35 protein-coding genes and 1 pseudogene are annotated in these 43,847 nt (G+C 46.0%); 7 read left to right on the top strand and 29 right to left on the bottom strand.

Features of this window, described 5'->3' with window-relative positions:
- Nucleotides 1–73 precede the first annotated feature (73 nt).
- From fis to AB4167_RS06015, 9 genes are all read right to left on the bottom strand, one after another.
- The gene (fis, locus tag AB4167_RS06055) at nt 74–370 is read right to left on the bottom strand and encodes a DNA-binding transcriptional regulator Fis (RefSeq protein ID WP_004729744.1); all 297 of its coding nucleotides are present in this window, start codon (nt 368–370) and stop codon (nt 74–76) included.
- A gap of 23 nt (nt 371–393) precedes the next feature.
- Nucleotides 394–1,362, bottom strand: coding sequence for a tRNA dihydrouridine synthase DusB (gene dusB / locus AB4167_RS06050; RefSeq protein WP_032546269.1), 969 nt, complete (start codon nt 1,360–1,362; stop codon nt 394–396).
- Between the two features lie 140 nt (nt 1,363–1,502).
- Entirely contained in the window at nt 1,503–2,390 is an 888-nt protein-coding gene (gene prmA, locus AB4167_RS06045; protein WP_017055901.1) for a 50S ribosomal protein L11 methyltransferase, read from the bottom strand.
- A gap of 170 nt (nt 2,391–2,560) precedes the next feature.
- Nucleotides 2,561–3,904 (bottom strand): acetyl-CoA carboxylase biotin carboxylase subunit, encoded by a 1,344-nt coding sequence (gene accC, locus AB4167_RS06040; protein ID WP_017062706.1) that lies wholly within the window; start codon nt 3,902–3,904, stop codon nt 2,561–2,563.
- A gap of 15 nt (nt 3,905–3,919) precedes the next feature.
- Nucleotides 3,920–4,372, bottom strand: coding sequence for an acetyl-CoA carboxylase biotin carboxyl carrier protein (accB, locus tag AB4167_RS06035; RefSeq protein WP_017062707.1), 453 nt, complete (start codon nt 4,370–4,372; stop codon nt 3,920–3,922).
- A 74-nt stretch (nt 4,373–4,446) separates the two neighbouring features.
- Nucleotides 4,447–4,896: a type II 3-dehydroquinate dehydratase gene (gene aroQ, locus AB4167_RS06030; protein WP_010435475.1), complete on the bottom strand. Its 450-nt coding sequence runs from the start codon at nt 4,894–4,896 to the stop codon at nt 4,447–4,449.
- Between the two features lie 323 nt (nt 4,897–5,219).
- Nucleotides 5,220–7,169 (bottom strand): acetate--CoA ligase, encoded by a 1,950-nt coding sequence (gene acs / locus AB4167_RS06025; RefSeq protein WP_009844693.1) that lies wholly within the window; start codon nt 7,167–7,169, stop codon nt 5,220–5,222.
- 218 nt (nt 7,170–7,387) lie between these two features.
- Nucleotides 7,388–8,020, bottom strand: a complete 633-nt coding sequence (locus AB4167_RS06020) for a 3'-5' exonuclease (RefSeq protein ID WP_102320310.1) — start codon at nt 8,018–8,020, stop codon at nt 7,388–7,390.
- An 11-nt stretch (nt 8,021–8,031) separates the two neighbouring features.
- Nucleotides 8,032–9,864 carry a DUF294 nucleotidyltransferase-like domain-containing protein gene (locus tag AB4167_RS06015; protein WP_136977504.1) on the bottom strand — a complete coding sequence of 611 codons (1,833 nt, stop codon included), beginning with the start codon at nt 9,862–9,864 and terminating at the stop codon, nt 8,032–8,034.
- Nucleotides 9,865–10,096: 232 nt separating this feature from the next.
- On the opposite strand from AB4167_RS06015, the gene AB4167_RS06010 reads away from it, so the two are divergent.
- Both AB4167_RS06010 and AB4167_RS06005 read left to right on the top strand, forming a co-directional pair.
- Nucleotides 10,097–11,293: a 3-phenylpropionate MFS transporter gene (locus AB4167_RS06010; protein ID WP_136977500.1), complete on the top strand. Its 1,197-nt coding sequence runs from the start codon at nt 10,097–10,099 to the stop codon at nt 11,291–11,293.
- A gap of 118 nt (nt 11,294–11,411) precedes the next feature.
- A complete protein-coding gene (locus AB4167_RS06005) occupies nt 11,412–14,843 on the top strand; it encodes a PAS domain-containing hybrid sensor histidine kinase/response regulator (RefSeq protein ID WP_136977499.1) in 3,432 nt (1,143 codons plus the stop codon).
- Nucleotides 14,844–14,960: 117 nt separating this feature from the next.
- On the opposite strand, the gene AB4167_RS06000 is transcribed toward AB4167_RS06005, so the two are convergent.
- From AB4167_RS06000 to AB4167_RS05985, 4 genes are all read right to left on the bottom strand, one after another.
- Nucleotides 14,961–16,346 carry a lyase family protein gene (locus tag AB4167_RS06000; RefSeq protein WP_136977498.1) on the bottom strand — a complete coding sequence of 462 codons (1,386 nt, stop codon included), beginning with the start codon at nt 16,344–16,346 and terminating at the stop codon, nt 14,961–14,963.
- A gap of 12 nt (nt 16,347–16,358) precedes the next feature.
- Nucleotides 16,359–16,745, bottom strand: a complete 387-nt coding sequence (locus tag AB4167_RS05995; protein ID WP_136977497.1) for a hypothetical protein — start codon at nt 16,743–16,745, stop codon at nt 16,359–16,361.
- 200 nt (nt 16,746–16,945) lie between these two features.
- Nucleotides 16,946–18,649 carry a sodium:solute symporter family protein gene (locus AB4167_RS05990; protein ID WP_017062715.1) on the bottom strand — a complete coding sequence of 568 codons (1,704 nt, stop codon included), beginning with the start codon at nt 18,647–18,649 and terminating at the stop codon, nt 16,946–16,948.
- Between the two features lie 10 nt (nt 18,650–18,659).
- Nucleotides 18,660–18,926: a DUF4212 domain-containing protein gene (locus AB4167_RS05985; protein WP_010435433.1), complete on the bottom strand. Its 267-nt coding sequence runs from the start codon at nt 18,924–18,926 to the stop codon at nt 18,660–18,662.
- 448 nt (nt 18,927–19,374) lie between these two features.
- Between AB4167_RS05985 and AB4167_RS05980 the strand changes: the two genes are divergently transcribed.
- Nucleotides 19,375–21,126, top strand: coding sequence for a potassium/proton antiporter (locus AB4167_RS05980; protein ID WP_136979831.1), 1,752 nt, complete (start codon nt 19,375–19,377; stop codon nt 21,124–21,126).
- On the opposite strand, the gene AB4167_RS05975 is transcribed toward AB4167_RS05980, so the two are convergent.
- The 11 genes from AB4167_RS05975 to aspA all read right to left on the bottom strand — a co-directional run bounded on the left by AB4167_RS05975 (nt 21,123) and on the right by aspA (nt 35,767).
- Nucleotides 21,123–21,752, bottom strand: coding sequence for a response regulator transcription factor (locus tag AB4167_RS05975; RefSeq protein WP_017062717.1), 630 nt, complete (start codon nt 21,750–21,752; stop codon nt 21,123–21,125). The genes AB4167_RS05980 and AB4167_RS05975 overlap by 4 nt on opposite strands.
- Before the next feature lie 212 nt (nt 21,753–21,964).
- Nucleotides 21,965–23,812, bottom strand: coding sequence for a protein-disulfide reductase DsbD (locus AB4167_RS05970; protein WP_372125073.1), 1,848 nt, complete (start codon nt 23,810–23,812; stop codon nt 21,965–21,967).
- Nucleotides 23,813–23,987: 175 nt separating this feature from the next.
- Nucleotides 23,988–24,476 (bottom strand): arginine repressor, encoded by a 489-nt coding sequence (locus AB4167_RS05965; RefSeq protein WP_017063664.1) that lies wholly within the window; start codon nt 24,474–24,476, stop codon nt 23,988–23,990.
- A 327-nt stretch (nt 24,477–24,803) separates the two neighbouring features.
- Nucleotides 24,804–25,268: an aspartate carbamoyltransferase regulatory subunit gene (gene pyrI / locus AB4167_RS05960; RefSeq protein WP_017062720.1), complete on the bottom strand. Its 465-nt coding sequence runs from the start codon at nt 25,266–25,268 to the stop codon at nt 24,804–24,806.
- A 15-nt stretch (nt 25,269–25,283) separates the two neighbouring features.
- Entirely contained in the window at nt 25,284–26,213 is a 930-nt protein-coding gene (gene pyrB, locus AB4167_RS05955; RefSeq protein WP_017062721.1) for an aspartate carbamoyltransferase, read from the bottom strand.
- A 489-nt stretch (nt 26,214–26,702) separates the two neighbouring features.
- A complete protein-coding gene (locus tag AB4167_RS05950; RefSeq protein WP_017062722.1) occupies nt 26,703–27,713 on the bottom strand; it encodes an ornithine carbamoyltransferase in 1,011 nt (336 codons plus the stop codon).
- Between the two features lie 141 nt (nt 27,714–27,854).
- Entirely contained in the window at nt 27,855–28,766 is a 912-nt protein-coding gene (gene arcC, locus AB4167_RS05945) for a carbamate kinase (protein WP_019821541.1), read from the bottom strand.
- Nucleotides 28,767–28,839: 73 nt separating this feature from the next.
- Nucleotides 28,840–30,063 (bottom strand): arginine deiminase, encoded by a 1,224-nt coding sequence (gene arcA / locus AB4167_RS05940; RefSeq protein ID WP_017062724.1) that lies wholly within the window; start codon nt 30,061–30,063, stop codon nt 28,840–28,842.
- A gap of 805 nt (nt 30,064–30,868) precedes the next feature.
- Complete coding sequence (locus tag AB4167_RS05935) at nt 30,869–32,317, bottom strand: YfcC family protein (RefSeq protein WP_372136286.1); 1,449 nt, start codon at nt 32,315–32,317, stop codon at nt 30,869–30,871.
- A gap of 510 nt (nt 32,318–32,827) precedes the next feature.
- Nucleotides 32,828–34,135, bottom strand: a complete 1,308-nt coding sequence (locus tag AB4167_RS05930; RefSeq protein ID WP_017061168.1) for an anaerobic C4-dicarboxylate transporter — start codon at nt 34,133–34,135, stop codon at nt 32,828–32,830.
- A gap of 180 nt (nt 34,136–34,315) precedes the next feature.
- Nucleotides 34,316–35,767: an aspartate ammonia-lyase gene (gene aspA, locus AB4167_RS05925; RefSeq protein ID WP_372136285.1), complete on the bottom strand. Its 1,452-nt coding sequence runs from the start codon at nt 35,765–35,767 to the stop codon at nt 34,316–34,318.
- Between the two features lie 284 nt (nt 35,768–36,051).
- Between aspA and AB4167_RS05920 the strand changes: the two genes are divergently transcribed.
- Nucleotides 36,052–36,576 (top strand): FxsA family protein, encoded by a 525-nt coding sequence (locus tag AB4167_RS05920; RefSeq protein ID WP_012604974.1) that lies wholly within the window; start codon nt 36,052–36,054, stop codon nt 36,574–36,576.
- A gap of 175 nt (nt 36,577–36,751) precedes the next feature.
- On the opposite strand, the gene trmL is transcribed toward AB4167_RS05920, so the two are convergent.
- From trmL to AB4167_RS05900, 4 genes are all read right to left on the bottom strand, one after another.
- Nucleotides 36,752–37,231 (bottom strand): tRNA (uridine(34)/cytosine(34)/5-carboxymethylaminomethyluridine(34)-2'-O)-methyltransferase TrmL, encoded by a 480-nt coding sequence (gene trmL, locus AB4167_RS05915; protein WP_009844716.1) that lies wholly within the window; start codon nt 37,229–37,231, stop codon nt 36,752–36,754.
- 83 nt (nt 37,232–37,314) lie between these two features.
- On the bottom strand, nt 37,315–37,932 hold the full coding sequence (locus AB4167_RS05910; protein ID WP_017061165.1) for a superoxide dismutase: 618 nt from the start codon (nt 37,930–37,932) through the stop codon (nt 37,315–37,317).
- Between the two features lie 76 nt (nt 37,933–38,008).
- Nucleotides 38,009–39,388, bottom strand: coding sequence for an envelope stress sensor histidine kinase CpxA (gene cpxA / locus AB4167_RS05905; protein ID WP_372136284.1), 1,380 nt, complete (start codon nt 39,386–39,388; stop codon nt 38,009–38,011).
- The gene (locus AB4167_RS05900) at nt 39,388–40,077 is read right to left on the bottom strand and encodes a response regulator (RefSeq protein WP_017061163.1); all 690 of its coding nucleotides are present in this window, start codon (nt 40,075–40,077) and stop codon (nt 39,388–39,390) included. The genes cpxA and AB4167_RS05900 overlap by 1 nt, the downstream gene beginning before the upstream one ends.
- Before the next feature lie 180 nt (nt 40,078–40,257).
- On the opposite strand from AB4167_RS05900, the gene AB4167_RS05895 reads away from it, so the two are divergent.
- The 3 genes from AB4167_RS05895 (at nt 40,258) to pfkA (ending at nt 43,120) form a co-directional block, all read left to right on the top strand.
- On the top strand, nt 40,258–40,767 hold the full coding sequence (locus tag AB4167_RS05895) for a CpxP family protein (protein ID WP_372136283.1): 510 nt from the start codon (nt 40,258–40,260) through the stop codon (nt 40,765–40,767).
- A gap of 164 nt (nt 40,768–40,931) precedes the next feature.
- Nucleotides 40,932–41,840 carry a CDF family cation-efflux transporter FieF gene (gene fieF / locus AB4167_RS05890; protein ID WP_136977490.1) on the top strand — a complete coding sequence of 303 codons (909 nt, stop codon included), beginning with the start codon at nt 40,932–40,934 and terminating at the stop codon, nt 41,838–41,840.
- 317 nt (nt 41,841–42,157) lie between these two features.
- Nucleotides 42,158–43,120 carry a 6-phosphofructokinase gene (gene pfkA / locus AB4167_RS05885; protein ID WP_017061160.1) on the top strand — a complete coding sequence of 321 codons (963 nt, stop codon included), beginning with the start codon at nt 42,158–42,160 and terminating at the stop codon, nt 43,118–43,120.
- A 370-nt stretch (nt 43,121–43,490) separates the two neighbouring features.
- Here pfkA and AB4167_RS05880 read toward each other — a convergent pair.
- Nucleotides 43,491–43,757 (bottom strand): annotated as a pseudogene (locus AB4167_RS05880) (endonuclease domain-containing protein); the annotation flags it as partial.
- Nucleotides 43,758–43,847 lie beyond the last annotated feature (90 nt).

Here is a 43,847-nt window from a genome sequence, read left to right as displayed (position 1 = left end):
CCGCGATGAACCAAAAAAAAGCCAAACTCAACAATGAGCTTGGCTTTCAATTCAATAAATTACGAAAGAACGATTAGTTCATGCCGTATTTTTTAAGTTTCTTGCGAAGAGTACCGCGGTTAATACCCATCATGGTTGCTGCGCGAGTTTGGTTACCGCGAGTGTACTGCATGATAGTGTCTAGTAGTGGCTGTTCAACTTCAGCTAATACTAATTCGTATAACTCGCTGACTTCTTGACCGTTTAATTGAGCAAGGTAATTTTTCAATGATGCTTTAACTGAGTCACGTAGTGGCTTCTGCGTGATTTGGTCTTGTGATGTAACTGTAGTTACTGTCAATGCTTCTGAAGTCAGATTTTGTTCGAACATATTCGGTCTAGCTCTTCTCGTAATTATGGTGCAACGTTATCAAAAAAACCTTCTAGCGCTTCAAGCTGCAGATCACCTGCTTCGAATGCGTTGAAGGTACGGCGAAACTCACTCGCTTGTTCATGTTCTTTTAGATACCAACCCACATGCTTACGAGCGATGCGAGGGCCTAAAAACTCTCCATAAAATTCATGTAGAGCGTGCACATGACCAAGCATGATGTCTTTCACTTCCGAAATCGGGAGTGGGTCCATCGTGGTGCCGTTTTCCAAATAGTGTAGGATTTCGTTAAAAATCCAAGGACGTCCTTGGGCAGGTCGACCTATCATTAAAGCATCAGCGCCGGTGTACTCCAGCACAAACTTCGCTTTTTCCGGACTATCGATATCACCGTTAGCGATAACCGGAATAGATACTGCTTGTTTCGCTGCTTTAATGTGTTTGTATTCTGCCTCACCTTTGTACATACAAGCGCGAGTTCTTCCATGGAGCGCAAGAGCTTGTATGCCGCAGTCTTCGGCTATTTTCGCGATTTGGACACAGTTTCTATTGTCTGTATCCCAGCCTGTGCGCGTTTTCAACGTTACTGGAACGTCGACAGCATTTACCACCGCTTTCAGAATGTCTTCAATGAGTTCTGGATGCTGCAGTAAGGCTGAGCCCGCAAGCTTCTTATTCACTTTTTTGGCTGGACAACCCATGTTGATATCGATGATTTGCGCACCGTTATCGACATTAAATTGAGCAGCCTCGGCCATAAGCTGTGGATCTGCACCAGCGATTTGTACTGAACGAATGCCCGATTCGCCTTCATGTACCATACGCTGCTGAGACTTTGACGTTTTCCAAACTTTCGGATTGGAGGACATCATTTCACTGACTGCCATCCCCGCACCGTAGCGAAGACACAACTCACGGAATGGTCTATCCGTTACGCCAGCCATAGGAGCGACGATTAGATTGTTCTTAAGTTGATAATTTCCGATTTTCAAAAATGTCATCACAGTTCTGTACCAGCAAGGGCGCGCATTTTACGCATTTTTTCGCTGCGTGAAAAGACTAATATTTGAGCATTTACAATTTGTTTTTGTAATTTGTTTAAATTTCAGTCAATTAGCGCCCAAAGTCTTGTCTAGCCTTGCTTGCGACCTGAGATTCGACACCATTCTTGTTGTTCGATGATCGGATCAATGTGAAGCTCATCACGATAATAAGTGGCAACATCTTCTGCTTGTGTATCTAAAACACCCGACATCGCAAGTACACCATTTGGCTTAACTAGGCCCTTGATGATGCCAGAAAGGTCGCGTAATGGACCCGCAAGAATGTTGGCAACAACAACGTCTGCTAGCAAACCTTCCGGTTGATCTTGTGGCAAGAACACCTCTAGTTGCTCAGCAACGCCATTGCGTTGTGCGTTGTCTTTTGATGCAAGCAGAGCTTGAGGATCAATGTCGATCCCGATAACTTTTGCTGCGCCTAGTTTGATCGCAGCGATCGCTAGGATGCCTGAGCCACAACCGAAGTCGATCACGGTTTTGCCTGCAAGGTCTAAGCCTTCAAGCCACTCAAGACACAATGCCGTTGTCGGGTGAGTACCTGTACCAAATGCAAGGCCAGGGTCTAGCATTACGTTAACAGCGTCAGGTTCAGGGATATCGCGCCAGCTAGGGCAGATCCATAAACGCTCACCAAACTTCATTGGGTGGAAGTTGTCCATCCATTCACGCTCCCAATCCTTGTCTTCAATTTGCTCTACTTTATGAGCAAAGTCTGCAGGGAACATGTTGCTTGCTTTAATCTGCGCTAGAACGACACCAGTATCAGTCTCAGCGTCGTAAAGCGCGAGAATGTCAGTATCACCCCAAAGGCGAGTTTCGCCTGGCAGAGGCTCAAATACAGGGGTATCTTGTGCATCCAGGAAAGTTACAGAAAGAGCACCAGTCTCTTCCATTAACATGTCGCCGATTTGTTCGGCATTTTCATTGGTAGCATTAAGCTTGATTTGAATCCAAGGCATGGCTGCATCTTCTATATGAGAAAAATTGGATGGCGAGTCTAGCAGAAAATATGAGCAAATTCACCAAAACCCCACGGAATATAATGGGGATTAAAGATTGATTTTTTCGGCGGTTCAAAAACAAAAATGCTCACCGAAGTGAGCATTTTGACTGTTCTTAAACGAACGGATTATGACAAACCAAGTTTCTTCTCAAGGTAGTGGATGTTTGCACCACCGTGTTGGAAGTTTTCGTCGTTCATAATAGACAGTTGAAGCTCAGTATTAACGTTAATACCTTCAACAATCATTTCACCCAATGCGTTCTTCATACGAGCGATAGCAACATCACGGTTCTCACCGTAAGTGATCAGCTTACCAATCATTGAATCGTAGTGTGGTGGCACTGTGTAACCCGTGTAGATGTGAGATTCCCAACGTACGCCCATGCCGCCTGGTGCGTGGAAACGTTCAATCTTACCTGGTGAAGGTAGGAAACGAACTGGATCTTCAGCATTGATACGACATTCGATTGAGTGGCCACGCAGCTTAATGTCATCCTGAGTGAATGATAGAGGCTGACCAGCTGCAATACGTAGCTGTTCTTTCACTAGGTCGATACCCGTTACCATTTCAGTAATCGTGTGTTCAACCTGGATACGAGTGTTCATTTCGATGAAGTAGAATTCACCGTTCTCGTATAGGAATTCAAATGTACCTGCACCGCGGTAACCGATCTCAATACATGCTCGAGTACAACGTTCGCCAATGTACTTACGCATCTCTTCAGTGATACCTGGAGCTGGCGCTTCTTCCACAACTTTCTGGTGACGACGCTGCATTGAACAGTCACGCTCACCTAGGTGGATAGCATTACCTTGGCCATCTGCAAGCACTTGTACTTCAATGTGACGTGGGTTTTCTAGGAATTTCTCCATGTAAACCATGTCGTTGTTGAAACATGCTTTTGCTTCAGCACGAGTCATCGCGATAGCTTCTGTTAGTTCTGCTTCAGAACGAACAACACGCATACCACGACCGCCGCCGCCGCCAGATGCCTTGATGATAACTGGGAAGCCAATGCGTTTAGCGTGCGCTTTGTTTTTTGCTTCGTCGTCGTCAAGAGGGCCGTCAGAACCTGGTACACAAGGTACGCCAGCTTTCTTCATTGACGTGATAGCTGACACTTTGTCACCCATCATGCGAATGGTTTCAGCTTTAGGGCCAACGAAGATAAAGCCACTGCGCTCTACCTGTTCTGCAAAGTCTGCATTTTCAGATAGGAAGCCGTAGCCAGGGTGAACAGCTACTGCACCTGTCACTTCAGCTGCGCTGATGATACGAGGGATGTTTAGGTAGCTATCGATACCACGAGCTGGACCGATACAAATGGTTTCGTCTGCAAGCAGTACGTGCTTAAGGTCACGGTCAGCAGTTGAGTGAACCGCTACCGTTTTAATGCCAAGCTCTTTACATGCACGCAGAATACGTAGTGCAATCTCACCACGGTTCGCGATTACTAATTTATCTAACATAATGAGTGCTCTCTATTATTCGATAATTACTAGAGCTTGGTCGAATTCTACTGGTTGACCGTCTTCAACTAGGATAGCTGTTACAACACCAGATTTATCAGCTTCGATTTGGTTCATCATTTTCATTGCTTCAACGATACATAGCGTTTCGCCAGCAGTTACAGATTGACCAACTTTAACGAATGGTTTTGCGTCTGGGCTTGGAGCGCCGTAGAAAGTACCAACCATTGGAGAAAGAACTTGGTGACCAGCTGGTACTGCAGGAGCTGCTGCTTCTGCTGCTACAGGTGCCGCCGCAGGAGCTGCTGCCGCTACAGGTGCTGGAGCAGCTGCATATTGAACAGGTGCTACAGGTGCAGTGCTGTTACGACTGATTCGTACTGACTCTTCACCTTCAGAGATTTCTAGCTCAGAAATACCAGACTCTTCAACCAATTCGATTAGCTTTTTGATTTTGCGAATATCCATTGTTTCTTTCTCTTTATCTGTTAATTGAACTTACTCTATGACTGAGTAGGTTAGTAATAGTTCGTTGTTTATGTTTACTTTGAGTTGAGCTTGCTGAGCGCAGCGGTCAAAGCAAATTGATAACCTTGGGCACCTAAGCCACAAATCACACCTTCTGCTTTATCAGATAGGTAAGAGTGGTGACGGAATGGTTCACGCGCGTGAACATTCGATAGATGAACCTCAATAAATGGTATTGCAACGCCAAGTAGTGCATCACGCAGTGCCACACTGGTATGTGTAAAGGCTGCTGGGTTGATAATAATAAAATCAACATTTTGATAAGCACTATGGATAGCTTCAATCAGTTCGTACTCACGATTTGACTGTAAGTGAGATAGCTCAACATCGTGTGCTTTCGCTTGCTCGGTCAGTGAGCTAATAATCTGGTCAAGTGTTTGAGAACCGTAGTGTGCGGGCTCTCTAAGGCCTAACAGGTTAAGGTTTGGGCCATTTAAAACTAGAATGCGAAACTTTGTAGACATCGTGGGGCTATCTTCCTTTATCGTGTTTACGAACGTGAATGTTGCCATTTTATTGAAAATTTGCGGTTAATTTCCAGTGAGAAAAACCCAAATTTAAAAATTAGAACCAGATTATAGCTAATTCAGCGCAAATCGCAGCAATTTACTGGTCTAATCTCCTATTGATACAGCTTGGAATTGTTACCAACTTAACAAAAAAGCGTCTTAGCCTTAATTTGGGGCGGGATATTTGAGATCAAGATCAGCCATAAAAAAAACCGCCACATAGGTGACGGTTTAGAAAGTGCTGTTTTAAACAGTGATTAGCTGCTGTGACTGGTTGCTTATGCCAGTTCTGCTTTCTCGGCAATCAGCTTATCAACCACACTTGGGTCGGCCAGTGTCGAGGTATCACCTAGGTTACCTGTATCGCCAGTCGCGATTTTACGCAGGATACGACGCATGATTTTACCCGAACGAGTTTTTGGTAGAGAGTCGGTCCAGTGCAGTACATCTGGCGTTGCAATTGGGCCAATCTCTTTACGTACCCAGTCTTTTACTTCTTTATGAAGCTCTGCGGTTGGGAACTCACCATCATTCAGCGTGATGTAAGCGTAAATCGCTTGGCCTTTAATATCATGAGGGATGCCCACAATCGCGGCTTCTGCAATCTTATCGAACGCGACTAGAGCCGATTCAATCTCAGCAGTACCCATACGGTGACCTGATACGTTAAGTACATCATCGACACGCCCCGTAATCCAGTAGTAACCGTCTTCATCACGACGAGCGCCGTCACTGGTGAAGTACATGCCTTTAAAGGTCGAGAAGTAAGTCTGTTCGAAGCGGTCATGATCGCCATGAACGGTACGCATTTGGCCTGGCCAAGAGTCAAGAATCACTAGGTTGCCGTCTGTTGCACCCTCAATGATGTTACCCATGTTATCAACCAGTGCCGGTTGCACACCGAAGAATGGACGAGTTGCAGAGCCCGGTTTCAGGTCTGTTGCGCCTGGTAGCGGTGCAATCAAGATACCGCCCGTTTCTGTTTGCCACCATGTATCAACAATTGGAGATTGCTCATTACCGATTGTTTTGTAGTACCACTCCCACGCCTCTGGGTTGATAGGTTCACCCACTGAGCCCATGATTCTTAGGCTGTCACGAGAAGTACCTTCAACGGCTTCATTGCCTTTCGCCATCAATGCACGAATAGCCGTTGGCGCCGTATAAAGAATATTAACTTGGTGCTTATCGACCACTTCGCTCATGCGGCTGGTGTTCGGGTAATTTGGCACGCCTTCAAACAGAATCGTTTTTGCGCCATTAGCAAGCGGTCCGTAAACAAGATATGTGTGACCGGTAATCCAACCCACATCGGCTGTACACCAGAAAGTCTCGCCTTCTTGGTAATCGAATACGTATTTGAAGGTCATCGCAGCATAAACAAGGTAGCCACCTGTGGTGTGCATAACGCCTTTAGGTTTACCTGTTGAGCCTGACGTATAAAGGATGAATAGTGGATCTTCTGCGTTCATCTCTTCTGGTGGGCAATCTGCAGATACATTAGCAATAGCATCGTGCCACCACACATCGCGATGTTCGTGCCATGCCACATCACCGCCAGTGCGTTTGAATACAACAACCTTCTCGATGTTTTTCACTTCAGGGTTCGTCAGTGCTTCATCGACATTCTTTTTCAGTGGAACAGCACGGCCGCCACGCACGCCTTCATCGGCAGTGATAACGACTTTAGAATTTGAATCGATAATACGACCAGACAGTGCTTCTGGTGAGAAACCACCAAATACGACTGTGTGAACCGCACCGATACGGGTACACGCCAGCATGGCTACTGCCGCTTCTGGCACCATTGGCATGTATAAACAAACCACATCACCTTTGCGCACGCCTTGCTCTTTTAGAGCATTCGAAAACAGGCACACTTCTTTATGCAGTTCATTAAAAGTTAGAGTTTTATCATCTGCCGGGTCATCGCCTTCCCAGATGATAGCGACTTCATCACCGCGCTCAGCAAGGTGGCGGTCGATACAGTTAGCCGAAACGTTAAGCGTGCCATCTTCAAACCAGCGAATATCAATGTGGCCAGGGTCGAAAGAAGTGTTTTTTACTTGTGTGAAAGGTTTGATCCAATCAACGATTTTTCCGTGTTCACCCCAAAAACCTTCAGGGTCAGAAACAGATTGCTGGTACATGGCTAGGTAAGTGTCATTATCCGCGTGTGTGGTTGATTTAATATTTTCTTTTACCGGATAAACGTGGGCTTCACTCATTGCATCTCTCCTTGTGCCTACATTCCTAATGAACTGGCAACTTCCTTTGTGTTCAGTTTCTAGGTCTATTACAGAACCGTCTGTGTGTTATCACTCTCGGCTAGGACGGCGATTTCCACAATTAGACTTTAGGATGAGACGCTGCTTTTCACTTACAAAATAGCGAGTTAAGTTCATTTTTGAGATGTTGCTCTCTATGTGAAGCGCCAGTGGTTGAATTAAGAATAAGAAGAGTTGAAACGGGGCAGGTCACCATGTTTCAGGCGAACAAAGATCAGCGCAGCGGAGATAGCGTCTTGTAATGCATCATGTTTATTGACAGGGATGGGTAAATCGAGCTGGCGACAGATGGCATCGATGCTGAGATCAAAATAGGCATTAGGCAGCTGTCTTTCGAGTTTGTCTTGATAGAGTTGGCTCACTTCGACTAATCGGTTAGGCAGTGGAAATCCAAGCTGTTTTAAACAGGCGCGGTCGAGAATTTTTTTGTCATAGCGGATGTGATAGCCGACTAAAGGACGATTTCCAATGAAGTTCAGTAGCTCGATTAAAGCCTGTTTTTCCTCGATGCCGTGTTTTAGATCTTGATGACGAATGCGGTGGATTTTTATTGAATTGCAATCGAGCGATTGTGGGGCGCGCAATCGGACTTCAAAAGGTTGGCTGGTAATGATCCGGTTACCGATGATCTTGGTTGCGGCAATGGTGACTAATTCAGCCTGATTGGGGTCTAGGCTGGTGGTTTCACAATCGAGCGATACATATTCATGATCAATAGGCGCAGTAAACAGAGGCTGATAGAGAGAGCCTTTGAGCTTGTGATGCCAGTAATAGCGAACCAACCTATTCATCGTTCAATTGCCTAATCCCGTATCTGATAGTGGTAGCCGAGCCATTGCTTGAATTTCTTCACCACGTGCAGGCTATGACGAAGCAGATCCCTGTCTGCTCGCTCCATCAGTTTGACGTTAATTTTGTTGCTGCTGTGCTGTTGAGAAAGCCTTTGGGCTAAGCGCCACTTGAAGAATTGCTTGAGCGCTTCACTGAGATTATCGGCAGTACTTTGCTCAAGCACTTTCTTGCTGACCAGTTGCTCAATGCGTTCGAAGGTGTTGTTTACGGTGACACCATGCTCAAGACAAAGCGCTCTCACACCATGCACGATAGGGAAAATACCACCTTGTTTGATGTCGAGTCCGGACTTGGATTGCTTCACATTACCAAACAGGGTCAGGGGAACCGAGAAGTTCAGAGCAGGGCGGCAGAACTCGGTCAGAATCAATTCTTGTCCGAGCATCAAATCACTGAGGTGCTGTTTGACTGGTTTTAATAACTCTCTATTCCCCGCCACTGCGTGTGCATCTGCCATGATCGCGATATCCATCACGGTGTCTGGCGTGGCTTTTTTTACCCAATGGGTGAGGGTTTGTTTCCACTCTTGTTCTGAATGCACCCATTTCGGATTGTTGACCATCACGTTGCCCGGACACAGTGGGTAACCCAATTGTTGAAGGGTATGAGTGAGGTCGTTCATGGCACTTTGGCATTGATGCCACTCCAAACCATCTTGAATTATTAGCGCGTTGTCTTGATCGGTTTTGAGAATTTGTTCCCCGCGGCCTTCGGACCCCAACACAATTAGGCAGCAATGATTATGCAGTGCCGGTGGGATCACCAACTCAAAAGCCTTCTCTATGATCTGTTCGTTGACCGCAGAAATCAGTTCCATGATAAAGCGTGTGCGAATCCCATTACTGAGCAAGCTCTCGACCAGTTGACGCTGTTTGTTGGACGCCATTGCCAATTCTTCAACGCTGGTGGCGCGCGCAATACGCAAAGTAAGAACGTGGGAGTGTGTGGAGAATGCACTGAGGATCTGTGTCATATCCAACATACCGACCGCATTTTTACCATCACAAACCATCAACCTTTTTACTCGATTTCTGGTCATGGTAATCATGGCGTTAAATAAGAAATCGCCTTGGTTCACGTGCATCACCGGAAACGTTGCGATCTCACCGACAGGCGCATCCAGTGGGAAATTATCGAGCATCACAGCATGCAATAAATTGGTTCGAGTGACGATTCCATACGGTAAGGAACATGATGATCCAAAAGCTTTTAGATCATCATGTTCTAAATGAACCAGAGCCGAGTCCAACCCTTGTTCTTTAAGGGTTTGAGTGACTTGGTTGATCGGTTGGCTTGGTTCAAGTATTAGTGGTGGGTGATAGATAGAGTCATCCACTTTGGTCAATATAAACTCGGCAAGATTCTGTTGCTGCTGGGCGGCTTCTATCAAAGCTTTTCGTGTTGATAGGTTGCTATCAAAGTAGGCCGCGAATTGGCCATTGGCGTGGTAAAGCTCAAGAAAAATATCGGTGGGCAGCAGATAACTTAATGTATCTTCGAGTGCGATATATTGGTGTTTGGTGTGAGCTTCAAACTGGCTACGGACATCAAAAATATCGTCATTGGCATAGTGTGCGTAAATCTCACCATCACTGCTCGCGCGCTCTTCAACAGCCCCTTTGATCAAAATGTGCAGGTGTCGGCTCGGCCTATCAGCTTCTAGTATCACTTCTTGAGAACGGTAATACACCACGTCTAATGAAGAGCGAAGTTTCAACTGCTCAGAGTCAGACAGGCTATCGAAGGGTGGGTGCTGCATATTAAATTTGTCAGGCATAAGCATCACAAGAAGAAATGGGAGTCTTTAATCAGTCTGACAAAATACCAGCGAAGCTCCAGACGACTTTAGTCTAAATGCGAGTATGGGTATTGATGAGCGTGAAATCTCTTGTTGAAATGCGATATCCAGACCCATTGAATATGGGAATACTATCCCAGTAATAATTCCCTTTTTCATCGTATGCGAGATAGGCATAATTGGTGCTGCCTTTTTCCGCACACTTTATAGGTCATTTATGTTTAGCCCTTCACCCTATGGCTGGATCTCTCAGTATTTTCTTGGTTTCTTTTTTGCGTATGGCGTGTATTTGCCATTTTGGGCGTTATGGTTTGAAGACCAAGGCGTGTCTGCTGGTGATATTGGCGTATTGATTGGTATCGGCTTTGCGACTCGTTGTGTGGCTAACCTAGTGATTACGCCGCGTATCCATAAAGTGGAACACTTGATGCCAGCGCTACGCTGTTTGAGTTTCGCTGCGCTGCTGTTTGTCGGTTTCCACTTCTTCACCGGTGGCAGTTTTGTACTGATGTTGTTGGCAACGGTACTGTTTAACCTGTGTTGTGGGCCGATCATTCCTCTTTCTGATGCGATGGCTAACCATTACAGTCGTTTGAAAATGCTCGACTACGGCCGAACTCGCCTTTGGGGGTCAATTGCCTTTATCGCAGGCTCAACGGTGGTTGGCTATTTGGTGGCACAATTTGGCACCGACATGATTTTGTATACTGCACTTGCGGGCGTGTTGTTGTCATTAATTCTGGCGATGAGAAATCCTAACGTGATGCCAGTAACGCAATCTGAGCAACAAGCGGCGCGACCAAAACTAGGTGAACTGTTGCGTGAGTCGTCAGTGGTAAAGTTTTTAGCCTTGATGGCGCTGCTGCAAGGTAGTCATGCGGCTTACTACAGTTTTAGTGCGATTTATTGGAAAGAAGCGGGTCACTCAGAAGCGATCATCGGTTACTTGTGGAGCTTAGGTGTTGTTGCTGAAGTGGCCGTATTTGCTCTGAGTAAGCGATTATTCTCAGGCTGGTCACTGCGTACTTTGTTTGTCGTCGCGGCTATTGGAGTGATGGCGCGCTGGGGTATTACCGCATCAACAACGGCGATTTTTGCACTGGTGATGGTGCAGTTGCTGCACGGTGTGACCTTTGCCATGGCACACATCGCCGCGATTCAATACATCCAATCTGAAGAACAAAACAAGATGGTTGCGCTACAAGCTCTGTATAACGCTATTCCATTAGGTGCCTTTATTGCATTAATGACCACCTTAAGTGGTTGGGGTTATGAGCTTTGGGGCGCAAATATCTTCTGGGGTATGGCTGCAATGGGTGCACTTGCTCTGTTCATTAAGTTGGATGAAAGAAGTTCAGTGATTGAGATTAATCAATCAGATTCGGAACAGTCAGAATCTCACAGCAAATGCTGATAATTAGAGTCTAAAGCACAGAATTTAAGCGATGCGATTGAGTTAATCACCCATCCTTAGTTAAATGAAACCTCTCCCTTATGGAGAGGTTTTTTTATGGATGAAAAAAGGGTTTTCAATGCAAGGATGGATAGTAATTCCAGTCTCTTTAGCCTACTTGGGCGTGTTATTTCTGATCGCTTGGTATGGAGACAGGCAGGTTCGTTGGCTATCGCGTTGGCGTCCGTGGATCTATAGCCTTTCGATTGCCGTGTATTGTACCTCTTGGACCTTCTATGGAACGGTCGGGCAGGCGAGCAATAACCCTTGGTCTTTTTTACCCATTTATCTCGCCCCGATTCTGGTCTTTACACTAGGCTGGCGGATCTTGGCGCGGCTGATCCTGATTGCGAAGCGGGAGCACATCACCTCCATTGCCGACTTTATCGCGGCTCGTTATGGAAAATCTCAGGGCTTAGCGGTGGCGGTGACGGTTATCGCCGTGGTCGGTATCCTTCCTTATATCGCTCTGCAACTGCGTGGTATTACCATGGGGTTGGATATTGTTGCGCCCAACCTAGCGGCTGACTTTGGTTATCAGGACTATCATGTGTCTTGGTTTGTGGTCGGTGCTTTGGCTATTTTTACCATGTTGTTTGGTACTAGGCACATTGATAACACGGAACATCACCGTGGCATGATGATGGCGGTGGCGTTTGAATCCATCGTTAAGCTCGCGGCATTCTTGATTGTTGGCCTGTTCATCATGTATCTGGCGATGAGCAGCGACAAAATTGACCTGCTTGACGTGGCGGCTTCCACCTATGAATCACCCAATATTCCGACCTTAATAATTCATACCGTTTTAACCATGTTGGCGATTGTCTGTTTGCCGCGTCAGTTTCATACCATGGTGGTAGAGAACGAACGTCCTCAAGACCTGCATACCGCTCGCTGGTTGTTTCCGCTTTACCTGATTTTGATGGGACTGTTCGTGCTGCCAATTGCTTGGGCAGGACAAGGACTACTTACTGGCATGCCAGCGGATACCTACGTGATCAGCGTGCCAATGGCAGAAGGCGCTAATCACATTGCTTTGCTGGCTTTCCTTGGTGGTACGTCTGCGGCAAGTGGCATGGTGATAGTGTCGACCATCGCCTTGGCGATCATGGTGTCGAACGATTTAGTGATGCCACTGTTACTGCGCCGTATGCGCCTAACCCAAAGAACCCATCGACACTTTTCTGGTCTGCTATTGGTGATTCGCCGCGGACTAATTTTACTGCTGTTATTGGGTGCTTGGCTGTTTTATCAAGCGCTCGATACCATTCATTCACTGTCAGCGATTGGTTTTCTTTCCTTTGCTGCGATTGCTCAATTTGCACCCGCACTTATTGGTGGTTTGTACTGGCGCCCGGGTAACCGCAAGGGTGTGTATGTCGGCTTAATGGTGGGCTCGTTGATTTGGCTTATCACCCTAATGAGCCAAACCAGCATGTTGGCAGGAGACAGTGAAAGTAACCTTTTACTGTGGATTATTACGCCACCAGAGTTGCTCAGCAGTTGGGATATCAGCAGTTCAAACTGGGGAATTGTGCTGAGTATTGTGCTCAATACCTTGTGCTATGCCGTGGTTTCGATGACGACTCGCCCAAGCCTAAGTGAGCGCTTACAATCGGCGGCATTTGTTGGCACGCCACTGCCTGAGAACGAGAATATCAGCCTCTATCAGAATCGCGTGACAGTCGCTGAATTAGAGATGCTGGCGTCGCGTTTTGTAGGCCGTAAGCGTGCCAAAAGTGCCTTACACAGCTACTGGCAACAACACGGTCAGCCGCTGCTGCCTAATCAACAAGCGCCTGCAAGTCTGATTCGACACGCAGAGCGCGTGCTCGCAGGTGTATTTGGTGCTTCGTCTGCTAAGTTAGTACTTACTTCTGCTTTGCAGGGAAGAAACATGAAGCTTGAAGAAGTGGCGACCATCGTGGATGAAGCTTCGGAACTGTACGACTTCAGCCGTGGTTTACTGCAAGGAGCGATTGAACATATTGGCCAAGGCATCGCAGTAATAGACAAACAAATGAGGCTGGTGGCATGGAATCAACGTTACTTAGAGCTGTTTGAATTTCCTGCGGGTTTGATTCAGGTTGGGCGACCCATTTCCGATGTGATTCGCCACAATGCTGAGCAAGGTTTGTGTGGCCCGGGTGACCCAGAAGATCATGTTCGCCGCCGTGTTTATCACCTTGAGCAAGGCACGCGACACACCTCTTCTCGTATTCGTCCTGATGGCCGAGTGATTGAGGTGCAAGGTAACCCGATGCCAAGTGGTGGCTTTGTGATGAGTTTTACCGACATCACGGTATTCCGACAAGCAGAGCAAGCGCTAAAAGATGCCAATGAAAGCTTGGAATCGAGAGTGCATGAACGAACTCAAGAACTCGAAAAACTCAATCATCGCTTGGTAAAAGCAACGCAGATTTCGGATCAAGAATCACAATCTAAGAGTCGTTTTCTAGCCGCGGTAAGCCACGATTTGATGCAGCCACTCAATGCCGCACGTCTATTTGCTTCGTCACTGTCTGAGGTAGCAAAAGAGCAAGAGGTGAAGCAATTGTCATCTCACATCGAGAGTGCACTTGGCGCCGCAGAAGATTTGATTGGAGACTTGCTGGATATCTCTCGATTGGAGTCCGGAAAGTTAGAAACCAACATTCACGCGATTGCCGTGCACGACGTGCTAACCAACTTGAACGCGGAATTTAGCGCCTTAGCGAGACAACAGAAAATTGAGTTTAAGATGACTCCATCGTCATTGTTCATTCATTCAGATCCTAAGCTGCTAAGGCGTGTGATTCAGAACTTTTTGACCAATGCGTTCCGCTATAACCCGGAAGGAAAAGTGGTGCTGGGTGCGAGAAGAGTGAATGGACAGGTTCGAATCGATGTGTGGGATAACGGAACCGGTATCGATGAAGACAAGCAACAAGAAATCTTTGAAGAGTTTACTCGTGGCAGCCAAGTACGAGCCGATCAAGGATTGGGATTAGGGTTAGCAATCTCGAAAGGTATTGCTCATGTGCTTGGCCATCAAATTTCGATGCGCTCATGGCCGGGCCAAGGCAGTGTATTTTCCATCACCTTGGCTAGAGCGGAAAAAGTCGCTCCAGTTGTGCAAGCTTCGACGCCAATGGCGACCAGCGACATCGAGCACCTCAAGATATTGTGTGTCGATAATGAACGAGAAATCTTAGTCGGTATGGAAAACCTGATCGGACGTTGGGGCTGTGAGGTTAAGACGGCGGTTGATTTGGTCGAAAGCTTGCAGTGCCTAGATGAGGGTTGGCTACCTGATGTGATTTTCTCTGATTACCGTTTAGATAATGGCAGAACGGGTCTCGAAGTCCTGCAGCAGTGTCGCTTGCGCCTTGGAGATTCTTTTGAAGGTGTCATCATCAGTGCCGATAGAACCGATGACATGTTGGCAGCGATAAAGGCCAACAGCTTTAGCTTTATTGCCAAGCCAGTGAAACCACTTAAGTTAAGAGCGGTCTTGAATCGAGTGAGCTAGTTTGGGTTAACAGGCTCGGATTAGTACGTTCGTGAGCGGATAGTGAAAAGGCCTCAGATGAGGACTTTTTTGTCTCTGTTTTTTTTGCGAACGCCGATTCGCTTGTTAATTCAATAACTAACCAGCAATGCCACCTTGTGTCAGTGTGGTTGGATCAAGCAGTTTACTGAGCTCTTCTCGGCTAAGATCGGTTTCTCTTTCTGCGACATCCAGAATTGGTAAGCCTTCTTTGTAAGCTTTCTTGGCAATATCAGCCGCCTTCAAGTAGCCAATCACAGGGTTAAGTGCGGTCACTAGGATTGGGTTCTTTGACAGTGCCAAATCGAGATTGTCTTGGCGTACCGTGAAGGTCGCGATGGCTTTATCTGCCAATGCGACAGAGCTATTAGCCAATAACTCAATACTTTCCAACACGTTATGAGCAATCACTGGCAGCATCACATTAAGTTGGAAGTTACCTGATTGTCCGGCTACGGTAATGGTGGTGTCGTTGCCAATGACTTGCGCCGCCGCCATAGCTGCAGCTTCTGGAATCACAGGGTTGACCTTGCCAGGCATGATCGATGAGCCTGGTTGTAGAGCCTGTAATTCAATTTCCCCTAAGCCAGCCAACGGCCCAGAGTTCATCCAGCGAAGATCGTTTGAGATCTTCATGATCGCAACTGCTGCCGTTTTGAGCTGACCTGACAGCGCAACGATCGCGTCTTGACTGCTGAGGCTAAAAAAGAAGTTTTCACTCGAGCTAAAACTGATCTTTGTCGATTGAGACAGGTTACTCGCAAACTTATCGGCAAAGCGTGGGTCAGCATTGATCCCTGTTCCAACCGCAGTACCACCTTGTGCTAAAGCCTTGATAGCGGGCAGGGTGTTCTCTATTGCTTGCTTAGCGTGTTCTATCTGAAATTTCCAACCACCTAGCTCTTGAGCAAAGGTCATTGGCATCGCATCCATTAGATGAGTGCGGCCGGTCTTCACGACCTCCGCAAGTTCCTGTTGTTTGATGGTGAGTGCTTCAGAAAGGTGAGTTAATGCAGGTAATAGCTTATTTTCAGCCATCAAAGCAACGCTCACTTGAATTGCGGTTGGCACCACATCGTTACTGCTTTGGCCCATGTTGACGTGATCATTGGGGTTCACATCGCCTTGCAAGCTTCTTGAGGCAAGCGTAGCAATCACTTCATTGGCATTCATGTTGGAACTGGTACCTGAACCGGTTTGGTAGACATCGATAGGGAATTGATCGAGGTGTTTACCCTCAATGATCTCTTGGCTGGCTTCGGCTATCGCGTTGGCAATCTCACCTTCCAGTAGACCTAACTGAGCATTGGTATCTGCCGCTGCCTGTTTAATTAACGCCAGTGCTTGAATAAAACTTGTCGGCATCTTGTGAGAGCTAAACGCGAAGTTATCCGCGGCACGTTGAGTTTGTGCCTGGTATAGCGCATCGGCAGGGACTTTCACTTCGCCCATGCTGTCTTTTTCAATCCGAAATTGTAGGGTCATGTTCTATCCTTGTTAGCCAAGTGGGGCTTGGACTTGTTTTAGTGTTTGGCTGAGATTCAAAAAACGCGCTTGGCTTTGAGGTTGCTGGCAGTAGTGGCGCTTCAAATAAAATAGTGGTGAGTGAATAGAGTCTAGGCAGATATGACGAAAGGCGAAACTGCGCTGAGGAGACTCAATCGCTTCAATCAAATGAAAGAAAACTTGGCGTAGAGACAGCTCGCACAACAAGATGTTTTCTTGAGCGGCATGCTTTTCATAGTAAGCCGAAAGCGTCAGTGCACACTCGATATACTCTCGAATTACAAACGGCTCATGGCCTTGAACTTGTTCTAATGAAGCAAAGCGATCCTGTGCTTTGTAAAATCTCGAATAGAGAACCTGCTGCTCTTTCATCATCATCTGCATCTCTTTATTGGATGTTAATGATAATTATTATCAAATAAAATTTTAAAAACAACCCTTTGTTTATCTTTTTATAAAGTGAGCAGAAAAAGAAAAAGCCGATACACGAAGTATCGGCTTTCTGGAGTCAGTACCTAATCCCTACAATGTAAGTACTGATTCATTTTTTGCTAAACATCTTTGTTTAATGGTCGTGCTTAGTGGTCGTGAGCTTCACCTGCACCTTTCGGGTAACGGATGTTCTCAACCATATCTTGTACATCTTGTGGTACTTCAGCAGTTACTTTGTTTACAGCAATCGATACTACGAAGTTTAGACACATACCTAGCGTACCGATGCCTTCTGGGCTGATACCAAACCACCAGTTTTCAGGTGTGCTTGCTGCTGGGTTAATGAACTTGAAGTAGATGATGTAGCTTGCTGTGAAGGCAATACCTGACAACATACCTGCAATTGCGCCTTCCTTGTTCATCTTCTTGTAGAAGATACCTAGGATAATCGCTGGGAAGAAGGATGCTGCGGCTAAGCCGAAGGCAAACGCTACTACCTGTGCTACAAAGCCTGGTGGGTTAATACCTAAGTAACCGGCACCGACAATCGCGACCATGGCTGCCAGACGAGCGGCTAACAGCTCCTGCTTGTCGGTCATGTTTGGTCTGAAGCCTTTCTTCAACAAGTCATGTGAAATCGACGTTGAGATGACCAATAGTAGACCCGCGGCTGTTGATAGTGCGGCTGCTAGGCCACCGGCTGCAAGCAGTGCTACAACCCAGTTTGGTAGTTTCGCTAGCTCTGGAGAAGCCAGTACGATGATGTCACGGTTAATCTTCATCTCGTTGCGCTCATCGCCCGAGTAGAACATTTTGCCATCGCCGTTCTTATCTTCCCAACCTACTAGGCCAGTGCTTTCCCAGTTTTTGTACCAGCTTGGTGCGTCCGCTGCAGCGACACCTTGCATGTCAGGGCCGTTGATTGTTTCGATCATGTTTACACGAGCGAATGCTGCAACGCCTGGTGCTGTTGTGTATAGCAATGAGATGAACAGTAGTGCCCAACCCGCTGAGATACGAGCATCACGTACTTTTGGTACCGTGAAGAAACGAATGATTACGTGTGGAAGACCCGCAGTACCGACCATTAGAGCCGCACAGATGAAGAATACATCTACCATGCTCTTGTTACCTTCGGTATAGGCGGTAAATCCGAGTTCTTCGGTCAGTCCATCCAGTTTATCAAGAAGGTAAACATCTGTGCCTGATAGCGTAGAGCCCATACCAACTTGTGGAAGTGGGTTACCTGTCATCATGATTGAGGTAAAGATTGCTGGAACAAGGAAGGCGAAAATGAGGACACAGAATTGAGCTACCTGCGTATAAGTGATGCCTTTCATGCCACCTAGTACTGCGTAGAAGAACACAATACCCATACCAATGATGATGCCTAGGTTAATATCAACTTCTAGGAAACGAGAGAATACAACGCCCACACCACGCATCTGGCCTGCAACGTACGTAAACGATACGAAGATTGCACAGAATACCGCTACCATACGTGCCGTTTTCGAGTAGTAACGCTCACCGATGAAATCAGGAACCGTAAACTGACCGAACTTACGTAGGTAAGGTGCTAAACATAGCGCAAGTAGTACATAACCACCTGTCCAACCCATTAGGTAAACCGCACCGTCGTAACCAACGAATGAGATGATACCTGCCATTGAGATGAATGATGCTGCCGACATCCAGTCAGCGGCGGTCGCCATGCCGTTTGCTACTGGGTGTACACCACCGCCAGCAACGTAGAACTCACTAGTAGACCCTGCACGAGCCCAGATTGCGATGCCGATATATACCGCGAAAGTAATACCGACGAGAATAAACGTCCAAGTTTGAATATCCATGTTCTAGCCTCTAGTCTTCCTGTACGTTGTATTTTTTGTCGAGCGCATTCATGCGGACAACGTAAATAAATATCAGCGCCACGAAGGTGTATATCGAACCTTGCTGAGCGAACCAAAATCCTAGCTTGAACCCGCCAAACTGAACGGTATTGAGGGCATCCACAAATAAGATGCCAGCGCCGTAAGACACCGCAAACCAGACCGCGAGCAGTGTTCCCATAATTCCCAAGTTTTCCTTCCAGTAGGCTTGAGCATGTTCCGTAGATTCGAACGCCATTGCCTTCTCCTTTATTCCGTTTTCGTAGAAACTGTTTTTGTGAAACCGTTTTGTAAAATAGCGTGTTAACGTAATGTTACGATTTAGAATGTAGCAAGGATAAGTCAAGGGATCTGTGCAACTTTAGTCGGGATGGTATTAGCGCTAATGTACTGAAATATGGGAGCTAGGAGACATAATCATAGAAAAATGTGATGTTAAAATGTTGTTAAATTAGCCAAAGGTCTAACAAAAAGGGATGAATTAGACTGCGAGTCATAAAATTTAACAACTAAATGACCGAGAAACGGTATTTAGCCCTGCTTATGACACGAAGCGAAACATAAGTTTGTTATAGTAACAACGGCACTTTCACCGACCGTGCCTTGCTAAACGGCAGAAGATCAACAAGCTAGTGGCAAAAGATCAACAGGCTTAAAGCTCGGATTTTATTCTTTGGGGGAACGAATTGGACGCAATAACCATTAACCACTTATTCTTGACTGGTGCCGTACTCATCGCCATCAGCGTGCTTTTCTCACAAGTGTCCTCTCGATTGGGCGTTCCTATTCTTTTGATCTTTTTGTTCGTTGGTATGTTAGCGGGTGAAGATGGACCCGGTAATATTCATTTCGATGATTACTCACTGACCTACTTGGTGAGTAACCTTGCGCTTGCCGTGATTCTGTTGGATGGCGGTATGCGAACCAAGGTGGCGAGCTTCAAGGTCGCTTTCTGGCCTTCGCTCTCGCTGGCGACGATAGGTGTCGCATGTACAGCAACCTTAACCGGATTAATGGCGGCTTGGCTGTTTGACTTGTCATTAATGCAGGGCATCTTGGTCGGGGCGATTGTTGGTTCAACCGATGCGGCAGCGGTATTCTCTTTGCTGAAAGGACAGAGTCTCAATGAGCGTGTTGGCTCAACCCTAGAGATCGAATCGGGCACTAACGACCCAATGGCGGTCTTCCTGACGGTGACCTTAATTGCGCTGTTAGGTAACCCTGACGCTGAGATGGGAATGAACTTCCTACTGCAAAGTTTTGCGATGCAGTTTGGTATCGGTACTCTTGTTGGTATTGGCGGCGGCTGGGTTCTATGGAGCTTAATCAATCGAGTACAATTGGCTGATGGCCTTTATTCCATTCTGGTACTCAGTGGGGGCGTGGCTCTGTTTGCGTTCTCTAACATGCTTGGCGGCAGCGGCATCTTATCGATTTACTTAGTGGGCTTGTTCATTGGTAATCGTCCGACGCGCTCGCGACACTCGATTCTTAATGTTCTTGATGGCATGACGTGGCTAAGCCAGATCGTGATGTTCTTGGTATTGGGTTTATTGGTGACGCCATCAACGTTGATGGACATTGCTCTGCCTGCGCTGGCACTGGCCTTCGGTATGATTTTGTTTGCTCGTCCGCTGTCGGTTTGGTTGGGTTTACTGCCGTTCAGAAGCTTTTCCACCAAAGAACGCTGGTTTGTTTCTTGGGTAGGTTTGCGTGGTGCAGTACCAATCATCTTAGCGGTATTCCCGATGATGGCAGGCCTGCCCAATGCTCAGCTGTATTTCAATATCGCCTTCTTCGTGGTTATGGTTTCGCTGATTGTTCAAGGCGGTAGCTTGATGAAAGTTGCAAGACTCGCTCAAGTGACTTTACCACCGACGCCAACACCGATTTCTCGTACCGGTATGGAGATTTATCCGACCAGTGAGTGGGAGATGTTTGTTTACAAATTGAAAGACGAGAAGTGGTGTGTCGGCGAGCCGCTTAAACGCTTATCTATGCCAGAAGGGACGCGCATTGCGGCAGTGTTTCGACAAGATGCCATGCTTCACCCATCAGGCAGCACCGTGTTAGAGGCGAACGATATCTTATGTGTGCTTGGTCAAGACAAAGATTTGGACAGCTTAAGTTCGTTGTTCAGTGAGGCGCCTCTAGCAGAAGAGGCGGCACGATTCTTTGGTGACTTCTTCTTGGATGTTGAGCTATCAGTTGCGGCAGTGAGTGATTGTTATGGTATTGAACTTGGCTCGGAAGAAGAGCGAGAAATGACGCTAAAACAATTGGTTGCTCAAGAGCTTGGCGCACACTCTGTATTGGGTGATAGCTTTGAGTGGCATGACATCACTTGGGTGGTTGCAGAGATAGATGATCATAAAGTCGTCAGGTTGGGTTTATGTTTACCTAAGACGACTTTAGAAGAGGATATCAGTGAAGCTTAATTGTGGACTTCTTGTAGCAAGATAACCGCTTGAGTACGATTTTTCACATCCAGTTTACGGAAGATGGCCGTCATATGTGCTTTGATGGTCGCTTCCGAAACATTCAATTCATACGCGATTTGCTTGTTAAGCAAGCCGTCAGAAAGCATCCCTAATACCTTGTATTGCTGAGGCGTCAGTGTGGAAATCTTTTCTGCAAGGTCGCTACACGCTGCATTATTGGTGATAAGCCCTTCAGGGAAGAACGGGTCGCCATTCAGCACTTGATTCAGTGCACTCACCAACTCACGCATATCACTCGACTTAGGAATAAAGCCAAACGCACCGTGGCTCTTCACCTGAGTGACCACGCTGGCATCTTCACTGGCAGAAACCACCACAATCGGTAGATCTGGGTATTCAGCGCGCAGTTGAATTAAGCCTGACATGCCATTGGCGCCCGGCATTTTCAGATCGAGCAGTAATAGATCCGGCTCGCCTTCTTTCTTTAGCAGAGTCAGTAAGGCATCGAGAGAATCGGCCTCAAGCAGGTTCGCACCACTGATCGCCATATGAACTGACTGAAACAGGGCGTTGCGAAAGAGAGGGTGGTCATCAGCAATGATGATGGTATAGGTCGAGTCCATGACGTTCATACTTTTAACAATTTAGTTAATATTTATTATCATCCTGATTGAGTATGTGGACAATATCTATGCATTAAAAGTCTGAACCATATCGACTTTTATCCCCGGAATAAGAAAGCGTTACTCTGAATAGCAAAAAAGCCGCACTGCCATCTCGTTACGGAGGGGCGGTGCGGCTTTCGATTCGGCTTATATTTTAGTGAATATTGCCGTTATAGCTGGTGGTTTTGCATGTGTTTTAAGAATACATCAGCAGGCATAAAACCGGTTACACGAGCATTTGGAACATGGTTACCCTCGCCATCCCAGAACTCAATCGTCGGTAAGCCAAGTACCTGTAATTGTTTAAGCAGTTCAATGTCTTGAGGCATGTTTCTCGTTACATCGGCTTGTAGCAGTACAAAGTCAGAAAGCTTGTTTTCCACATCAGCTTGATGGAAGGTGTACTTCTCGAACTCTTTACACGCCACACACCAATCGGCGTAGAAGTCGAGCATCACAGGCTTACCGAGTTTCTTCGCTTCGATGAGCTGGATTTCTAGTTCTTCAACCGTGTTGATGCGTGCAAATTGGATGTGTTGTTCTACCGTCACGCTCTTTTCTGCAAACCAGTAATTGAGCGCAGGTTGAGCTGATGCGAACAGGCCAAGCATCGCGATGATGCCTACCGCACTCTGCTTCCAGCCGCCGAATGGCAGTGCATTCTTGCTATGGTACAGCCAACCAAAGGCGATGAAGCCAAGGCCAGACCAAAGCACGGTTGCCCACAATTCAGGAATGATGCGCTCTAGCAGGAAGATAGGTGCTGCCAGCAAGATAAAGCCGAATACGATCTTCACCTTGTCCATCCAGCTGCCCGCTTTAGGCAATAGCTTATTACCAAATACCGCAACTAAAATCAGCGGAATACCCATACCCATGGCTAATGCATACAGAGCAATCGCACCGGTAAATAGGTCGCCACTCTGAGCCACATACAGCAGCGCGCCTGACAATGGCGCCGTGGTACAAGGTGAACACACTAAACCAGAGATAGCGCCCATTGCGAATACGCCCAAGGTATTGCCACCTTGCTGCTTATTGCTTTGATTGTTGAGCCAAGTTTGAATGCTGTTTGGCAGTTGCAGGTTATAAACGCCAAACATCGACATTGCCAACGCCACGAACAGAACACTCAGCGCGATCAGCACGTAAGGGTGCTGCATAGCGGCTTGGAACTGCATGCCTGCTGAAGCAACCACTAAACCTAATAAGGTGTAGGTTAACGCCATGCCTTGCACGTAAATAAAGGACAGCATCAGCGCGCGACCTTGGCTGAGTTTGCCACCACCTAAAACGATACCCGTTAGAATCGGATACATAGGCAGCACACACGGCGTAAAGGCTAAACCAACACCGAGTGCTAAGAATAATAGAGGGGTCCACCAACTGTCACCGAGCTTATCGGCTAAGCCTGCTTCTTTTGAAACAGGGGCATTTGGCTGTTGAGTCGTGTTACTTACAACGTCTGCTTTCGGAGATGTTGGTTGCGTAGAAACATCGGTTTCGTTGCCAGCAGAAGATGAAGCTTGTGAGTCACTACCTTGCGAATTAGCAGAACCTGTTGCTGTGAAAGGTTCAATGTCGATGATACGAGTCTCTGGTGGGTAGCAGAACCCTGCGTCCGCACAGCCTTGATACTTAACGATCAGCTGTGAGCCATCTTGGTAACTCTGCAGAGGAACTTGCACGAATAACGGCTGAGTATAAATGCTCACCTCACCGAAGAATTCATCTTGGTGCGGCTTACCATCTTCTAATTCAACATTACCGATAGCGAGATTTTGCCCGGTGAACGAGAGGCTATGTTGATAGAGGTAGTAGCCCTCTTTTACTTGCCAGTCGAGAAGGACTTTGTCGTCTTGCTGGTAGTAATTGAAAGGGAAAGCTTGGTCTACAGGGACAAAACCATTGTTATTGCCTCCGAAGCTTGGCTCGGCGTTGTCGTTCCCAAATAGCGCCCACGCAGGCTGGGTGAATAGGGAAACACAAACAAAAAGTAATGTGGCAAGTCGTCGCATACTATTTAGTCATCAAAATGGAGTTGAAGGTATCTTAACTCAATCAGACCGTAATAGTTTGCTATTAGTTTCATCGGCAAACAAATATCCCCTAAGGCGGGATAGCGATTTTATTGGGTAATCGAGTGGGGAGCTGCAATTCAACTTGAGTGACTTGCCTTTGTAAAAGAGACATTTAAGCTACACCCAAGCGTGCTTTTACTACTTGTTCGCAAGCATCAATATTCATCGTATCTTTTGGAATAATAAGCACAGTATCATTGCCGCCAACGGTGCCGATAATCTCAGTATGTGGGTCGATATCAACTAATCTTGCGACTAATTGCGCACAACCTGGATGAGTTTTTACGATGACCATCGCTTGGTTATGAGTGATGAATTCGATTTGCGATGAGATGGATGCATCGACACGAACCGGTGCACTTTCAACCGTGATGCAGTAAACCTTTTTACCGCAAGCATTCTGAATTTTGACAACGCCAAGCTGTGACAAAATACGAGATACGGTCGATTGGCTGATACCGGTATAGCCAATATCGACGAGTTTCTCTCGCAGTTGATTTTGGGTCGAGAAGCTTTGTTGTTGTAGTAAGCGTTTGCACGCTGCAGTCAGTGTTTTATCTTCAGCTGAATACAAGCAACCGTGCTCAGTGATTGGGTTCATGAACAACTCCTTAAGGTCAACATGTGGTTATCGCTTGTCCATAGCGCCGAGCGTACTCCCAAAGCCGTAGAGTACGATTGTTAAATAGGGCTTACCGATGAATCCCGAAATAAAGAGGGAAGGTATGCGTGATGTATGATCGTCTACCCATTGAGTCTACCACTAAAGGATAGTTGTCTTTTTGAAGGGGATCACCAAATAAAATTCTAGTTAATTGCTTTTATTTTGGAGTTTTATTCTTTTGTTAAATGGATATTTATTCCAAGTTTGGCATAAATATCCATCGGTATTAGGGTGCTTTGGAGACCGTGATAATGGCGCTAAGGGTTAGCGAATTTCACTCATGATCTCGCGAGAGAATACTTTTTCACAGTAGTGACATTTTAGCTGCACGTTTTCCTGTTTTAGCTGCACTTTAAAGCTGCTTTCGACAGGTTCACCGTGCGAAATACAGTTGCTATTCGGGCAAGAGTAGACACTGTGGATTTGCTCTGGCAGCACAAGGGTTAGCTTATTAACCACTTTATACTCTTCAATCTGATTGACCGTTGCCTGCGGAGCATAAAGAGCCAATTGGTTGGCTTGTTCCTTGGTCAGGAAGATGTTCTCAATCTTGATTAGATCTTTATGGCCAAGTGCCGATGATGGCAGGTTTAAGCCCATAGTGATGCGCTGTTCTGTCTTGTGTAGCTTAAACAGTTTAAGGATTTTGATACCAAGGTGAGCAGGGATGTGGTCAATCACGCTGCCGTTACGGATCGCTTCTACTTGTAGCTGAGTTTGTTTAACCATGACTGTTTCTCCTGCTTATAAAGTGTCGTTAAGAACTAGGGCCAATAGGGCTTCGCGAGCGTATACACCGTTTTCAGCTTGTTCGAAGTAGTAAGCGTGTGGCGTTTTATCAACGTCGGTGGTGATTTCGTCGACGCGTGGCAGCGGGTGAAGTACCTTCATGTTTTGACGAGCGTCTTTCAATGTATCGGCGGTGAGGATGTAAGCCGATTTCATGTGTGCGTATTCCGACGCATCAAAGCGCTCTTTCTGCACGCGAGTCATGTACAGAACATCCAGTTCCGGCACGACTTCTTCAATGCTGCTGTGAGTGCTGTATTGGATGCCCATCTCTTCCAATTCTTCACAGATGTAATCTGGCATCTCTAAGACTTCTGGCGCGATAAAGAAGAAACGCACGTTATTGAATTTCGATAGTGCTTGGGTCAATGAGTGCACGGTACGGCCATATTTTAGGTCGCCGACGAACGCCACATTGAGGTTATCGAGCGTGCCTTGTGTTTCGTAAATCGAGAACAGGTCCAGCAAGGTTTGCGTCGGGTGCTGGTTAGCACCGTCGCCGCCGTTTACTACCGGCACACCGTTAGAAAATTCAGACGCTAAACGTGCTGCCCCTTCTTGTGGGTGACGCATTACAAAGGCATCGACGTAGGATGAAATAACCTGCACTGAATCGGCAAGTGTTTCGCCTTTCTTCGCCAGTGAGGTGTTACCGCCATTATCAAAGCCAATGACCGTGCCACCAAGGCGCTGGACGGCGGTCTCAAATGAAAGGCGAGTTCGAGTTGAAGGCTCAAAGAAGCAGCTCGCAACGACTTTATTTTTCAGCAACTCTGGGTTTGGCTCGGCCTTGAGTCTTGCTGCTGTGTCGACGATAAGCTCCAGTTCATTACGAGTGAGCTCAGGTATGGAGATGATGTGCTTGTTAAATAACGAATGCGCCATAACGGGTCTTCCTTCTATGCATACAGTCAAATTGCGGACAAAAAAAAGCCCCCTAAAAATAGGAGGCTTCGAAACGATCAATAGAGCAAAATAAAAATGACACCACCGCCACTCTTTGGCGTGTAGTTTGACAATCATGTGCGACAGAATTGCAGTTCATTTTTTGCTCTCTTAAGACAAATTGCGGAGGATTATACTCAGATAAAAACGGCATGCAATACTTTCTGTAAAGTATTCATTTAATGGATTTTTATGCGAAATAACCTCTACATTTTGCTTTGATTTAAGCCTTTGTTGAAACAGAAAATCTCAGGGTTTTTGGGGCGATAATGCCCTCAAGTACATGAAAAAAAATGCGGGCTTTATCCAAGGGCTAAATCCCAAGTTCGCCGCCCGCATTTCCCTGTCATTACACTTAACTTGTCAATGTCTCGCGAACAAGTGAGTGCTTAACTTCTTAGTTGTTTCGATTCTTAGCTGTTTAGGTAATTAACTGCCTAGTGTTGCAACCATTACTGCTTTGATGGTGTGCATGCGGTTTTCAGCTTCATCGAACACGATAGAGTATTCAGACTCAACTACCTCATCAGTCACTTCCACACCGTCTTTTAGCTGTGGATATTCAGCCGCAAGTTGTTTGCCTACCGTGGTATCTTCGCCATGGAAAGCTGGCAGACAGTGCATGAATTTCACATGTGGGTTACCCGTTGCCTTCAGCATTTCCATGTTCACTTGGTAAGGCATCATTAGGTTGATACGCTCAGCCCATGCTTCTTTCGCTTCACCCATAGATACCCAAACGTCGGTGTACAGGAAGTCACAACCTTGCACGCCTTCTTGAACATCTTCAGTCAGTGTAATTTTGCCACCTGTGTGCTCTGCGATTTCACGACACTGAGCCAATAGTTCTTCTTGTGGCCAGAACTGTTTTGGAGCAACAAGGCGAATGTCCATGCCCATTTTCGCTGCGCCAACCATCAGAGAGTTACCCATGTTGTTGCGAGCATCACCTAGGTAAGCAAAGCTGATTTCATGCAGTTGTTTACCACGGCCGTATTCCGTCATGGTTAGGAAGTCAGCAAGAATTTGTGTAGGGTGGAATTCGTCAGTCAGACCATTCCATACTGGAACTCCAGCGTAAGCGCCGAGCTCTTCAACGATTTCTTGACCGAAGCCGCGGTATTCAATGCCATCGTACATACGGCCAAGAACGCGAGCGGTATCTTTCATTGATTCTTTGTGGCCAATTTGAGAGCCAGATGGGCCTAAGTAAGACACGCGAGCGCCTTGGTCGAATGCCGCTACTTCGAATGCACAGCGAGTACGAGTTGAGGTTTTCTCAAAGATAAGCGCAATGTTTTTGCCAGTTAGTGTTGGCTGTTCGTAACCGTTGTACTTCGCTTTTTTTAGCTCCATAGAAAGATCTAACAAGTGTTGAATTTCGCGTGGAGTGAAATCTAGTAGTTTTAGGAAGTTACGATTGCGTAGGTTAAAAGCCATGATGTATTCCTTCTTAGATTTAGGCGCTTTCTTGTTACAGGGAAAGAAAATTCAAGAAAGCGCGATTCAATTTTTGTGTATTAATTTCAGTTCAAACGGTGATTCAGTTTTCTCGCAAGGTTTGAAAAGCTCGCGAGTAGATTAATCTTTGGTGATGTTGGTGCCCGCCAAGCCTTGCAGGATTTGCAAACCATCTTCGAGTGCGCCAATACCGACGACCTTGCCGCCTTGCTGAATGAATTCGCACGATGCTTCAATTTTTGGCCCCATTGAGCCTGCATCAAATTCGAATTGCGCCAGTTCACTTGGTGTGGTGCTGCGCAGTGCGTGTTGAGTCGGTTTGCCCCAATCCAGGTACACAGCGTCCGCGTCGGTCAAAATAAGCAGTGCATCCGCATCCAGTTGTTTCGCTAAGAAAGCCGCTGACATGTCTTTGTCGATAACCGCTTCAACACCCACTAATTTGCCGTTCTCTTTTTTCACTGGGATGCCACCGCCGCCAGTACAAATCACTAGGTGGCCTGCATCGATAAGTTGGGTGATCGCTTCGTGCTCAACAATGCCAGTAGGGCGTGGGCTTGGCACAACGCGACGGAAGTGTTGGCCGTCTGGTTTGACGATCCAGTGGAATTTCTCCGCCAATTCACGCGCTTCCGCTTCTTCGTAGATCGGGCCAATCGGCTTCGTTGGATCGGCGAATGCAGGATCGTTTGGATCAACGGTCATTTGCGTCAACATGCACGAGATGTTGCGGTTAGGTAGATAGTTCTTGAACTCTTGCATCAGCATATAGCCGATCATGCCTTGAGTCTCACTGCCCAATACATCTAGCGGATACGGGTTTACTTTTTTGTATTCCAAACCTTGCAGAGCCAGTAAACCAACTTGTGGGCCATTACCATGTACTAGAACCACGTTGTACACTTTCGCGATTTCAGAGATGGTTTTAACCGCTGTTTCAATATTACGGCGTTGAACATCGGCTTCTAACGGCTCACCGCGACGAAGTAAGGCATTACCGCCGAGTGCAACAACGACAGTTTGCTTAGTCATAATTGTGTTCTCTCATTTTGGCCAAGCTGAGATTATTTAAGATCATTCAACTTGGCCGTTTTCGTCTTAGTGATTAGATACCATCACGCTCAATTGGGCAGCTCATGCAGCGTGCGCCACCGCGACCGCGGCCAAGTTCATCTCCAGGGATAGGAAGAACTGTGATGCCTGCTTTATCGTATTTTTCATTGGTGTAGGTGTTGCCTTCGTAGCCAATCACAACGCCAGGTTTAACCGTTAGAACGTTGTTTGCATCGTTCCACTGCTCACGTTCTGCATGGAAGTTGTCACCACCGGTCGTGATTAGGTTTAGCTTGTCTACGCCAAGTGCTTTTTCGATAGCTGTTACGAAGTAGCCTTCTTCTTTCACTTTCACTGCGCCAGACTCATCACCAGTTAGGTTCCAACACTGTACGTCTTTACTCACCACTTCAGGGTAAACAGAGAACGTATCTTCGTTCATGTGCGTCATAACGGTGTCTAAGTGCATGCAAGAGCGGTGTTTTGGTAGCTGCATTGCGATAACTTGTTTCGCTTGACCGTGTTTGAATAGGCTAGATGCTAAGTGCTCAACACCTTGTGCTGTTGTACGCTCAGACATACCGATAAGAACCGTACCGCGACCGATTACAAGAACGTCACCGCCTTCAATGGTTGAGTTGTCGTAGCTGATGTTTTCTTCATCGCCGAAGTACTTAATGAAGTCTTGGCCAGCAAATGTTGGGTGCCAGCGGTAAATAGCGCGAACGTGGTTGGTTTCACGTTGACGAGCAGGTTTCGCCATCGGGTTGATGGATACGCCACCGTATACCCAGCAAGATGTGTCACGAGTAAATAGGTGGTTTGGTAGCGGTTCGATAATGAAGTCGGTTGGTGCGTGCATGCCTTGCATCATTGAAGATGATTTCATTGGCATCTCAGCGTAAGACAGACCACCCGTTAGGATTTTTGCTAGTTCTAGGTTTGGTAAGTCGCCCAAGTAGCAGCGCACATCGTTAGCAAAGGTTTTGCCTAAGCGGTAATCAGAAACTTGATGATTCAAAAGCCAATCTTTCGCTTCTGGCACTGCTAGCGTGTCTGCTAGTAGGTCAGTAAGAAGAAGAACTTCAACACCTTGATCACGCAGCGTTTGAGTAAATGCGTCATGCTCTTTACCAGCACGTTCAACAGCCAGTACGTCATCAAATAGTAAATCGTGACAGTTAGAGGGTGTTAGGTGAGTCAGTGCGCGTCTTGGACGGTGAACTAGAACGCGGCGTAATTGACCTATTTCAGAACCTACATAGAACTTACTCATGATCGTCTCTCTCTTATATATTTGAATTACTTTTATCGCTAAGAGTAATTATTTATTTTCAGTTGAGAAGAATGAATTATTTATTCATATCTCTTGTCTGGAATTAATATTACGCCTGCTAGTCAGGTATTCTTAGAGATCTATCACAAATCGTTTTTTATCCCGCAGCCCTTTAAAATTAAGGGTTTTAACAAACTTTATGCACTTTCAGTTATGAATAATACATTCTAAATAGTTAGCAGTTAGGGAACTTTATGCACGCTTTTTTGACGAAACTTACTAGAATCTAATTTACGAGGGATTATATGCAGAATAGTTTTATTGATAAGAGTGTACTTAGCTTGGAAGTATGCAGTGTTTTTATTTAGATATTTAATTTTGGATGTGGAATTAATTGTTTATTAACAAAGTAAATGCGAATAAAGCTGTTGCGATCACATTTTAAAATCGGCTGTTTAAGTGTGTTTTTTGATAGAAAAGGGCATTAATCCTCGTCTGTTTATTAGGCTATTAATTACTTTAAATATAATTAACGCTAATAAGTGACTAACTATTTGTTTAAACATCATGGTTGAAAATAGAGTGTTATTTCATCAAGAAAATTAGATGTTTAAAAGTAGGATTGATTCTTCTATTGCGAGTGCTTTGAGTTTAGTTGAGCTTGGCTACGAACAGAAGAACCTTGAATATCGCGTGTATGGCTTTGAGGAGCTGTTTCAGTGGCAGAGGGTTACATTGAGAGGGAACAATAAAAAAGCCGCTGTGAGAAGCGGCTTTGGATGAGAAAGGAGTGAAGTGCTGTTAGTTAGATCAGCGCACCAATACTCAGTACAACAATGCAGAACACCATCAATATACCGACTAGTGGCATCACCCATTTAACCCAGCGCACGTAAGGGACACGAGCAATCGCCAAACCACCCATCACCACCGCGGAGGTTGGGGTGATTAGGTTCACCAAGCCAGATGCAGATTGGTACGCAGTGATAACCAAGTCACGACCTACGCCAGCAAAGTCGGCCAGTGGTGCCATGATTGGCATGGTCAGTACCGCTAAGCCAGAGGTCGATGGCACTAAGAACGACAGTAGAATCTCTAAGAAGAACATCACGTTAATGAAGATAACCGAAGAAAGCCCCGTTACCATCTGTTCTGCTGAGAAGAGAATGGTATCGGTGATCATACCGCGGTCCATCACCACTACGATACCACGTGCAATACCTATGATGAGCGCAACGCCAAGTAGGTCGCGGGCACCATCAATGAAGCTGGTGGTAAACTCTTCTTCGCTCATGCGAGCCACAATACCAACGATGATGGTTGCTGCTAAGAACATCGCTGAGATCTCAGCCATCCACCATCCAGCAACGGATACACCATAAATCATTACAGCGAACGAGCCACCAAAAATGGTCAGAATCAGTTTGCGAGTCGCGGTGAATTCAAGTTTTTCGCCGCTCGCATTACCTAAGAAGTGCGCTTTGTTCTCTTCGTATTTGTCGTAGACAATTGATGTTGTTGGATCGGCTTGAACCATTCTTGCGTAACGCATTACGTAGGCAACACAAATACCCCAACCAATAATCAACATCGTAATGCGCAACACGATACCGTCTGTAAATGGAATACCAGAGGCGTTGGCAGCGATCACGGTTGCGAATGGGTTAATCGTTGAACCCAGCACCCCAATACCTGCACCAAGCAGTACGGTCGCAGCGGCAACAAGAGGGTCAAAGCGAGCTGCCATCATTACCGGCACTAGCAATGTATAGAAGGGCAGTGATTCTTCCGCCATGCCGTAGACGGTACCACCTGCGGCAAATAGCGCCATCAGTATTGGTATCATCAACTCTTCTCGCCCTTCTAAGCGGGCGGTGACGCGCTCGATACCGGCATCAATGGCACCCGTTTTGGTTACTAGCCCTAAGAAGCCACCAATGATTAAGATGAACAGCGAAACGTCGATAGCCGCCGCTTCATAGCTATTGTGGTCATAGAAGCCGTCAATAGGCGCGAGCAGTACATCAATCACGCCTTGAGGGTTACCTTCTACCGCTTGATAGGTTCCGGTTACGGGTACTTCTCGGCCTAGCTCTTCATTCATTGCACGGTCGTATTGGCCTGCTGGAACAATCCAGGTAAGCAGTGCGACGAACGCAATCAGAATAAATAGAATGGTGTAGGCAGAAGGGAATTTAAAGTTGGCAAAGAAGCCGCCCTTTTTTTTCTCGCTTGGTATCGTTTGAGTTGTCATGGCTATCTCCTTACATCATCTTAAATAGAAGTGATGTGAATTAGCGACTAATGATTTATAGATTGTAAATACACGGACACTTATAAAGCACTCAACGATATAAAGTTGCTGACTTTAAATTAAGGTTGTTTTTATATTTACTAATCCAAATGAAGTTAGATTTAATTTAGCTACGGTTATTTTATTCCTTACTCCGGTATTTAAGTTTGGTGCTGTTCACAAAAATAATGGCTAATAAAAGGGCTAAAAAATGGCAGAAAATCGTCAAGGTTTTTTGGTTAGTTAGCTTGGATTAATATTCGTTTTGGATTAACTGGAAGTGGAAGGAGATTGATTTGGTAGGTGTTGTTTATGATTAGGCAGAATAATCTTGGAATTTTATTCAAACTTTATTTTTAGGCGGTTTTTAAAGTTTATAATGGTTATTTGATGCGTATCAAATAACACATTGAGCAGAAAACAAAAAAGGAAGCCGAAGCTTCCTTTTAAATGTTCAATCACCAGCGAATGTTAGATAAACAGACCGCCGAATGCGAAGCCGAGTGCTACCGCAGTACTGATTGTTACCACACCTGGAATGAAGAATGGGTGGTTGAATACGTAGTTACCGATACGCGTTGAGCCTGTGTCATCCATCTCAACCGCTGCTAGTAGCGTAGGGTAAGTTGGAAGTACGAACAGCGCACTTACCGCAGCAAAAGAAGCAACGGCTGTTAGTGGTGCTACGCCAATCGCTAGTGCTGCAGGCATCAGTGCAACTGTTGTTGCGCCTTGAGAGTAAAGCAGCATAGAAGCGAAGAACAGAACAAGAGCCAGCATCCATGGGTAGTCAGCCAGTAGAGCGCCTGCTACGTCTTTGATTTCAGCAACGTGTGCGTTTACAAACGTTGAACCTAACCAAGCCACACCAAGTACACATACACATGCCGTCATACCAGAACGGAACGTTGGTGCTGAAGAAATCTTCGCTGCATCAATCTTAGTGAACATCACGATAGCCGCTGCTGCTGCCAGCATTACAGACATGATCGCTTCGTTACGACCTAGCGCCGGGTTTTCAATTAGGCCAACAGAGCTAGAGATAGCCGCTGCGTAACAAACCACGAAACCAATTGCAGCTAGGAAGATGTACGTTGCTTTCTTCGCTGTAGGTAGAATTTCGCGTTTCTCTTCTGTTGCTAGCTTGATTAGACCTTTCTCTAGACGTTCTTGATAAACAGGATCGTCTTTCAATTCGCTACCCATGTAGTTAGCAACAACCGCACCAACCATACAAGCGATGAAGGTTGTTGGGATACAAACCATCAATAGCGTTAGGTAATCAACACCAAATGGTGCCAACATTGCTGCGAAAGCCACAACTGCAGCCGAGATTGGCGAAGCTGTGATAGCAATTTGAGAAGCGACAACTGCGATAGACAGTGGACGAGAAGGACGAACACCTTGGCCTTTCGCTACTTCTGCAATAACAGGAAGCGTAGAGAATGCTGTGTGACCAGTACCCGCCATTAATGTCATTACAAAGGTCACAATCGGCGCGTAAAAGGTGATGCGTTCAGGGTGTTTACGCAAAAAGTTTTCGGCAATTTGTACCAACCAGTCCATACCGCCAGCAACTTGCATTGCAGCAATTGCGGTGATAACTGACATGATGATCAAGATTACGTCGATCGGGATGAAAGATTGGCTTGTTGGAACGCCAAGAATAAGTGAAAGGGCAATAACACCAGCACCACCGGCAAAACCAATACCGATACCGCCAATTCTGGCCCCCAAAAAGATAAAGAGCAGGACGACAAACAGTTCTACTGCAATCATAAGTAACACCTCATTTAGATTTTATTATGTGAACATTCGCCGCTGGAATGTTCACATAATAGTTCTATGGTTTAGATTCAATTTGGCAAAAGCGCAACCAACGGAAATCCACAAAATAATCATGGTTAACCGTATTGGAGCCTAAAAAAGGGCTCCGTTTGGAACCCTTTCTCGCTAACTTTATTCGTAGCGCTTCGCTTTATACTGAGGATGCATCAAATTTTCAACAGAGAAAATGTCATCAAGTTCTTCTTCGGTTAATAAACCGCGCTCTAGAACCGCATCACGAACGCTCTTACCTGTCTCAGCACAGATCTTACCAACAATGTCACCCTCGTGGTGGCCAATGTATGGGTTTAGGTAAGTGACGATACCGATAGAGTTAAATACGTGTGATTCACATACTTCTTTGTTCACCGTAATGCCGTCTACACACTTGTCGCGCAGGTTCACACAAGCGTTTGTCAGAATGTCTAGAGACTCAAACATGCTTTGTGCAATAACAGGTTCCATTACGTTCAGTTGAAGTTGACCACCTTCCGCAGCGAAAGAAACCGTGTTGTCGTTACCTAGAACTTTGAAGCAAACTTGGTTTACTACTTCAGGTACAACTGGGTTTACTTTAGCAGGCATGATTGAAGAACCTGCTTGCAGTTCAGGTAGGTTTAGCTCGTTCAAACCAGTACGTGGACCTGAAGAAAGTAGACGCAAGTCGTTACAGATCTTAGATAGCTTAACTGCTAGACGCTTAAGTGCGCCGTGCGTCATTACGTATGCGCCACAGTCAGACGTTGCTTCGATTAAATCTTCAGCCGCTACACACTCTAGGCCTGTTACTTCTGCTAGGTGTTTCACTGCTAGGCCTTTGTAACCCGGTGCTGCGTTCAGACCTGTACCGATAGCCGTTGCGCCTAGGTTTACTTCAAGCAGTAGTTTTGAAGTGTATTCTAGGTTTTTGATTTCTTCATTGATGGTTACAGCCCAAGCGTGGAACTCTTGGCCAACCGTCATTGGAACTGCGTCTTGAAGCTGAGTACGACCCATCTTCAAAATCGTGTTGAATTCTTGGCTCTTAAGCTCGAATGCACCTTTTAGGTATTCGATCGCATCAATCAGTTTACGAACGCTGTTGTAAACAGAGATACGGAAGCCAGTTGGGTAAGCACAGTTTGTAGATTGGCTGCGGTTTACATGGTCGTTCGGGTTGATGAACTCGTATTGGCCTTTTTCTTTGCCCATAAGTTCAAGAGCCACGTTCGCAACAACTTCGTTTGCGTTCATGTTTACAGAAGTACCAGCACCACCTTGGAAAACGTCCGATGGGAACTGATCCATGCACTTACCCGTGTCTAGAATTAGGTCACAAGCTTGGATGATGTATTTAGCCACTTCGCTTGGAATTACACCTAACTCTTTGTTTGCTAAAGCCGCCGCTTTCTTAGTCATCACCATACCGCGAACGAATTCAGGTACATCTGAGATCGTTACATTTGAGATGTTGAAGTTTTCAACTGCGCGTAGAGTGTGGATGCCGTAGTAAGCATCAGCCGGAACATGACGTTGACCTAATAGATCTTCTTCGAGACGAGTAGCTTGAGGAGCTTCAACTTGAGCTTCTGATTGAGTAGCCATAACAGGATCCTTAGATAATTATTCTGATTATATAGTTAGTTATTAGCCTATTCTGTGTGCAAATACTCCGTTCGCTAGAATATTGGGCTGATAAATCCGTCCTGACTTATGTGGCACATGATACTGTACTTAGCGCATAAAAATATTAAGTGGATCACCTTTTTCGGTTTTGTTTCGTCAATATTTTGCAAAGTTATTCTTGGTCAATAAACACGCTTATTTACAGGATAAATTTGAGATTGTTAGGGCTTTCAGCGTAAACTGCAAGTAACAAAGGAGGGCGTGTGTTTCCTATCTTATTATTACTATTTATCTTCGTACCCATCATTGAGATTGGGCTATTTATTCAAGTTGGTGGCTTCTTAGGATTGTGGCCAACTATTGCGTTGGTTTTGATCACTGCATTTGTGGGTGCATCGCTGGTTCGTAGCCAAGGCATTCAGACACTTATGTCTGTGCAAGGTCGCTTGCAACAAGGCGAAATGCCAGCACAACAGATTCTTGAAGGCGTGATGCTTGCAGTTGCCGGTGTATTGCTGCTGACTCCGGGTTTTATGACGGACGCACTCGGTATGTTGGTATTATTGCCAGCACCAAGAGCGATGATTGCCAAGAAAATGATGGAAAAAATGGTGGTGACCAACATGTCTGGTGGTTTCCATGCCGGTGGACAAGCTGGTTTTGGCCAGAGCCCATTTGGACAAGACCCATTCAATCGCGATCCATCTGACCAATCAAAAGACGGCAACACCTTTGAAGGTGAGTTTGAGAAGAAAGACGACGACAACGATCGTAACCGCTTAAACTAATTAATTTTTTCTCTCTTTATATAGAGGGAAAACAGAAAAGGCTCTTACCTTTATCCTTCGCAAGAAAGTGATAATGGTAAGAGCCTTTTTTATTGTCTGTCGCTAGCTGTTACTTACTGTTTACTATCGATAACAGATAACAGATAACAGATAAAAGATAAGCTTGAGTGTTCGGTTATACCGCGCCTTCAAAACCCATTTGTCGCCATGCTTCAAAAGCAATGATTGCCACTGCGTTAGACAGGTTCAGGCTGCGCGCGTCTGGCATCATTGGAATACGAATGCGTTGTTCCATTGGCATACTTTCGATGAATTCAGCAGGCAGCCCGCGAGTCTCTGGGCCAAACATCAACACATCACCTTGTTGGAATTTTGCATCAACGTGGTGACCTGTCGTTTTTGTGGTGCAGGCAAAGATGCGGAAGTCACCCTCGCGTTCATTCTCAAGATACTCAAGGAAAGCTTCTAGGTTCTTGTGACGCTTAACTCGCGCAAGGTCGTGGTAATCCAAGCCAGCACGACGAACCTTCTTCTCTTCAAAATCAAAGCCAAGCGGTTCAATCAGGTGCAGGTTTGCGCCGCAGTTAGCACATAGGCGGATGATGTTACCCGTATTGGGTGCAATTTCTGGTTCGTATAGAGCGATATCAAACATGTTGGTTCACAAGAGTAATCAAAGATAGCCCGAGTATACGGTGGCAAGCTGAGTGAGTACAGTTCGCCACCGTCACCATTCGCTTAAGCTTGGTTCGCTAGTGCTTGCGCGTAGTTTTCAGATACGGCATTCCAATTCACCACGTTCCACCATGCATTGATGTAATCAGGACGACGGTTTTGGTAGCTGATGTAGTAGGCGTGTTCCCAAACATCGAGCGCAAGGATCGGTTCGCCATCACTCGCCACGGTATCCATCCACGGATTGTCTTGGTTCGAGGTTGAGATGATCTTCAGTTGCCCTTGCTCTACCACTAGCCAAGCAAAGCCGGAGCCAAAGGTATTGATCGCCGCTTGAGCGAACTGATCTTGGAATGTCTCGAAATCACCGAAGGTACTCTTGATTGCCTCACCAAGCTCGCCCGTAGGTTCACCACCACCGTCTTGCGACATGCAGTTCCAGTACAAGATGTGATTGTAGTAGCCGCCGCCATTGTTACGCACGGCAGGGCTGTGCTGAGATATGTTGGCAAAGATCTCGGTCAGAGATTGCTGTTCTAGCTCGCTGCCAGACACCGCCGCAACAAACTTATCGTAGTAGGTTCTATGGTGCTTGCTGTAATGCACTTCCATTGTCTTAGCGTCAATGTAAGGCTCTAGGGCATCGTAAGCGTAGGGTAAAGCAGGGAAAGTGTGCGACATGGTAAATCCTCCTTAATTAGAGGGCTCACCATAATAATAATGACAATCATTATCAACTGCGATCTTTGTGGGGGTATTACACCGGTAAGATAGGCAGGGTGATTTCGAGTTGTAATCCACCGAGCTGGCTGCGGGTCGCCGTGATGGTTCCGCTGTGTTGGCGAATCGCACTTTCAGTAATGGTTAATCCAAGACCTGTGCCGCCGGTATTACGATCACGGGCAGTGGAAACGCGATAGAAAGGTCTGAAGATAGAATCCAGCTCATCCTCTGGTACACCATCGCCATTATCGTTCACGCAAATCGTCAGCTGATCTTGCACCACGTGGAACTGCACATCGACTTGGTCTTTGCCGTAGTAAATGGCGTTACGCGTAATATTGTCTAGCGCACTCATCAGTAGCTTAGGGTTACCCGAAATAGAACGTTCTGGGATCTCCGAGAACGTCAGTTGTTTGCCCATCTGTTCGGCTTCAAACTCTGCGTCTTTTAAGATCTCTTCCCATAGGCTCGAGATAGGCTGAACCTCACGAGTAATATGGCTGTCGACCTGCATACGAGATAGCGTCAGCAGCTCACTGATCATCTGTTCCAAACGCTGTGCTTCGGTATCAATGCGTTCTAACTCTTGGCTCTCGCCTTGTTTACGAATCGCCAGTGCATTGGCCATGCGAAGACGTGTCAGTGGCGAGCGGAGCTCGTGTGAGATATCAGAGAGCAGGCGTTGTTGCCCCGAAATCATCTGGTTTACTGCTTCTACCATCTGGTTAAAGCTTTCACCAGCTTGTCTGAACTCTGAAGTACCTTTTTCGAGTGTTGGATCGACCTCGAATTGACCTTTCGCCACGCGTTGTGCCGCGCGTTCTAGCCTGCGAGCGGGTTGACTCAGTGCCCAAGCTAGCCAAAGCAATAGCGGGGTACTCGCTAGCATAACCGCAAGCAGTAACTGCAGAGGTCTATCAAACAGGCGTAACAAGAACGGAGGTGGTTGAGTCCACTTTATTCCGGCGTACATCAACAACTCTTCACCCGCGAGTTTGATGGGTACTGGACCTGCCACCATGTAGTGTCCGTACAGTTTTTGTTTCGGCACTTCAGGGTTATCTATCGAGGTAACAAAGTTACGAATCGCCTTTAGCTTATAGTCTGAATGCCTTTTCGAGGTAAGGACTGCGCCCTCAAGATCGGTCAGGTAGATGCGAGCGCGAGAATCCTTGCGGCTGCGTGGTGCCTCCAGTTGGAAGACAATCTTGCCCAGATTAGGTTCTTTGGCGTAGCGTTTCTCTGTGATTTTAGCGATACGCTCGAGTTTATCGAGGTGATCTGCGGGCACATCTCGCGCGACTCGAGGGTCTAAATGGGGAAGTGACAGCACCGACAAAAGCACCAGTAACATGGTGAACCAAAAGATAGCAAAGATACGTCCATATAAGCTGGTGATTTTAGGTATACGCATTAATCTTCCTCTACCAATAAGTAGCCACGGCCTCGTAAGGTTTTGATGCGTGATTTACCGTCAGTGCGCTCAGGAATTTTCTTACGCAGGTTGGAGATGTGCATGTCTATCGCACGGTCAAACGCTGCGAGCCTTTTACCTAATACATCTAGGCTCAATGCTTCTTTGGTGATCACTTGCCCTGGGTTTTGGATAAGGTGACTCAGTAGAGCGAACTCGGTTGTGGTGAGGTCGATGAGCTCCCCATTGCAGTAGGCTTCTTGTTTGCCAGGGAAGACTTCGATGTCTTGATATTGAACTCTATCACTGGCCGCCTTAGGTGCGGTGTTGGTTTGAGTACGACGCAAGATAGCTCGAATACGCGCTAACAACTCTCGGTCACTGAAAGGTTTAGGCAGGTAATCATCCGCGCCAAGTTCAAGACCAATCACACGGTCGATCTCTTCGCCTTTTGCGGTCAGCATCAGCACTGGTGTTTCCCAATTTTCTCTCAGTTTCTTTAGTGTTTCCATGCCATTAAGACGCGGCATCATCACATCCAAAAGAATCAGGTCAATCTCATCATTGATAGCTTCCAGCCCTGCATAGCCATCATTGGCTTCGGAAACAGTGAAGCCCTCAAAGCTCAGAATGTCTTTGAGTAAGCTGGTTAACTCGGTGTCGTCATCAATAAGAAGAATGTTCGCCATTGGGAAGCCTTAATTGGTTATTTACAGGTTAATAATACTGCTAATTATTCGTCAACTTTCACTCTTTACGATTCTTTACGCTTTCTAAACGTCACTTTACGAGGGAAAGACTAATCTATATCTAAGCGCTGAGAAACAGACGCAACACATGACTTATTATACCGAATTGAGGCAACAATTATGAAAATGACTAAGAAACTTGTACTAGCAGCTGCGGCACTTCCACTAATGTTAGGTACAGCAAGCGCGTTCGCATATGGCGGCGGCGATAAAGGCGACCACAAAGGCATGCACGGTAAATGTGGTGGCTTCGATAAGAAAGTGATGCGTCAACTAGACCTGACTGATGCACAAAAAACAGAATTGAAAGAGATGCGCGAAGCGAACCGCGCTGAGATGAAAGAAAAACACGCTGGCAATAAAGCCGATAAAATGGCGAAAATGAAAGCGCACCAAGAAAAAGTTCAAGCATTGGTACTGGCTGACAACTTTGACGAAGCAGCAGCAAACGACCTAGCAAGCCAAATGGTTGAGAAGCAAACTGAGCGTCGCGTAGCAATGCTTAAGAAGCAACACGAAATGATGAGCGTACTAACGGCTGAGCAAAAGGCTCAACTGAAAGAAATCCAACAAGAGCGCATGACTAAGTGTGCTGACAAAATGGAAAAACGCATGAACAAAGACAAGTAATTCATTGCTTGAAAAATCAGCGTTGAATGAAAGTGTTTAGAAAGAAGCGGCCGAGTGTCGCTTTTTTTGATCCTTAAAAATGAATGTTTTACATCATGGCTGTCATATTCAATTGGTGGTTTGCAGGTTATACTTTGTGCTATCAGTCACTTTATAGCCAAGTTATGAAACAAGAATACGCACGTTTAGTTACGCTCGCCGCTTGGGCAGCCACCACCATCGCCACTATTTTATTGATAGTGAAAGTCGCAGCTTGGTGGGTGACAGGTTCCGTGAGTCTGTTGGCTTCCGTCGTGGATTCAATGCTGGATATCGCGGCCTCTGTCGTTAACCTTATCGTGGTTCGTTACTCTCTGCAGCCTGCCGACAAAGAGCACACCTTTGGTCATGGTAAGGCTGAATCTCTCGCTGCATTAGCGCAGGCAATGTTTATTTCAGGCTCTGCATGTTTCCTTATTCTCAATGGTATTGAGCGCTTCTTCCGACCTCATGAACTGAATTCTCCAGAGATTGGTATCTATGTCAGCTTATTTGCGATGGTGATGACCTTCGGTTTGGTTCGATTCCAAAAGCATGTGGTCAACAAAACGGGTAGCCAAGCTATTGCAGCCGATTCATTGCACTATCAATCAGACCTTTATATGAACGCCGCGATTATGCTGGCACTGGCATTGAGTTGGTTTGGGCTTGGCCAAGCGGACTCTGTATTTGCGGTGGGTATAGGTATCTACATTCTGTACAGCGCTTATCAAATGGCGATGGAAGCGGTTCAGTCTCTGCTTGATCATAAGCTGCCAGATGATGAGCTGAAACAGATTAAAGAGACATCATTGAGCGTGGAAGGCGTGTTGGGTGTGCATCAATTACGAACGCGTCGCTCGGGGCCAATACGCTTCATCCAACTGCATCTAGAATTGGAAGATAATATCCCACTTATTGAAGCGCATCGCATTTCTGACGAAGTAGAGGCTAAGCTTATCTCCGTGTTCCCTGATGCTGATGTATTAATTCACCAAGACCCGTATTCGGTCGTATTTGGACCAGAGAAGCAGCAGAAATTCCACTCGTGGTAATGCGTGCTAAAAATCAGCGGGCAAATGGTAAGTGAGTGGCTTTTGAACTAAAGTGAGTAAAAATTATTAACTGTTAGGTGATTCAAAAACCACCTTAGTAACAATTAATGTTGATTCTGATGTGAATCAACAAAGTTATTGAGTAAAACTGTAATACTCTTACAGAAGTAGAAATGTTACATAATTTTACGCGATTTGAGTGCTATTCCTGTTGAGGAAATGTAACATAACGCACAAATATAGATTTAAAATCTTGTTGATATACAATCAGCAAGAACAAGAATTGAATAATAGATTCCCAAAAATCGAGGGTGAGCATGATTAAGAAGATCGGTGTTTTGACCAGTGGTGGTGACGCTCCAGGTATGAACGCAGCAGTTCGCGGCGTTGTTCGTACTGCGTTATCAGTTGGCATTGAAGTTTACGGTATTTACGATGGCTACCAAGGCCTTGTTGAAGACCGTATCGAAAAGCTTGACCGTTCAAGCGTATCTGACGTGATCAACCGTGGTGGTACTTTCTTAGGTTCTGCACGTTTCCCTGAATTTAAAGACGTTGCTGTTCGTGAGAAAGGCATTGAGAACCTTAAGAAGCACGGTATCGAAGCACTTGTTGTTATCGGTGGTGACGGTTCTTACATGGGTGCTAAGAAGCTGACTGAAATGGGTTACCCATGTATCGGTCTTCCAGGCACAATCGATAACGATATCGCGGGTACTGACTACACAATCGGTTACCTAACAGCGCTTAACACTGTTATTGATTCAATTGACCGTCTACGTGACACGTCTTCTTCTCACCAACGTATTTCTATTGTTGAAATCATGGGCCGTCACTGTGGTGACCTTACGCTTATGTCAGCAATCGCGGGTGGTTGTGAGTACATCATTACTCCAGAGACTGGCCTAGATAAAGAACAGCTTATCAGCAACATCCAAGATGGTATTGCGAAAGGTAAGAAGCACGCAATCATCGCTCTAACTGAGCTAATGATGGATGCTAACGAACTGGCTAAAGAGATCGAATCTTCAACAGGTCGTGAAACTCGTGCAACGGTTCTTGGTCACATCCAACGTGGTGGTCGTCCTACTGCATTTGACCGTGTATTGGCTTCTCGCATGGGTAACTACGCTGTTCACCTTCTTCAAGAAGGTCACGGTGGTCGTTGTGTGGGTATCGAGAAAGAAGAACTTGTTCACCACGACATCATCGATTGTATCGAGAACATGCAGAACCCAGACCGTTCTGAGCTGTTCCGCGTTGCAGAAGAGTTGTTCTAAGCCACGCTTAGCGTTCTCTTAAAGAATTTAAAAACCGCTGATTATTCAGCGGTTTTTTTGTGCCTGCCGTTCTTTAGATTCATTGTAAAATCCCCTCCTAGCCTCCCCTTATGTCAGGTTTCTAGATCCCTTTAGCTTTCATTGGAAAGGGGAGGAACCGTTCCGTAGTTGTTGGAGCATATACCGACTACAACAAATTTTAGCGATTAACGTAAGCTTTCCTATTAGCGATTTATTGAACATTTTATGGTTTCAGTAAGCCTAGGAACCTAAGTGAACAAAGAAAGTTCTCCCCCTTTACCTTAGATCGGCAGGGTAATCGAAAATGTTGAAATAAGGGGGAGTTAGAGGGGGATGCGTACACAGAAGTTTATTTGGGGATTGAATTCATGATTTTCACCAAAACTTCTTCAAGATTCTGATTAACTTCATTATTGGTAAAGCGAAGCACCTTGATTCCAATCTTGTTTAAGTCTCGTGTACGCTGATGATCGTAAGCCTGTGCTTGTTCTGAAAAGTGGCTATTACCATCTATCTCAATGGCCAGTTTTAGTTCACAGCTGAAGAAATCCACGACGTACTTTCCGATGCTATGTTGTCTGCGAAACTTAATACCAAGCTGCTTGTTCCGTATATAAAACCATAGCTTGCCCTATCTGGCAGGGTAGATGTCACTGTTAAAATTTAACCAGTTTGGGCGATAAAGAGTAATTGTGTCTCGTATCTC

It is taken from the genome of Vibrio sp. 10N.286.49.E11, from assembly GCF_041469505.1.
GTDB lineage: Bacteria > Pseudomonadota > Gammaproteobacteria > Enterobacterales > Vibrionaceae > Vibrio > Vibrio crassostreae_C.
This window is presented reverse-complemented; position numbering and strand designations above follow the sequence as displayed.

Coding starts and splice junctions, on each gene's coding strand:
- fis (WP_004729744.1), bottom strand. CDS start 370: ATGTTCGAACAAAATCTGACTTCAGAAGCATTGACAGTAACTACAGTT.
- prmA (WP_017055901.1), bottom strand. CDS start 2,390: ATGCCTTGGATTCAAATCAAGCTTAATGCTACCAATGAAAATGCCGAA.
- accC (WP_017062706.1), bottom strand. CDS start 3,904: ATGTTAGATAAATTAGTAATCGCGAACCGTGGTGAGATTGCACTACGT.
- accB (WP_017062707.1), bottom strand. CDS start 4,372: ATGGATATTCGCAAAATCAAAAAGCTAATCGAATTGGTTGAAGAGTCT.
- aroQ (WP_010435475.1), bottom strand. CDS start 4,896: ATGTCTACAAAGTTTCGCATTCTAGTTTTAAATGGCCCAAACCTTAAC.
- acs (WP_009844693.1), bottom strand. CDS start 7,169: ATGAGTGAAGCCCACGTTTATCCGGTAAAAGAAAATATTAAATCAACC.
- AB4167_RS06020 (WP_102320310.1), bottom strand. CDS start 8,020: ATGAATAGGTTGGTTCGCTATTACTGGCATCACAAGCTCAAAGGCTCT.
- AB4167_RS06015 (WP_136977504.1), bottom strand. CDS start 9,864: ATGCTTATGCCTGACAAATTTAATATGCAGCACCCACCCTTCGATAGC.
- AB4167_RS06010 (WP_136977500.1), top strand. CDS start 10,097: ATGTTTAGCCCTTCACCCTATGGCTGGATCTCTCAGTATTTTCTTGGT.
- AB4167_RS06005 (WP_136977499.1), top strand. CDS start 11,412: ATGCAAGGATGGATAGTAATTCCAGTCTCTTTAGCCTACTTGGGCGTG.
- AB4167_RS06000 (WP_136977498.1), bottom strand. CDS start 16,346: ATGACCCTACAATTTCGGATTGAAAAAGACAGCATGGGCGAAGTGAAA.
- AB4167_RS05995 (WP_136977497.1), bottom strand. CDS start 16,745: ATGATGATGAAAGAGCAGCAGGTTCTCTATTCGAGATTTTACAAAGCA.
- AB4167_RS05990 (WP_017062715.1), bottom strand. CDS start 18,649: ATGGATATTCAAACTTGGACGTTTATTCTCGTCGGTATTACTTTCGCG.
- AB4167_RS05985 (WP_010435433.1), bottom strand. CDS start 18,926: ATGGCGTTCGAATCTACGGAACATGCTCAAGCCTACTGGAAGGAAAAC.
- AB4167_RS05975 (WP_017062717.1), bottom strand. CDS start 21,752: ATGGACTCGACCTATACCATCATCATTGCTGATGACCACCCTCTCTTT.
- AB4167_RS05970 (WP_372125073.1), bottom strand. CDS start 23,812: ATGCGACGACTTGCCACATTACTTTTTGTTTGTGTTTCCCTATTCACC.
- AB4167_RS05965 (WP_017063664.1), bottom strand. CDS start 24,476: ATGAACCCAATCACTGAGCACGGTTGCTTGTATTCAGCTGAAGATAAA.
- pyrI (WP_017062720.1), bottom strand. CDS start 25,268: ATGGTTAAACAAACTCAGCTACAAGTAGAAGCGATCCGTAACGGCAGC.
- pyrB (WP_017062721.1), bottom strand. CDS start 26,213: ATGGCGCATTCGTTATTTAACAAGCACATCATCTCCATACCTGAGCTC.
- AB4167_RS05950 (WP_017062722.1), bottom strand. CDS start 27,713: ATGGCTTTTAACCTACGCAATCGTAACTTCCTAAAACTACTAGATTTC.
- arcC (WP_019821541.1), bottom strand. CDS start 28,766: ATGACTAAGCAAACTGTCGTTGTTGCACTCGGCGGTAATGCCTTACTT.
- arcA (WP_017062724.1), bottom strand. CDS start 30,063: ATGAGTAAGTTCTATGTAGGTTCTGAAATAGGTCAATTACGCCGCGTT.
- AB4167_RS05935 (WP_372136286.1), bottom strand. CDS start 32,317: ATGACAACTCAAACGATACCAAGCGAGAAAAAAAAGGGCGGCTTCTTT.
- AB4167_RS05930 (WP_017061168.1), bottom strand. CDS start 34,135: ATGATTGCAGTAGAACTGTTTGTCGTCCTGCTCTTTATCTTTTTGGGG.
- aspA (WP_372136285.1), bottom strand. CDS start 35,767: ATGGCTACTCAATCAGAAGCTCAAGTTGAAGCTCCTCAAGCTACTCGT.
- trmL (WP_009844716.1), bottom strand. CDS start 37,231: ATGTTTGATATCGCTCTATACGAACCAGAAATTGCACCCAATACGGGT.
- AB4167_RS05910 (WP_017061165.1), bottom strand. CDS start 37,932: ATGTCGCACACTTTCCCTGCTTTACCCTACGCTTACGATGCCCTAGAG.
- cpxA (WP_372136284.1), bottom strand. CDS start 39,388: ATGCGTATACCTAAAATCACCAGCTTATATGGACGTATCTTTGCTATC.
- AB4167_RS05900 (WP_017061163.1), bottom strand. CDS start 40,077: ATGGCGAACATTCTTCTTATTGATGACGACACCGAGTTAACCAGCTTA.
- AB4167_RS05895 (WP_372136283.1), top strand. CDS start 40,258: ATGAAAATGACTAAGAAACTTGTACTAGCAGCTGCGGCACTTCCACTA.
- fieF (WP_136977490.1), top strand. CDS start 40,932: ATGAAACAAGAATACGCACGTTTAGTTACGCTCGCCGCTTGGGCAGCC.
- pfkA (WP_017061160.1), top strand. CDS start 42,158: ATGATTAAGAAGATCGGTGTTTTGACCAGTGGTGGTGACGCTCCAGGT.